Origin of the sequence: Proteiniphilum acetatigenes DSM 18083 (assembly GCF_000380985.1) — a bacterium.
GTDB classification, from domain to species: Bacteria; Bacteroidota; Bacteroidia; order Bacteroidales; family Dysgonomonadaceae; genus Proteiniphilum; species Proteiniphilum acetatigenes.
This window is the reverse complement of sequence record NZ_KB905697.1, coordinates 346,028-387,664: the sequence shown is the minus strand read 5'-3', so window position 1 is coordinate 387,664 and position 41,637 is coordinate 346,028. Positions and strand designations below refer to the sequence as shown.

Below are 41,637 nucleotides of genomic sequence, written 5' to 3'. Positions count from 1 at the left end.
ACTAACAAGTCACCCAGCCAGTGGGCGGAGACACTGGATGATGAAGTGTTAGCCACAGCCATCCTGGATCGACTGCTATATCGTTGCGAGGTGATCAGGTTCGAGGGAAACGGTTACCGTATGGACAACCGGAAAACTTTCCTTGAGAAAGAATAAAAAAACAGTTGAATACAATAAAAAAAAGATAGTTAATGTAATGTTAAACCTGTACATTGGATATTGCCAAAAGTTGTACACTCAACATTGCCATTTTTTGTACATTGTAAATTTGCTAATTACATACAGTCGGCTTATAAGATGAATTCATAAGAACGCTATCTAAAGTATAGGCAAATATCTTTTGTTTTCCATGATCTGTGACATAAAAAACGCCTTTCTTTTCATTTACTCCGATATGTCCCAAATTGGTGATTTCATTAGGACCTTGTCCGTGAGGTGCAGTTTCTGCCAATAATTTAAAATTGGTTTTATCAAATAGGTATACGTGATTTTCCAACGATTTGTAATCACTGATAATTAGGTAATTGTCAATTGGATAGATTTTAGCGAAATTGCTGAAATATATATCCTCGAGTTGTATTTCTTTAATCAGGCTATGTATATTGATAATATTATTACGGTTACCATGACGCTTCTCCGTTTCAGAATGATGTTTGCAGTTAGAGGTTATCAAAACAAATATTAATAGGATGAAATAATATTTTATTCTGAAAAAAACATTTAATGTTTTATTTTTCATATGATTCAGTTTTTAATATTTCAATATATTAAGGAGAGCTGTTATAATACATAATATGGAATCCTCCATTTGGATACTTGTACTCTCTGACGATTCATCATTTGTCAGTTTTTTCCAAGTGTCAATGTAAAATACGAACGATTATTGACACTCTTGTTCATATTTCTTGTTCAATCCATTACACATGATTGATAGGAGGGTGAGAATAAATAGTTTCATTATTATTTTTTTAGTGTAGTTCAAAAGTGAAATTTACTCATAGATGGAAAAAATTCCCATCTATGAGTTTTTTACATTTTACATATAGCAATAATTCGGTCATTTTTTTAGAAAATTGGAATATAATACCTTGACATCAATTAATTGTTGTAGATTGAATAATTGTGTGATAATCATCTGATTATAAGCATAATTAACTAAAAAACGAACTATCACTATCAGTAGACTTCTCTACCATATTTTCTCTTCAAAAGGAAGAGAGCCTCTGCAATAACATAGTCCAGGCGCGTCTAGACAGCCATTTGGACAATCTGAAGATTCTCCATTAGCCAAGGCTTCCACGTTATTCAACGCCAAATATGAAAGAACGACATCGCCTTTCATGCTTTTGTTCACTCCGTAGCCTGTGGCTACCAGAAGTGAAAGGGCAAATATGCCCGATAGAATTTTTTTCTTCATACCAACGAAATTAAAAGATTTTATGCATTATTGCAACCATAAATATATCTGAACACTTGGTTTTGACCAATTTTTTTTGCTCACTTATAACTCACTTTTTACATGTGTCTGTAAATAAATGTATTAAGATTGAATTGCCCTCTGTCCTTTTATGCAACTTTTTTGATTTATGGAGATCTTTGTTCTCTTGAACAACAATGAGAAACCCGACCAGGGCGCTGATCTAATCACCGGATCAGGAAAGGATACTTTGAAGGATGCTGTCTGTAACTACTGGATTATGAGCTTTTAAAGGAAAGTGAGTTATAAGTGAGTTTAGAATGGCAGGTCAGAACAGGAAAATGTATATATTCACAAGTTGAAAGCATTCAAAATTTTAAATAGGATGAAAATTCAATCTTCTCTAAAATCAGCCTTTGAATCAATAAGCACAGCACGGCTTGTTTTATATGTTTATTTATTTTTCTCATTATCCTGTTCAAACGATAAAGACCGAAAAGAAATTGAATTTGCACTGACGCAGGCCGGTGATAATAGAGGCGAGCTTGAGTATGTTCTTGATTACTATGGGAAAGATCCGGGTGACAGCCTGAAATTGCAAGCCGCGAAATTTCTTATTGTCAATATGCCCTATTATTATGCATTGGAAGGAAGTAGCCTGGATAATTTTAAAAGGGGATTTATCAATACCATAGATAGCGGTTACCAGGGAAAGGAAGCTTTGGACATTACCGAAAGGAAAGTCGGTTTTCCTGATTTACGTCGGCTTACTCCTGTTAGGGATATTGAAATTGTCAAAGCGCAATATATCATTGATAATATTGAGCGCTCGTTTAAAGTATGGAAAGAACAACCGTGGGGTAAATATATATCCTTCCGGGACTTTTGCGAATATATTCTGCCGTATAGGATAGAGAATGAACCGCTTGAAAACTGGAAACAGAGCTATTATGATCGTTATCAACCGGTGTTGGATTCCTTATTGAAGAATGACAATGTGCTGGATGCCTGTAAAATTATTTACGGTCATATTGTAGAAGATCCCTGGTCGTTTATTCTGGAGATGCCTGAACCTCACCTGGGTGCAGGCTTCTTGTTCGACAGGCGGATAGGAAGCTGTAGGGACCGTTGTGACCTGGCGATCTACGCAATGCGTTCTTTAGGAATACCGGTAGGAACCGATATGGTGCTTCATAGTCCCGACCAGGCGAATCGCCATTTCTGGAGTTTTATATTGGACAATGAAGGCAAAACTGTTGAATTTACATTATGGGAAGAGCCTCCTATTCCTGATCTTAAAACTGAATTGGAGAAAAAACGGGGTAAGGTGTATAGGAATGATTTCAGTTATAAGAAGGAAAACCTAGAGTTATATAAAGCGGAAAAGAACATCCCGGGACTATTGAGTAAAATGAATCTGAGAGATGTATCGGATCAATATTTCAAAAGCAATGAAATAGAATTTACCGGTGAAGAAATAGACGGATTATCACGGGGAGTTCTATATTTGTGCGTTTTTGATATAAACGGCTGGTATCCTGTGGGATGGGGGAGGATTTCAAATGGAACATTGAAACTCCCTGATGTGGAAGACAATGTATTATTTACCCTGTGCTCACTTACCGATAACATGTTACAACCTGTATATTATCCTTTTGTTATCGGAAAAGACAATTCCAAGGGATATTTTATCCCTTCTGCCGATAGGGAGACAATACATCTCGAACGGAAATATACCATGAAATTCATGGAACAGCATATGAAACGCTTTCGCGGTGGGCGATTTGAAGGAGCGAACGATCTCCATTTTACAGATCCAATCATATTATATACGATCGATAGCATAGATTCTCCTAAATTTTATGCAGTAAAGCCCGGTACAAATGTTCCGTTGCGCTATATCCGGTATTATTCTCCGGATCATTCTTTGTGCAATATGGCAGAATTAAGTTTTTATGATAAAGAGGGGAACGAATTAGACGGAACGATTATCGGATCGGCTGGAGCCATCTTTAATGAAGAAAGGTTGATGAAGCAGGCTGTATTCGATAAAGATCCGCTAACATTTTTCAATGCACCCGATACAACCGGTATGTGGGTTGGTCTGGATTTTGGAGATAAGAAAGAGGTGGAGACAATTGTTTTTTTGCCGAGGAATGACGATAATTTTATCAGGGAAGGAGAAATTTATGAGCTTTTATATTTTGAACAATCCGGCTGGGAATCAATGGGCACACGAATAGGTCCAGATTCACAGGTTCTGGTCTATGAAAATGCACCGAAAAACGCGTTGTACTGGCTTAGAAATCACACCAAAGGCAAAGAAGAACGGCCATTTAGCTATGAAAACCATACACAGATATGGTGGTAAAAAACAGCTTTAATATTTGGGTGTATTACCTGATCCTTTTCAGGAACCTATTCCAATTGTATGCTCCTGAATGAGGATTCGCCGATTTCCAAACCATTGATGCTTTACCTACGATCAGGTCGTCGGGAAGTAGTCCCCAGTAACGGGAGTCTTGTGAGTTCTCCACTTTATCGCCTCCCATAAAATAATAATTATGGCTAAAGGTATATGTTTGTAAAGGCTTTGCATTATCCCGCAACGTATCATTCTCAAACGAAAGGGAATAGCCTTTTTCCCACTCGATGATCTTTTTGTAGATCAATATATTTGTCCTGTCCAATATAATACTGTCTCCTTTCCGGGGTATATAGAGAGGGCCGAAATTCTTGATATTCCAGTTCAATACGGAATCCCAGGGAAAAGTATTATATACTCCTCTTGGTAATAACTCTATCGGTTTATCACTCAACGCCAGTTGCTCCAGATAATTTCCCAACCGTTTCGCCGTATCGGAGTTTACGCTATAGATGCCGTTCACAATACGCAGGGTATCCCCCGGTATGCCGATACAGCGCTTGATAAAGTATTTGGACATGTTCATCTCGATCTTATTCCATGTATTGGGGTGGGGGATATGAAAAACAACTACATCGTTATTTTTAATACGGGTAAAACCCGGCATACGTTTGATTTTTACTTCTTTCCCTTCTACAGCACTGAACAGATCGAACAACCGGGCGCCGTAAGCCAGCTTGTTTACCAGTACATAATCACCAGGAACAATGGCAGGTTCCATGGAATCCGTCGGTATTTTATAAGAACTGAATACGAAAATGCGGAGAACGATAAAGCCGAATACAGCGATAGAGGCATAGTAAAATATGTTGAACATGATCTGGCCGGGTCTACGTAGTACTTTCTTCAATTTATTCATGTACAACTCCTCTTTCTTTTAATATTTCCCTTATTTCGCTGAGTATTTACCCGATAACCATGTGATTAATTAAATAGGTTTCGTTTTAATTGTTCCATTGGGGGAGACTATTGTTTATATTAATATTTCGGAAATTCTAACCAGATACTCTCTTGTCCTTTCGAAATCCATTTTATTTACGACATGAATTGACTCAACTTTCATATCCATATTTGTAATTATAAAAAAAGGAGGTTGAAACCCATCTTCTATAGGAAGTCCTAAATTTTCGTTTTTTAATTTCAGTAACTTTTTTCCATAACAATTATTCGAATATCTCAACGGATAATCAGGTGATATGAATATTATTTTTTCATTACTTTCATAATCATTAAAGATCTCTTTGATAATTTCTACGCTTTGATCAATACAGGGAGGACATGTATTGTTTGAGAAATAAAAAAATAATCTGGGAATATTTGTTAGTTCATGGAGAGTTGTTTGATTTATAGAGTCAGTTCCAAAATAGACTTTAGTATTTACTATTTGCTTCCCCATATTCTCATTTTCCATTTCTGTAATTGTGTTGTGAATGAAAATTTCAATATTCTCATTTTCTGTTTGTTTTTTTCTTCCACTATTACAAGAACAAACACTTATGGTGATAAGAAAGGATAGGCACAACGATACTGTTTTTGTTATATTCATTGGCATAAACTACATTTTAAAATAATATTTAACAAGAATCGGATTGTCGTATTCTGAAAGATTTCTCTTTATTTGAATATTTTCTTCGTCCAGTATATCGTCCGGTATAATCTCATTAAAATCAGACACTATTGGAGGGATGTAACCAATCATGTAATCATCCGACCAGAAAAGAGGATATAGTTTGGACTTCTCCAAAGTTTGATCAAAAATATATGTTTTTTTCGATGATTTATGGTGGAAAATATTCAACAGCTTGTTCTTGCGATTTAACATGGTATATGCATATTGAGAATTACCACCCCCACTTGTAAAATAATAATTTACTATTTCCGAGGCATTTAATCTGCCAATTAATTCCATGAATTCATCTCGTGATTTTGCTGAAGGAGCATTCTCGATCATTTTTGGAGTATTATTCAGTTTGCCAAAATCCCATTTATAAGCTTCTATTATTTCTCCATTACCTGTTATTTTATACACGCGGTTATCATATACTCGTATGAAGTGCCGGTTATATGGGAAAACTTCTATTCCAATATTTGTAAATATATTATCTTTCTCAGGAAATTTTTCATTTATAATTTCACTTGTAGACTTGGAATATATTTTTAACCTATTGTCATAATCATAAGTCCAGAAAGTGATAGTCTTATCGTCTAAATCCGTAAAGGATTTATAAGCTCCTTTGATAAGCGGGAGGGGTATATCCCTAATAAACTCACCATTCTTTTTATCATAAATATACAACTTGTTGTCAATTGCAGATAATATGGATAGACTGTCGTTGAAAATACTGAAGTCGGAAGTACTTGTATATTCTCCCGGACCCATTCCTCTGTTGTTGATCTGATACAAGTAATTACCGTCCTTGTTAAAAGCAAGTACTTTCGACATATTGTAATCATGGATATATAATGTGTCATTATTAACAATTAATTTAGAAATAGTTTTAATCAATGATGAATCATTGGTCTCTAAGGATATAATATCTATTTTCGAGAATATGTCGAAGAAGGATATTTCTTGCCTATTATTTAAATCGACTTTTATAGAATTTGGATCTGCTGACTGTTTTTCCTTACACCCCTGAAATAGGAATAAGAGGAAAGTTAGATAGAGAATAAAAATGTATTTGTTCATAATGATAACTTAAAAAACATTACTCAATCATAAATACATAAACTCACCTATAATCACATAAGTAAGTTTATGTATTTATCTAATAATTACCAGCAAATACAAGTGTCATATTGATAACCAGAAAAATAACAATCATTCCCCCTATGATAGGAGTATAATAAAATTTCCAGCACCATCCAGTATAAAGACATGTTCTGCTGCATGTTATACCTCCTTCTTCACTTTGAGCTAATGCTTCGGTACTGCCTAATGCCAAATCCGAGAGATTGGCATCACTTTTCAGATTCTCACTCACTCCATAACCTGTGGTTAGCAGAAGTGCAAGGGCAAACAGCCCGGATAAAATCTTCTTTTTCATAGAACAGAAATTTAAATTAATATGATTACTCATAACTCCTTCTTCAGAAGTTTTTGCTTTTTTGTTTTCGATGAGTTCATTTTGTTCATGTTCCAAAGGTGGCAAAGTTCATAAATAAAACCAATTTTTTAAACTCATTTATAACTCACTTTTTGTAAATGCCTGTGATATAGGTGTCTGATCCTTTTATCGAGCGCTATTGTTATTACATTACAAAGAAACGAAGGCATACGTTTGATTTTCACCTGTTCCCCTTCCACTGCGTCGGACAGATTAAACAACCGGGCGCCGTAAGCCAAGTTATTTATCATCACATAGTCGCCCGGTAGAATGGCAAGTTCCATGGAGTCGGTGGGTATTTTGTAGGACCCGAAAACAAAGATGCGGAGAGCGATAAAGCCGAACAGAACGATAGAGGTATAATAAAGCAAGTTCAGCAGGATGCGGCCTGTTTTGTGTATAATTGTTTTTACTCTATTCATGAGCCACTCCTTTCTCTTGTAATATCTTTTTTACTTCAGTGCGCATTTCCCTTATAGCCGTGGAATGGATTTTCGGTTCTTTTTCAAGAACGGCAACCGCAGCCCGATACATCTTTTCGGGTTGATAATTGGCAGAGTCGGCATATAGTTTTGTCAGTAAATAGTAGGGGTAGATACGTTCAGGTAACAACAAGGTAGAATTTATATAACATTTTTCAGCTTTATCGTATTCCCCCATTTCGTGATAATTACGCCCTTTCACGTTATAGAACATCGGGTCGGAACTTCTTTCAAGGCCCCGGATAAAGACACTGTCGGCTTTTTCCCGTTGTCCGGTTGCGTTTAGCACAATTCCGTACTCAAAAACGAATTTCGGCTCGTAATTCAGCACAGGGTAAAGTGCTGCGTAATCGTCCGTCACGCTGTCGTATGCTTTCACGGTGTAAAGAGGTTGGAGTTTCTTCCATTCTTTTTTTGCCTGAAAAAATACTTTTTGCCGTGAAGCGCATATAACAGAAACGAAACATAAAACTCCCAGTAACAGGACGGAGAGGACTATTTTTTTCGATCTGTAATGATATGTCCGGGCTTTTTTACTGCCTGATCCGGCTGTGCAGATGCTCCCTAACAATACCCAAACAACCGGAAACTGCCACAACTGAAAGGGATAGGACGCAAAAGCGAATACCGATAAAGTTACGAAACTGCCGGTTGCTCCAATCTGTTTATTCTGAATCCCCGATTTAATAATCAGAAATGAAAGTAAAAGAAACAGGATGAATCCGAATAACCCTTGTTCCAGGAATATCTGCAGATATTCATTAAAGGCATATTCCGGACTTCCCGCCACTAATTTCTCGGTTTCGTTTGCTCTTCCACTTTTAAAATATTCTATTTGTGCTTTTGCATAAGCGGCAGGAAATCCGCCCAACCCGGTTCCTTTCATGGGGGAATCCTGTATAGCCAATGTGGTGATCTTCCACATAAACAGGCGTCCATCCGCTGAATCTTTTTTGAGATGATAAATGCCGTAAGCAGCTACAAACAGAAACAGACTTAGAATGGTTGCACCAAGGATACACTGTCTTCTACGGCGTTTCCAAAACAGGCGTAACTTTACAATAATGCGTTTGTCTGACAGCAATACGACCGCACATCCTACTATTGCCGCGACCCATGCCGTACGGCTCAATGTAGCGGGAAACACCATAAGGCAAACAGCTCCGGCGAAAAGGAAAAGATAACCTATCAATTTGTTTTTATATCTGTAAAATAGCCAATAGTGCAGGGCTAATGGGAATATCAATGCAATAAATCCGCCGTACGGCCCGGAATTGAAGAATGATCCGGTGGTTTTGAACAGGGCATGTTTTGTCGGGAAATAATTATATAACTGCCCCAATCCCCATACGGCTTCACTCAGTCCCCAAACCAACAGCCCAATTAATACAATCGCTTTAGATTTTGGAAAAAACAGGTAGGTGATTTTTAAGATAAACCAAGAGAGCACTATTTGAATAAAAAACAGGAAAAACTCAGGAGAAAGATTCTTCCCGTATTGGTAAGTTGCAAATACTATTCCTGCGAATAACAGGATTGTTATATCACTTGCTATAAATCTGTTTATTTTATTGGGGGGATGCATATATCTATTAGAAAATATTCTAATTGATTAATTTCTAGATGCTTGTGCTTAATTGATATACTTTCGATAATTTGTTTAAAAGATTGGATAAAATCGGTTAGTTGACATTATATTTGAAAAAATTCATTGATTTTGATTTTTATAATTTCCGGATTGCTATTATGATTTATTGTTTCATCGCTATTTGCAATGTCATATCCCAAAAAATATATCATATCATCAGTAGTCAATATTTGAGGATATAATAAATATGATTCTTCAATAAAATCTTTTATATGTATAATAGTTTCCTCTTCATTTGTTTTATTAATTATCCAATAAAATAAGTCAGGCTCTAGTTTTTTAGGAGTATATTTCATTACTAATAGAAAAATATATTTTTTATTTTCCATATATGAGCGGGCAATACAGTATTCAATATTATCTAATTTTTCCACCAGCATCATTTGATTGTCTAGCAAATTATCAGCTACCTTAAATTTACCAAAATCTATATTGTATGAGTTGACTAATTCATTTTCATTAATTGTATAAAGATCAGAGTTGAACGATTCTCTAAAAGTTAGGTACTCACTTTTATTAAAATTATTCTCTATTAAAGGAAGACCTTTTTTTTCGGCAAGGAGATAGTCATTCCTTTTAATGAAATTTGTGTCTGTCTTGATAAGTTTATAATCAGAGAAAGAAATATTATTTCCCAAATAAAACCAATAACTATCGTTATCAGAACTAAATGCGAATGCCGGATAGGGGATATCGTACTTCTTTATAAAATTTCCTTCAGGATTATATTTTAATATGGCTTTGTTGTCGAGAACTTCTATTTGATTTTTATCAATGTTATATCTAACATCTCTCATTTCTATAAATTCATCAGGTCCATTTCCCCTTTTGCCTATGAAGTTAATAAAATTCCCATTATTAGCGAATCTGAAGATTTGATATGTTCTATTAGAAAAGATGATAAAATTTTCATTTTCAAGGATTAAGTTGGAATAAGCCGGAATGAGTGTTGAATCTGAAAAGTATAGTTCAATATATTCTTTTTTTAAGAATTTACTTTCATTTATTCCAAGTTCCCGAGCATCCGTAATATTGAAAACAATTTTATTTTCTGAATTTTGCCCTTTTTCCTGAGATCTGTTGCATGACAATGGAAGAATAAGATAAATGAGAAAAAATAACACGTATATTATATTTGATGCTTTCATTTTTTATATATTAAGATATAATTAAATCAATAAAATTGGGAACTATCGTATAATAACAATAAGATAGTTCCCACTCACACATAGTATTAACAATCATCTGTACAAGCATAAGTCCCTGTGCTTGAACATGCATTCTCTAATCTCCACATAGTACAATAAGCTTGACTTTGATAAGGACGATTTCCAGACTCACTTTGTGCTAATGCCTCTACATTTCTTAGTGCTAAATCCGAAAGATTTGCTTCACTTCTCTGATTTTCAATCACTCCGTAGCCTGTGGCTGCCAGAAGTGCAAGGGCGAACAGTCCCGATAGAATTTTTTTTCTCATGTTTGAATTTTTTAAATTAGTAATATGATTAGTTATTGCTCCCTTTCAGTGAAGGAGTTTCTGTCGTGTCTTTTTTCGGTTTTATTTATTGTTCTTCTACCATTTTACTATATTGTGGAGATAAAGATGCCGAAACATGTCATTAGAACCAATTTTTTTAACTCACTTATAACTCACTTTTCATAATTCATTTATTATCAGAGTTACTCTAATGCCATAATACTTCATTATTCCGGTAGATAAAAGGCCTGGCTCCGGGAGAGTTATTAATATCTTGATGTTTTAACAGGAACAGGGCGTCTTTCGGTACGTTTTTAAATACAACATGCTTGTCCGATCCGTTTTGTTTTCCCAGGGATTTCCATCCTTCATTCCAGTAAAACAACTCAAAATTCACTTCTTTTTTTAATCCGGCTTCGTAATACGGCGCGAAACGAACGGATGTGACCGTGTATTCGTCCCCCAAGTCTATATCAATATGGTTCCTGCCCAGTTCCCGCCTGTATCCCGTGGCAATGTACTCGTCGAATATATAATCGGTTATTTCACCGTTTTCCGTAGAGTCCAACGGATGGACCAGTGTTACGGTTTCTATCTTTTTTTCTTCTCCCGCCGGATCATTATAATAAAAGGCAAGGTTACTGAATGCTACTTTCCGGTAGGGAAGCGATACCCGTATGTATCGTACCGGCCTGTCATACCGGGAATCGATCTTTTTGTTATAAATCTCAATGGAGTCAGGAAATATGCCGATTGTATCGCCTCCTGAAAACATCGGTGATAAACTGCCGTAAACAGATGTTTGTTCTATGCTGGTGTTGTTCCATTTATTTCCATAATGTAACGGGGCGCCGGCGTAATGCTTGATGTACAGATCTTCCGTATCAGTCGTATCGTTGCGGAACGTTTCGATCACACCTTCCGCATTCAGTAAAAATGGTTCTCCGGCATATATCAATGAACCGTGTTTATAGTAACAGGGAAGATACACAACATCTTTCCCAATCCCATGGAAAACGGCTTTGCCCTTTTCTATTTTTCCCCATTGGACAGGTTGCCACTGATGATAGTTCAGCACGCATAAATAAGTATAATGCGTGTCATGCGGGATATCCTTTAATTGGAGTGCCACATGAACGGTATCGAAGTATTCATGGGAAACATCTTTTTTCTTGAAGTTTTTAAACAGGTCGGGAATATCTTCCGGTTGTACCCTTCTATCCGTTATGGGACCTTCCAGATAATTCTTAAATGAATGCCTGTACACTTTGGCCAACCGGAATCGGCCCCAGTCGTAATCGAACGTTTTATTGTTGTATATGCGTTTGTATTTCCATCGGTCATTATCCCAGAAAGCTTCAAAAGCGTGGGATTTACCGTCTTTTATCAATACGTTCCATGTATGGTTGTTATTCCGGTTTCCCCAGGCCGGTACAAAATCAACAGCGACACCCATCCCCAAAGAGGAAAACAGCAATGAATTATACCAGCAGCGATGTTCACATAAACCATGACGGAGATATTCGAAAGTTGACGCCGTAAGGATCGGTATCCGGATACCCCAGAATTGGGAATGTGTCAGGTGACTGTATTCATACAGCAACGAATCCGATTCGTCAATCATATCCTTTCCGGGTTGGGTAAAATAATTACCGTGATGCCGTTCATAAAAGGTTTTTCGTGCATCGTCGATCACCAAACCGTTCATCCGCCGGTAGGGAAGAATATATTCACAAAATTCGTCAAAAGAGCAGTCATGCGTGTATACATTCTCCTTCCATGCATTAAATGCTAAATCAATTTCGGATATAAGTTGTTCCGCCGATATGTTTTCCAGGTCGGACTGAAAAGGCAAACCAAGCAATTTGAAATGTCTATTGGAGAAGTTATTCCAAAGGCTATCAATTTTTTGACCTCTTCCGGTATTCATTTCATACCCATACTCCTTTGCCAATGAGACATAATCGTTATAAAATGGAGTGCATATACCGATGATTTCTTCGTTCTGTGCAAAAGAACCGGGCATATTCATTATAAGAAACTTGGCCGCTTGTAATTTCAAAGTGTCATTTTCATAATGTTTGAGTACTTTCTCTAATTCAGTCCGGTTATTTCCCGCGAGTGTCAAAGACTGATTGTATATCTTTTCGTCGTTTTTCGACTGACACGATACAAAGAGCAGTATTGATAACAGTAGAAATATTGTGCCGTTTGAGAGGGATAGATACCTTTTGTTTTCAATCATTGTGATTCACTCTTGTCTGAAAATGATTTTTTAGTAACTGTTAATTACATTGTATTACCTTTTACCTTTAAATTATCTAATTGATACTCTACAAAAACGCCTTCGGGATTATATCCTATTCCGTAAATTGTGTTTTTTTCATTGTCAAATTTCATTGAAAAGAGCGGGGTATCTAAAATATAATGTTTGACAGGATTACCATCCCAGTCATATACCAGTAAATTTTCACAATGATGACTCTCCATTCCATGTTCCGTAAATGTTCTTCCGGAGTATAAAGCATACACGTAGTCATCATCACAGTCCAAATCGCAAAATCCAATTGGACCATCTTTAGACCAGGCAATGCCGCCTCTCTCCAGTAAAATAAATTTTGGGCCGTAATATTTTATCTGCTTATACTCTTCTAAAATCGATCCGTTGATATAATTGAAAAAAGATATTACCCCAAGGTCTTGCGTCGCGGCGACCACTTTCTTATTATCCGGTTTATTTACTATATGCGTACTGATATATAACATGGATAATTCCATCCCGGTTGTATTGCTGGTTTCTTCAAAACTCGGGAAGTCCACTTTTGATATTATCTCTCCATTCCCTTTCAAAGAGGCAAACCAGGCATCATCAAATAGTCCGGTAGCTATGATATGTGAGCCCTGGTAGTTTATTACAAATAGTCTTGTATCGAAATTAATATCTTCGACTTCTTTTAACGTTAATGTTGTATCGGATGATATATCGATCCGGCTTATTTTTTCTCTGTCAGTATCGCATATCAAAAATCTGCCGTCTTTAAGTTGAAGACTGCTTGGCGATATAATTTCACCGGGGCCATTACCTATCTTTATACCCTTGATTACTTTCTTTGAATCGAAATTAACAAGGTGGAACATCTTCTCATTCTTAAGATCCCAAACCATATATGAGTCATCCTTCCGAATTACTTGACCTGGCCTTAATATGTCAAATTCTTCCAAATCAATCACTCTGGAGTGAGTTAACCTCTGTTTTTGGCTTTTCTCGAAATGCTGGATCGGGTTATTGACTGTTTTATTACAGGAGAAAAGAAGTATCGCATTAAAAATGATGAGTATACGTGTTTTCATTTTACATAATTTCTTACCATATAGTAGGGCTGTTCGTAAAAAAACTCCACAGCTTTTGCATGGAATTGTTTGTAAACTGATAAAAATAATATTGGACTAAATTTTTTATTGAATTACTCAAGCATACTCTCGTTGAGAGCTAAATATCCGAACTGGATCATATCGTCAAAGGCAAATAACAACCTGTCATTTTGTATATCATAACAGAAATCGACTATTTTATATCCAATATCCAGGGTTTTTATATAATCACCATTAATATTGAAAACCAATAGTTTATCAGGAAGGGTATTTCCATGCATATCTCTTCCTGAATAGGAAGCTATTATTTTATCACCCCTGAAAACAACATTATTAAAATGGTAAATTTGGATAATTTTACCATCGTTCCAGTTACTTCCATATACATTGCATTTCAGATTTCCGTCCAGGTCCATAATTGTCATAAGGTCATGATTAGCGTAACATTCCACAAAAGTTTCATGTTCCATGGATACAGCTATGCCAATACGTTTTGTGCGTACTTTGGGATGGGTGTATCTCATTTTCACTACCTCCCCTGTTTGCATATTCCATTTTCCCGCAGCTTCGTTATGTCCCACATTCCCGGTGGGTTCTATAATTCTTGCATAACACAAGGTATCATTGATATATAGGTATTCACTGGGAAATTGGATGTTATTCAATTCTTTCTTTACTTCCGGCACATAATACGGGTTATAAAGAATACTGTCAATAGGATAGGTGAATATTTTTAATTTACCATGATCTGACATATAGAATTCTTTTTTATCTTTATTTACCGCGATATGTCCGGAAACGGTGATTTCTCCGGGACCCTGCCCTCTGGGTATGGCGCTGGTCAGGTATTGATAATTGTTTCTATTGAAGAAATGAATTAACATGTCGGTTGACTTTATATCAATTATAATTAGGTAGTCATCTGTGAGATACAGTCTGGAAGAAGAACCGATCAATACATCATCCTTTACGATTTCTACAATATTATCTTTTACATTTGTTGTATTATTTCGATTACTTTGATATTTCTCCGTATCGGTACTTTTAGAACAACTCAAAAAAATAGTGGCTAAATAGCAAAATATGAGAATATATATTTTGTTCATAATTTATTATGGTTATAATTGATAGTGTATGATAAAGGCTTGGAAGAATACGATCGCCTGTAAGGGAGGATATATTCACAAAATTCATCGAACGAACCATCCCAGGCATATTCATTGTAAGAAACCTGGCAGCTTGTAATTTCAAAGTATCATCTTCATAATGTTTGAGTACTTTTTCTAATTCTTACCCACTAAATGTAAGGCGTGGCTCAAAACTCTCTTGTTTTCTTTACTGCATGAAATAAAGAACACAAAAAGAGTGAAAAGAGAAACTATTACTCTAAAAGAGAGATATCTTTTTTGTAAATACATTGTACTATGCAAAGGAACATTGTTATAACCAATCTTAATAACCTGTATTTATTTTTTATATTAATCTGTAAAGAACCAGAACAAAATCCCCATTGTAGAGATGTTCCTTTACATCTTGTGGTAAATCATTTTCTTCTGCTCTTTCACTTCCGGGAATGATGAATTTTATTAATGTCTTATTATCAAAACCGGCTACATTCCCAATATCTCTGTCAATTGTAGAATTGGAAACAAACAATTCATTCTTTTTTCTATCAATGAAAAAAGATTTTGTCTCCCTGTTTTCCCAAAATGTTCCAATCAAATAGTCATCTTCAATAATTGTAATCCATTTTAATAGATTGTATGAATTAAATTGATTTAAATTTTTCTCAATCTCTTTTCTATGCTTTGGAGGAACATTCTTTCTCCCGAAATCAAATTCAATAACTTTTTCTAATATACCTTTTTTAGACAGTACGAGAATAGTGTTATTTATGGGTTTATTGTATAGTATATTTTTACTTGTATTTACGAATGAATAATGTGAAACCCAAAATGCATTATCAATATATTTATCATAGTAAGAAACGATATTCAATGTATTTAAATCTTTATCTGTAACAATTATACTTGCTCCCTCATTATTCCCTTTATTCCAGTCAGATAAGCCAAATATTATTTTATTATTTTCCACCACACTTATTATATCAGCTTCAAAAGGTAATGCCATTACTTTTTTTAGAGAGTAATCCGGGTTATAAATGAATAGCTTATCCAATCTTCCATCAATAGTGTAAATAGTACCCTCTTTATCAACGTCAAAATCAGCAATATCAATGTATTCATTAGGTCCATTTCCTTTTGCCCCTATTGCAGCTACTGAAAGACCATTTTTATTAAACACCAATAGTTTTTTTAGCCTGCCGTCAAGTATAAATATTTTGTCGTTGATAAGTCTGATTTTATTAATTTCTTTAAATAAAAAGTTATCATGAGTGGAACGTAGTTTTATGTACTCTTTATTTATTATGAATTCTTCAGGAATAAATTCATTGATATGATCGAAGCGTTTTATTCCGTTTATATGCACGATCTCCTTATTGTCTCCAAATTGAGAGTCTCTCGTATGCTGGTTACAAGAGATGAGCAATAATAATAAGAGCAGAATATATGAGTTTTTTGTTCCCATTTGATTTTATTTTTATTGGATTATATGGAGTAGCATAGTTCTTCCTCCTCAATATTATGAAGGAGTGAAAAATGATGGATCAAAGATTAAAACGTTGTTAAGGGACTGATTAATCATTATTTCACTCCTTTGTTGCTTTTGGCTATTGACAACCAGATAAATCTTTACAATTTACTTGATTCCGAGATTCACAATCTCCATAAGTTTTAGGGCCACCACATGGAGTTCCGGTTTCGCCTTGAGCAAGAGCTTCCACATTCATTAACGCCAGATCCGAAAGATCCGTGTCACTTTTTACATTTTGACTCACTCCGTAGCCAGTGGTTACCAGGAGTGCGAGGGCAAATATGCCCGATAATAATTTTTTCTTCATACTTTGAAAATTAAAATTAGTAAATAAATTGATAGATAACAACCTCTTTGCAGGGAGTTTAATTTGTATTTCCTTTCAGCCTTATGATTAAGGGCGAATTATCCATGTTTCCATAAATGGAAACTGTTCTGTTAAAATAACCCGGATCTTCGGCATTATAGGTTATTTCTATTTCTAATGACGACCCGGGCACAGTGGGTTCTTTTTTGTAACTTACACTTGTACAACCGCAGGATGCCTTGGTTTCATATACAACAAGAGGAACTTCTCCTATATTTCGGATCAATGCGGTTACTGTTGTAGGATTGCCTCGTTTCAGTGTTCCGAGGTTGAATTCCGTTTGATCTATTTCAGTGATTGTGTTTCTTGATGGGGTTGTTGGGATATGGGCTTCCGGAGCGATCCGCGATAAATACATTTCCCTGATACGGATATTATGGATGGGATTCCCGATATAGACAACTTTATTGTCTTTGTTCAGCAGGAAGCATTGAAAATCATCACGGGACGGAAACCGGTTGATGGAATTCAGTCTGTCGTTCTCATCCAGGCAAACCGGAATCGTGACGCCATCCCGTTTAAGCAGGTAGGTTAATTCACGTTTATCTTTTGGGTGGAAAAAGAATAATACAGGCACGCTTCCGGACGTCAGGGAATCCACTTCTGCAATAAACTCGTTCCATTTATGGAGCTGTAATTTACAACCGGTGCATCCCACGGAATCTACATACAGCAGGATTTTATAGTCCGATTCCGGCATTTTATACTGTATAGTATCTTGTCCATACCGTGTAAAAACCACGTCCTCCGGAAAGATGATCTCTTTGTCCTGCCATTCTGTGACAATTTTTGTGATCTTTTCTTTTCCATTCTCTTTGCAGGAAAACAGGAGGATGCACGATCCAATCAATAGTGTAAAGAAAGGCAATCTCATTTCATCAATGCTTTAATTTATATTTGACAACAGGTTGATTTGAATTGACATCTACGGCATATATTTCCCTCGTTCTTTCGTTGACATCTATACCGTAAATAAAATGATCCAGCGTGTATTTGTAAAGTGGGTCTCCTTCCAGCGAGAAAACGTAGATATACTGCCCGCCGTCGGTCACTGGTTGTCGCTGTTGAGCGATCTCTTTAAAACTCCTTCCGTGAAAAACGGTATAGATATACTTGTCAGTTACTTGTACATCACTGAATCCCATGATCCCAGAGGGAATAGCCATACCGCCCGACTCATTATATTCCGGTTCCCCGTGGGGCCCTATTTTTACGATATGGGTGCTGTCCTTCAAATTATAGATTTCCAATACTTCTCCCAATTGAGTCACCATGGCGAGCGTGTGATTTCCCGGATTATAATCGATAAAACTCCTCCAGGCCTGAGCCAATGCTATGTTGCCCTTTTTATGTTTCCGGGAAGGTATTTTTCCGTGGCTGGACCTTATATTCCCGTTCCTGTCAATAATATGGAACCGGTATTTACCCGAATAATCCGGAATAACAAAACAAGAATCGTTATATAAGGCAAAATCCAGCGCACGGATGATCTCTTTGTCCAATGGTGTCTCTTTTTCGTTTGTCGACTGGGCAATATTTCCGACCGACATCTTGGTAAGTAGATGTTTATTGGCGTCCAGCCCCCACATGCCGTTATCCGTAAGCCTGAAATTTTCCGCCGATAGGATTTCTTCAGGGGCCTGCCCACGTTTCCCGAAAGAAAAGAGGGGCTCAAATCGTGGATAGGTAAATGCATGATAGAAAAAGTCGGGATGATGCAGATCCATAATAATAGCCAGGCTGTCTTTATGTTCAATTCTGAAAGGATAGCGAAGCATTACCGAATCTGTTTTTAGCGTTTTTCCTGAAAGGGAAATGTCGGTTGTAAACGAATCGTAATAGACTCGTTCATTTATATTATTACATCCTCCGTTGATACAGAGTAGATAATAGGCAAGCATCAAATATCGATAGATAATCTTTTTTTTCATCTTACTCGGGCGATACTATATATGCTATAGGATGATGCTATAGGGTGTTGCTATATATGCTACTTTACTACCGGAAGGACAATCGAGAGAACCGGTCCCTAAACATGTATGGCCCTCTCCGCTTTCAGGCGATGCCAGCGCTTCGATATTTAAAAGAGTCAGATCGGTTTCCACGAGATTGTTTTTTGTTTTTAACCAAATAAAACATAATAATGCCACTGACATCAGGCAGCTCATGATAATTTTTTTTGTGTTCATAGACTTAATTTTTTAAGTGATTCAGATATTATTTGATGAAGATAGAATTTAAGGCATTCTTGCGCAAAAATCTTAACTCACTTATAACTCACTTTTTGTAAATTGCTTGTTTTTAATAATTTATGAGATTGTCGGTTTAATGAAAAATTAAAATTCATTTTGCGTATTCTCTCGATTATTTTATATTTGTAGTCAAAACAATCTGGAGATGATTTACAGTAAAACTACATATAAGAGGATAATAGTATTTCTCTGGATTATCGCGGGTTTGGTATTTATCGTGCTATCGGCCCTCGGGATTGTGGAATACAGGATATCTAAGGCAAAGATGGAGCGGGAGTTTCCGTTACTGTTGGAGCAAGCCATTAAGGATGAGGTTGATTTGAAAATGAACGATGTGTTTATGGACATATATATGATAAATGACCCTTATTCAAAAAAAGAAAAAGTAAGAAAGCACACAATTACCATGGAAGATACCACTTTTGCGAAAGAGGCACAGACTGAAGAAGATTTCAATAAATATTTATTGAGAAATTATCAATCGTATCTTTTACATGTAAACCGGCTGCAACCGGATACGCTACAGCAACTGTTCGATACGAAACTGGATGAAAATGGTATCAAGGCGCGCTCTTTCATACTGGTGTATCATGAGCATAATACCGAATTGAGCGAAGACACTATGGGATACCGCATCAACTATCGGACACCGATTATAAAGGGTGGAGTATTCGGTGAGATAACTTACCAGGGGCTGCTCAACTATTCACCGCTCGCCGTATTCCGGTTGATGCCTAAAGAAGCGATCATCTCACTGCTTATTTTGGAGGTGTTGGTGCTTGGTGTAGTTTATTATTTGTACGTCGAGAAAAGAAAGATCAGGCCGGATAAGATCGTTAGAAAGGGAAGGTATTATTATATCGGGGAGACAATGCTGGATACCCGTAAAAATGAATTGATCGGACAAAAGAAGATCACAAAAATTCCTAATCAACCGGCAAATATACTTTTGATGTTTCTCGAAAGTGATGATCATTCACTTGATAAAAGTGAACTTAGAGAAGAGCTTTGGCCTAAGATTAATACAGCTAGTCAAAGACTGATGAGTGCGATCAATAAATTGAGAAGCTGTTTGAAAGAAGTGGACTGTAAATTTAATATTATCACAACAAAAGGGGATAATTCTTATATGCTGGAATATATAAAAGAGGGTATAGATACAGATGCCGTAGAACAATGACAATGATACCTCAAGACCCGGCGATATATAGATATACTATTTAGCCGTTATCTGGAATTTTTTAGCTAACTATTATTTTACTTTTAATATTTCAACATATTAATCGATATTTCATATTGCTACCTGGAAGGTGAAATTTATAGAAAACAAAGTGAAGAAAATTATGTCCAAGGCAAAAATAATGCCGTTCCAGAAAAGAATCTAAAATAAAAACGGAGACTTTCGCAAGCCTCCGTCCTCGAAATTTTTTGTAATTAAAAGTAGAAGTAGAGTATTTATTGAGTAGTCAAGGGAATTAATTCCCTGCTTTTATTTTTCCTAATCCTTCTTTATTGAGTTCTTTCTTAACCGGGTTGCCATAATAGGTGACGTTGCCGATGCCTTCTGAACGTACTTTGAGATATTCCGATGCGTGGCAGTTTACGTTGCCGACTCCCTGCGACGTGACCACGGCGCTTCGTGAGGTGAGCTTCGTAGTATTGACGTTTCCCACACCCTCGGATTTAATCTCCAATTTGTCGGTCTTACCACCTAATGTGGTGTTACCCACTCCCTGGGAAGAGATATAAATGGAACCGGCTTCGAGCCTGTCCGCCCTGAGATTGCCTACTCCCTCGGAATCAATAGTCAGTTCGGGAGTGGAGAAGGCGCCATCGATCTCAATATTCCCTACACCATCGAAATCGAGCCTGGTCAGGGTAGGAGTGGAGATGGAAATAAGCAACTTCTCAGAACGTCCTTTATTTCTTCTCAGATGACGGTCTTCCATTGTAAGGATCAGTTTGTCGTTATCCATCCGAACATCGAGGAGATTGAGCAGTTCTTCACTACCCTCTGCAGTCACACTGACAGTAGGGGATTGCTTGATATGAATGTTGGCTATTACCGATGATTCGATAGCCGTAAATTCACTTACTTCAAATTGATCCGCAGCCTGGCGCGATTGCGCTCCTACGGAAATGCAGGCTGTGAATAGCACTGCGATCAGAGTTAATGTTGCTGAGATTTTCATTTCTGTTGAATTATGAGTTATGAATTATAAGTTATGAGTTATGAAATCTTGAAATTCGGAATCCTGAATCAATCCCTCAACAATTCCAGTATTTTCAGACGGAATGCGTACTCGTATTTGGCCTGTGCCTCTTCTCCCAACACCTGAGTGAGGTTGTTCTTGGCAAGAAACAGTTCATAGGAGTTAGCACGGCCACTCTCGTATTTCTCTTCCGCAAAACGGTAGGCTTCCCGGCTGGCTTCGATCGATTTCCGGGCGGCATCCCAGCGGCTTTTAGCTCCTGTGGCATTGTAATAAGCCTGCTCGATCCGTTTGCGCAATTCGACTTTCGTTTTGTCCATTTCCAGTTGTGTGTTGGCGATGGCGAGTTCTGCACTGTGAACACTGTTCCTGATCTGAAACCTGTTGAAGATGGGAATGCGGAGGCTGAAACCGAGCGAATTACTCATGTTGTTGCGCAATTGCGAACTGAAAGAGGTGTTGTCCCTACCGCTCATCCTGTAGTAACCGGTTCCCATATTCACTCCGAACGAGAGGGAGGGATAATATTGTGCCTTTGCCATCAACAGTTCTTTTTCACTGCTTTCCAGCCGATAGCGCATGCCTCGTATCTCCGGACGATTCACCAGTGCACTTTCGTATACCGCTTCCGACTGCAAAAGGGTGGCTTCGTTGATCAGTGTTTCAGCGGGGGGCGCTGTAATATCGAAATTGTTGAATTCCTCCAGTTCCATAATTTGGGCGAGATCGAGCAATGCCAGTTTGAGGTTGCTCTCTGCCTGCACACGGTTCAGTTCTTCCTTGGCCAACTGTGCTTCTAATTCATAGAGTTCCCCCTGTGCCATCTTGCCGCTTTTCACTAATTCACTCCGTCGTTGCAGGTTGGCCTGGGTGGTCTCGATCTGGTTCTCCGCGATCTGCAGCAACTCCCGGTTGAGCAATGCCTGAAGGAAGGCGGTAGAAACACTCATTACCACATCGTCGCGCATCTTCTCCAGATCGGCTTCCGACGCCTGCATGTCGGCCTTCCGTGCGTTGATGTTGTGTTTCATCCGCAAACCATCGAAAAGGGTGATATCACCCCCGATACTGAAACTGGTCTGCGATGAGTTGGTGTTCTCGTAAACGTTGTCGAGGCCGATGGAGCGGCCGAATACGAAATTCTGCCCTGCCGAAGCGTTCAGGTTGGGCAGCAGATCTGCACGTGCCTGGCTGTAAGCGATCTCCCGCTGTTGCCTGCCGATTTCCTGCTGTTTGATGTTACGATTGTTCTCCAGCGCAATATCGATGCACTCCAACAGCGTATATTTCTGTTGTGCCGTTGCCGGCAATAGGGAAGCGCTGAAGAACAGGGCGATGATAATAGTTCTGATATGCATAGTCGTTACTTTTTCTTGTCCTCAATGATCTCTGTTCCACGGATCTTGTCATTCTCTTTCAGCCCTTCGGTCACTTCGATACGGATCCCGTCCGACAGGCCGATTTTCACATGCTTCCGTTCGAATTCCTGTGGTTTCTCGCTCTTCACCATATAGACGAAAGCCGAGTCGCCACTAAATTCCACTGAACTTTCAGGAATGGTTACCACATCTTTACGCTGATCTAAAATAATATCGGCGTTAGCGCTGTAGCCTGCCCGGATAAATAAATCCTGCGGCAATTGCAGGGCGGCTTTCATTTCGAAGAGGATGGCTCCACTCTCTTCTATCCCTTTAGGTGAGACATACTCTAACAAGGCGGGTATCTTCAGGTCCTGAATGGCGCCGATGGTGATCTCCATGGGCATTTCCACCGAGAGTTTACCTACTTCCGTCTCGTCGATCTTGCCGACGAAAAGCATGTCCCCCAGGTCGGCTACCGATGCCACGGTGGTACCATCGTTGAAGTTATTGGACTGGATCACCGAGTTCCCTGCCTTGACAGGAACATCGAGGATAGTACCGCTTACCGTGGAACGTACCAGCGTGTTGCTGGTCTGTGCCGAACTCTTGGTAATCCCGGTGCGCACCAGGCTCAGGTTGTCGTTGGCGGCGCGCAATTCTTCCTGATCGTTTTTGTACTGTAATTCCACCTTCTCGAACTCTTCCCTTGAGATCACTTCATTTTCAAAGAGTTTTTTATCCCGCTCATAATTGATCCGGCTTTGATTGGCAGCCAACCGGGCCCTTTCGACACGCGATTCGGCACTGCTTTCGTTCACCATATCGGGTACTACCTGTATCCTGGCGATGATATCTCCGGCCTTTACGGTTTCACCTGCCTCTTTGTAAACCTCGGCAATGATACCCGACATCTGCGGTTTGATTAGTATCTCATTGCGTGGTTCTACTTTTCCCGTAGCCACAGTCCGTTTTTCGATATCACCTTTAGTGGCCGCCTCTATTTTGTAAGTCACAATTTTCGGGCGCGATTTCTGCCAGAGAAACACAAAGGTGGATATTACCAAGAGCCCTAACAGGGTCAATCCTACAATTCGCAATACTTTCTTCATATTATTCTATATTTCATATTCAAAATTTAAAATTCAAGATTTCATTGTCAATTGTCAATTATCCATTGTCAATTGAGTAAAATCAGTAAATCATCACATCAAATCGACCTTTCCACCTTCCCACATTTTTATTACTCCTCACTGATCGCTTCTACAGGTTTAATCATTATAGCCCGTTGTGCAGGTATGTATCCCGCCATAGCACCAATCACAATAAGGATAAGGAAGGAACCGACAGCCATACCGAACGAGACCTGGGGATCTTTGAAGAACTGGTCGCTCTGGCTGAGTACGATCCCGACTCCCCGGAGCAGTCCCACTCCCAGCACAATACCGAGCAGCCCTGCCAATACCGTGAGCACTACGCTCTCACTGAGAATCTGTCCGATGATATTCCGGGGGGTGGCTCCCAAAGCTCGCCGGATGCCGATCTCTTTGGTGCGCTCGCGCACGGTGACCAGCATGATATTGCTCACGCCGATGGCACCCGCGAAGAGCGTGCCCAGTCCCACGATCCATATCAGGGCGGCTATGCCGATACCCAGGTAGTTGAACATCTTGAATTGCTCCTCAATATTCATGCTCCATACCGCATCCTTGTCGTCGGGTGATATCTGGTGTTGTTGTCTGAGTATCTCACCGATCTGGTCCTGCACTCTTTTTACCGGTACACCCTCTTTGGCGGTAACTGCCAGCAGGTGGATGATATTTCCCTGGTTGAAAGCCTGCTGCATGGTAGAGAAAGGGAGTACTACCGATTCGGCTGTCTCGCCGCCTATATTCACTCCCGATGAACTTCTGGCTACCCCCACCACCTGGAAATAGATACCGTTTACGCGGATCTGTTTTCCGGTAGGATCTTCACCCTTCTGGAAGAGCACTTCATAGATACGTTCTCCGATGACACATACTTTCCTCTTTTCGGCGATATCGATATCGTTGATATACCGTCCGTAGAGTATTTTGCTTTTTTCTATCAGGTCGTATTCCGGAAAACAGCCTTTTATCCGGTAGGAGCCGTTTTTGTCACCTCTTACCACATTCTTTTCATTGCCGCCGCTGAACAGCATGGGGGAGATGTGCTGCAATTCGTGCACCTTCTCTTTGATCACGGGAATATCGCTATTGGTCATATCCCATCGCCTTCCTTTCCGGAAGCCTTTGTAGGGAACCGTTGTCCGTTGTGATTCGAAGAAACAGGAATTGGTGGCAAATCCCTCGATCTGTGAAAAAATTCCTTTTTCGAGCGCGTTACCTGATCCCACCATCAGCACCAGCATCAGCATTCCCCAGAAAACGCTAAAGGCGGTCAGCACACTCCGTGATTTATTGTGCGTGATAGTGATCCATATTTCATGCCACCTGTCTAAATCAAACATATATACTGATTTGTTAATTTACTAATTTGTTGATTGGCCGATTTACTGAAATCATCACATCAGTAAATCATTACATCATTACATCGGTCATTCCTGTCTCATCGCTTCAATCGGTTTCACCTTTACCGCTTTGCGGGCGGGCAGGTAACCTGCGATCACCCCTGAGATGATCAGTATGATCGTCGCAAACAGGGCGTATCCCACTTCCACCGTAGGGTTGGTGAATATCGACATCTGCGGTTCGTCGGACACAGCTTGCGCATTGGCCGCCTGTTCCATAAAGAAGTTGATCGTTTCGGTCAGCCCGATGCCCATCATCAGCCCTATATAGCCGAAGATGGTGGTGATGATGATCGACTCCAGGATGATGGTTTTCAGGATGGAAGCCGGCGTGGCGCCGATGGCTTTGCGGATCCCTATCTCCCGCGTACGTTCCTTTACCGACACCAGCATAATGTTGCTTACGCTCACAATTCCTGCGATCAATGTGAGGACACCGATAAGAGCGACTATGAAGGTGATCACGCTGAAAATCTTCATTGTCTCCACATAGTCCGACTGTGCATTATATATCCAGAGTGCCTGCTGGTCTTCCGGGTTAAAGTTCAACCTTTGCCCCATCAACGTCCTGAGCGATTCATTGAAGCGGTCATTTTCTTCTTTTGTCACCAGTCCGTCCACGGTAAAGGTGATCTGGTAGAATTTCCGGTTGGGATTGAAAATGGCCTGCGCGGTGGTAAAAGGAATGTAGGTATTCGATCCTCCCCATTGTTCTTTTTTGGTGTTGACCCCTACCACCTTGAACATGATTTGCCCCACTTTTACCTGTTTGCCGAGCGGTGATTCGTCCTTGAAAAGGAGATCGGCGACTTTCTTATCGAGTACGATCACCTTGTTCGTCTCTTTCATATCGAGTTGATTGATGAAACGCCCATCTTCCGGAGCGATGATCAGGTTCTCGATATCAAAATAGTTGGGCATTACGCCCCTCACCTGGTAAGAACCGTATTCACTCCCGTAAGAAATGGTCTGTGAGGTATTGCTGCGGGCCGTGATGAGCCGGCTTTCCTCCAGCTCATTCCTGATCAGTTCCACTTCGCTCTCCGTGAAATGGAGGTTCCGCTCCGATTTCAGCCCCTTGTAGGGCATAGAGGTGGTGCCGGGCCACAGGCTGATGCGGTTGACCGCCCTGGAACTGAAATTCTGCATCACTCCGTTTCTGAGTCCGTTGCCCGCTCCCAGCAGGACGATCAGGATAAAGATACCCCACGATACCGAGAGCCCGGTGAGGGTTGTCCGCATCTTGTTTTTCTTCAGCGTTCCCAGTATTTCATGAAGCTGGTCGGTCATACCATTTGCCGTTTTTGGGGATGAGTGGCGATATGTACGCCGTTATCCTTACGTGTTTCATATTCGATCATACCGTCCTTCAGGTGGATGATGCGGTTGGTAGCATCTGCGACCGACGGTTCGTGGGTCACGATAATGGTGGTGATTCCTTCACGATTGAGATTAGTCAGCACTTCCATCACCTCCACGGTGGTCTTGCTGTCGAGGGCGCCGGTAGGTTCGTCAGCCAGAATAATTTTTGGATCTGAGATCAGCGCACGGGCAATGGCCACACGTTGCTTCTGTCCCCCGGAAAGTTCATTGGGCATGTGGTGCGCCCAGTCTTTCAGTCCCATCCTGTCGAGATGCTCCAATGCGATAATATTCCGTTTCTTGCGGCTTACTTTCTTGTAGTAGAGTGGGAGAGCCACATTCTCCAGAGCATTTTTAAAGTTGATGAGGTTGAACGACTGAAAAACAAAACCGATCATCTCATTGCGGTAAAGCGCAGCCTGCGTCTCACTGAGATTCTTTATCAGTGTACCGTTCAGGAAGTATTCGCCCGAATCGTAGGTGTCGAGAATACCCAGGATATTGAGCAAAGTCGATTTTCCCGAACCCGAAGCACCCATGATGGAGACATACTCTCCCGATCCTATTTCCAGATCGACTCCTTTCAGGACATGAAGCGATAACGCTTCTGTCCGATAGGATTTATGTAATTGACGGATTTTAATCATATGATGAAATTTCTTGTGACCTCTATTTTATTTGTCATTTTTGTTTAGACTATCGTTCAAACTGAATGGTTACAGAATAATGAACGTTTTCGTTAAACGAATACAGAGGCAAAACTTGTTTTGACTATGTTGAGCGTAGAAATAGTCTAATGCAATTGAACGGCACAAATGTATGCCAAAACATTGTACTATGCAATACATAATACTGTATTATTTTAAATTTTAACTTTGTTTATATTTTTGGAGTAAATTGCGCCATACGTAAGTATATGACTATGAGAAATAAATCTACAATGCCTGCTTCATCCCGAATGACGATCAACAAGGAGCAGTATAAGTATATAGGTAGAAATATGAACAGGGCCTGAAGCGACTTTTATTGTCCGGAGTTTTTACATGAATATGAAAAGTTTTCGATTAAAGGCTGGCAGTGTGGCTGACAGGCATGGGATTTACAGCCGGGATTAATTCGAAAGTATAACCTTCTTGCTGCAACCATTCGATGGCACGCGGAAGTGCGTATCTCAGGTTTTTCTCCGCTTTCAGGGAGTCGTGAAATACAATGATGGAACCGTCGCGCGTATACTTTTTCACGTTTTCCAGTACCTGTTCAGGATTCATAAAACGGCTGTAATCCCTTGTTACTACATCCCACATTATCACTTTATAACCTGCCTGTAGCAACGCTAAATTCTGAGATATACGCATATGCCCGTGGGGAGGACGGAAAAGGGATGAATCGATCAGTTCAGCTGCTTTGTTGGTATTCTTCAACAGAAAGGATGTCCTGTTCTTCCACCCCTGTATATGGTTAAAGGTGTGATTACCCGTCAGATGCCCTCTCCCAAGGAGCTGGCGGTACAGGTGGGGGTATTTACGTACGTTGTCTCCCACGCAAAAGAAAGTGGCTTTTATATTGTAATGATCCAACAGATCCAGTACCCAGGGGGTCACCTCGGGTATAGGACCGTCGTCGAAAGTGATGTAGACCGTTTTTTGGCCGGGGATACTGATCCGCCAGCGGGCTTCCGGAAAAAGAAGCCTGTATAAGTATGGTGGTTGCTCAATTAGCATGAAATGTGAATGTATGTTGAAAAGAGATACGGCTGTGAGTCGACTCACAACCGTATGTTATTTTATCTGTTACTGATCTGACTGCTGGTATTGTTCCAGCAAACGGGGGCTGAATTGCTGCATCATGTTGAGTGCCTTCTGCATAGTCTCTTCTTCCGTAGCCCGGTGTAATGTGTCGTCGGCAGAAGTGGAATAGTATCCGCGTACCGAACCGTCGGTGATCTCTTTTAAAAGGGTATCTCCGACATAGGGAACGCCGAGCGTATAGAAAGTCTGCGCCCGTTGCAGCAGGTCGTCGACCAGTATCGTATATTTCTCCTTATTATATTGTTGATAAATACTTGTGATAAGCATCATAGGATTGATGTTGTTCCAGATCACATCAGAGAGTGAATTCGATAGCTGTACGGTATTTAACCGTACGTACCAGTCGAGGTTCCTGTTCACCCTGTCGCTGATGTCCGCAATAAGCGCCTCGGCTTTCTCTGTCTCGCCCAGGCGGTAATAGGCTCTCGCGAAGAGTAGCCCGTCGGTACCGTAAGCCACTGCCGACGAGGGTATCATCGTGGTGACTTTATCCAGCGCTGTGAGCGCTTTTTCGTTTTCTCCCGCACCGATCAGCGCGTCGACAAGTTGTGTGAAGTAGAGACGGTAGGTGGAAAGCATCCTCCGGCTCGTTTCATCAAGATAGATGTCGGGATTGTTTTCGAGTCCGCCCCATCTGAATTTGTTCACCATGTTGTCGTACGCTGCTTCTATATTTACTCCATCATAAAGAGGAGTTCCCGGGACTACCTGATAGGTGAGTCCGTTGAGCGAGAAGTTACGGTTCTGCAGGTTCATGTACAGGGATGGAGTGATAGTGGTTGCGAAATGGATAGGACGTTGCCAATGGCCGTCGTTGATATTGTCGAGCATCTCCAGGATCATTTGCTCGTTAAAATATACGGCCGACTTCCCTGTCATGTCAATATACATCTTATCGGATGGTTTTGCGGCCAGGCCTTTCCAGTCTACCCGGGCAGTATCCACATTGAGTGCAAGCACATTGCCGGGAATGACGGGCATATCTCCTGTGTTGAACGGATTGGCCGGGCGGGTGTTCTGTCCCGTCCGCAAATTCTCCATGATTTGCGTCAGGGAAAGCGTGTCTTTAAAAGCACCCATATCGTAGTACGACCCGAAAGAAACGGGAGGGACATTGTTATGGCGGAGCACATCTTCTATCTCCTTTTTAGTGATGATATATGCCGCGCTTCCGGCCTTGCCTGAGTACTGCGGGCGAGTCCATCGGATGGGCAGGGGTTCGGACTCATAAGCCGGACGTAACAACTGGTCCACATACCATTCCGTCTGGAGGAAGCTGAGGTTGGTGACCCGCACGTCGGTACGGAAGCCTTCTGTTTCCTGCACGTACCAGAGAGGATAGGTGTCGTTGTCGCCATTGGTGAAAAGGATGGCGTTCTCACCCACGCAGCTCAGATAATTCATGCCGGTGTCCCTTGCCAGGGTCCTTCCCGAACGGTCGTGGTCGTCCCAGGTCTGCGAGGCCATCTGTACAGGGACGCAGAGGGTTGCCACTGTGGCAAGCGCCGTAGCGGCAGTGGTATTCTTTATATATTTCCTTAAGAAGTAGCTGATACCGGCCACTCCCATCCCGACCCAGATGGAGAAGGCATAGAAAGAACCTGCGTAAGCGTAGTCCCGTTCCCTCGGCTCATATGGCGTCTGGTTGAGGTAGAGGATGATGGCCAGACCGGTCATGAAGAAGAGCATGAAGACTATGGCGAAACTCTGTTTTCCCCTCTTTTTCAGTTGTAGCTGGTAAAGGATACCGATAATGCCGAGCAGCAGGGGCAGCATATAGTATTTGTTATGCCCCTTGTTGTCGACGATATCGGGCGCGATATTATCCTGAGATCCCAATCCCAGCACATGCTCATCGAAGAAAGGGATTCCGGTGATCCAGTTGCCGGCGGTAATTTCACCGTGCCCTTGTATGTCGTTCTGCCTGCCGGAGAAGTTCCACATGAAATAGCGCCAGTACATGTGGTTGACCTGGTAGCTGAAAAGGAACTTCAGGTTCTGCCAGAAGGTGGGCTTTTGGTTCAGGTCGGTCACACCTCCCCATTGTTCGTATCCCATGCTATGGTTCCTAAACGACGGATTCCCGGAGTGCGAGTGCATCCTGGGGAGCAACATGGTATTGGTGTATTTATAGTTGATCGATGTCACTTTCTTTTCGTATCGGTCTTTTTGTTCGGGCGAAGTTTTCACTACCGGCCGATAGGACGTACGTTCACTCTCTACAATATACGATCCGTCGGCATTCCTTGCTGGTTGAGAGGCATAAGTAGTTCCATAGAGAAGAGGTCTCTGTCCGTACTGTTCACGGCTCAGCATACCTCCGAGCGAAAAGATATTCTCCGGTTTATTCAGGTCGAGTGGAGGATTGGCGTTTGACCGGATAGGAATCAGTGCATAGGCCGAGAACCCGACCAGAATAACCATCAGGCTTGTGACGGCAAGATTGATAAATTTGACCTCTAATTTTTTATATCTGAATGCAAAATAAGCGCCTGCGGCAATGAGTAGCACCCATAGCCAGGCACTGCTGCCGATGAAAAGGATCCCCGTCATACCCATGCTTAAGAAGAAAGAGGTACGAGCTCTGTTTTCTTTTCCTTTGGGAGACAAAGTCTCATAGAGCGACCATCCGATCACGCCTACCAGAAGAATAAGGTAAACGAACAATCCTGTATGATAAGAAAATCCCAATGAATTCACAAAGAAGAGTTCGAACCAACCTCCCACTTTGGTAAAACCGGGGATGATCCCCCACATTAATATAACGATAAGTCCGAAGGACAACAGAAGGGCCTTGATCCCGCCTTTCCAGTCGGGATTTTCATTCTTCTTGAAGTAGTAGACCAGGACAATTGCCGGGATACACAACAGGTTGAGCAGGTGCACGCCGATTGATAACCCCATGACATAGGCGATCAGTACGATCCATTTGTCGGAATGGGGTTTGTCGGCATTATCCTCCCATTTAAGGATCAGCCAGAACACCAGGGCGGTGAGCATGGATGAGAAGGCGTATACTTCACCTTCTACGGCCGAGAACCAGAATGTGTCGGAAAAAGTGTAGACCAGTGCACCCACAAGGCCGCTGCCGATCACTGCGATCGTTTGGCCCATACTGAGTTCACCTCCCTCTTTTGCAATAATGAGCTTACGGGTCAGATGGGTGATGGTCCAGAAAAGGAACAGGATGGTGAATGCGCTCATCAATGCCGACATGCTGTTGACCATTTTGGCCACCTGCGACGGATCCTGTGCCAATTGCGTGAAGAGATTACCCACCAGCATGAAAATAGGTGCACCGGGGGGATGGCCCACTTCCAGCTTATAGGCCTGGGTGATGAATTCTCCGCAATCCCAGAAACTTGCCGTGGGCTCAATGGTAAGCAGGTAAACCACTGCTGCAACGGCAAATACAATCCAACCTGTAATGTTATTGATAAGCTTGTACCTGATCATTATTCTTTTTTTTGATGATTGATGTATAGTTTCAATTATAACCCGAATCGTGCTGATTGATTGCGAATTTTGGGCAAAGATACTTAAATCTCTTTATTCCGGTTGTGGATTGAAACTCCATTTTATAAGAAGGGTATTAAAAAAAGCAAAATAAGAAAGTAGAGGCAAGTTTAATTTTTTGCCGACAAAAGCTAAAATAATGGTTAATAATTGTCTATTGCGCTTAATATCAGCAAAATATGTTATAAAACATATTTTCATGTAAGTTTCTGTAAATCTGTATGATATGAGCCTGTTTTACTGCTGGTGTGTAAATTCTCCTCAAAAAAAGGGAATAGATTATTTGGATGAGAAATAATAAAAACTTTACTTTGAAAGTGATTTAAAGAAAAAAATCAGTAATTAAAAGGTCGTTTTCATTATAGTTTATCATTTTTATCATTCATGGAGCTTACATTAGTAATTCTAAAACCATCTGCTGTACAGCGCGGAATCATGGGGGAAGTTATCTCCCGTTTCGAAAGGAAAGGAATCCAGATTGTCGGTATGAAGATGGTAGAATTGACTGATGAAATTCTGAGTGAACACTATTCCCATTTGGCCGGAAAATCCTTTTTTGGTCGCGTCAAAGATGCTATGCGTGTAAGTCCGGTGGTAGTGATGGCTCTTAAGGGGCTGAATGTGATAAATGTAGTTCGCGAAATGGCAGGTGTTACAAACGGTAGAGAGGCACAACCCGGTACTATAAGGGGTGACTACAGTATGAGCGTGCAGGAAAATATTGTGCATGCATCCGACTCTCAGGAGACAGCACAAGCCGAGTTGAAGCGCTTCTTCTCTGAGAACGAGATTTTTAATTACTCCCATTATCTCATCCCGTATCTTTATGCGAATGATGAGATATAATGACAAAAGTGTTTTTTAATGGATTATCAAAAAATTCAGTGAAGCAACAATGGAGAGAAATCATTTTTTAGCAAAAGCAGGCACATTATTATCTGCAAGCTTGATGTTCGTAACATTGAACGCATTTTCACAATTGTCTCCGGAATCAAACGGAAATACCAGACCTGACCTCACATACAAACAATTACACAGTTCTACCCTGAGTGAACAGCCGGGGCTTTTTGCCGACGGACTGAAGCTCAAGTTGGATTTGTCTGTCCTGGATGAAGTGGAAGAGGACCGGTTCGAGTTTGATCCCGAAGCCATTCCAGCCGACGATATTTATGGTGGGATGTGGGGAAACAGGTATGTCAATACGTATGGTGACCTGAAAAATGCACCGGATACGTTTATCGTGGATCTGGAGAATTTTACCATGCCGGTGGATGGGTATATGACATCCAATTTCGGGCGGAGAGGCAGCCGCCGTTATCATTACGGCGTTGACCTGAAAGCCCAAACCGGGGATACTATCTATGCCGCGTTCGATGGTAAAATAAGGGTAAAGCAATATGAGCGGAGAGGATATGGGTATTATCTTGTGATACGCCATTTGAACGGACTGGAAACCGTTTACGGACATCTTTCCAAATTCCTCGTGGATGAAAATGATTTTGTACAGTCGGGACAACCAATCGGACTGGCAGGTAATACGGGCCGTTCATTCGGATCGCACCTGCATTTTGAAACCCGCTTCCTGGGTAAACCGATTAATCCCAATTTTATTATCGACTTTCAGAAAAAAGCACCCCATAAGGAGGAGTATTTGGTGACTAATTCAAGTTACAGGAAGACATCCAACAGCAGTAGGGTGGTTGTGAAAAGTAATACGGACAATACTGTTGCCACAGCCAGTGCTTCAACCAACAGGGAACCCGCTAAAAATGCCAATACAAATAAATATGTTTCAGGTGAAGTAAATTACCACAGAATCCAGAAAGGTGATACGTTGGGAGCTATCGCCAAACGCTACGGCACTTCTGTGAATAAAATTTGTTCATTAAATAATATTACCCCCAGAACTACATTGCGTGTAGGTAATTCTATTCGCATTTCATAAATTGTAAACCGGACAGGTAGATTGAAAAAGGTACAGGATAATGAACTTGTGCCTTTTTTTATTACCTTTGTTCGGTTCAATTACATTAGACTATTTCTGCGCTCGGCATAATCAAAGCAAGCTTTGTATCTGCTCTTGCTTAACGAAATAGTTCAATTGCATTAGACTAAATGAAAGTAACCCATCATCAGTTTGACGAAGTACTCGCTATCTGCCGGGGAGTATTCGAGAAGAAGCTACAGGATTACGGAGCCGCATGGCGAATACTCCGTCCCGGTTCAGTGACCGATCAGATTTTTATCAAAGCGAAACGGATCCGTACGCTTGAAACAATGAAAGATAACAGGGTCGATGAAGGTATCTTCCCCGAATATGTAGGTATCGTGAATTATGGTATCGTAGGGTTGATTCAACTGGAATTGGGTTATGTGGATGTGGTGGATATTTCGGCGGAAAAAGCCCTGGAGCTTTACGACCGCTTCGTGGCGGAATCGAAAGCGCTGATGGAGGCAAAGAATCATGATTACGGAGAAGCCTGGAGAAGTATGCGGATAAGTTCCTATACCGATCTCATCCTGATGAAGATACAGCGTACTAAAGAGATCGAAGCTAACGACGGGCAGACTCTTATTTCCGAAGGGATTGATGCTAATTACAAAGATATGATCAATTATGCTGTTTTTGGGTTGATCAAACTGCATTTCGGAGAGGAGTAGGTGGGAAAGTGGGAAAAGTGGAAAGGTCGATTTGATGTGATGATTTACTGATTTGTTGATTTAACGATTTATGGAATTTGAATTGGAAATCAGCGTAGCTAAATCTTGAATTTTGAATCTGGAATCTTTAAATTCTGAAGAAAGATGAGTTCAAAAACCAAAATAGTGAAATTTTTGCTCGAATTGTCACGTATTATTGTCGGGGTGACCTTTGTATTCTCCGGTTTCGTGAAAGCTGTCGATCCACTGGGTTTCACCTATAAGATAGAAGATTACCTGATAGAATTGGGTCTTACAGGGCTTTTTCCGTTGGCTTTACCTGTAGCTGTTTTTATGGTGACGGCTGAATTTGCCTTGGGTGTTTTTCTGTTATTAGGAATTTACAGGAAATGGACTGCCCGGCTGATCACCCTGTTCATGGTTTTCTTTACGCCACTCACCCTGTGGATTGCCATCGCCAACCCTGTGGAAGATTGTGGATGCTTTGGCGATGCATTTACTATCAGTAATTGGCAAACTTTCTATAAGAACGTAATACTGCTGGCAGGAGCAATACTGTTGCTCTTGAAATGGAGGCAGATCACCCCGCTCTTTTCAAAGAAAATGGCGCCTGTGGCAGGGCTTTTGACATTGCTCCTGGGTGTGCTCTTTTCTCTTCATAATGTATACCGCCTGCCGGTCATCGATTTTCGTCCTTACAAGATCGGTGCCAATATTCCACAGCAGATGTTTGTCGACCCGGAGAAGGCAGATGTGCTGGAGACCGTTTTTATCTATAGGAAAGATGGGATAGAGAAGGAGTTTACTGAAGAAAACTATCCCTGGAACGATTCCACCTGGACATTTGTGGATATGAAGACAAAAGTGGTAAAAGAAGGTGAGAAGCCTGCCATTGAAGACTTTGCGGTAGAGGCATTGTATTATGACGAGGCTACCGGTTCATGGGATATTGGGGGCGATATTACCGATATCATCCTTTCCGAACCCTCTTATACTTTCCTGATGGTTGCCTATTCGTTGGATAAGATGAGTCTGAACCATCTTGAACGATTCAGGCAAGTGCACCATTATGCTGAGGAAAACGGATACTCCTTTTACCTCCTCACTTCATCGCCGACCGATGTGGTAGGGGAATGGGAACAACATCACCGTACCGGTTTTCAATTTTGTCATGCGGATGAGCGGGTACTGAAAACAATGATTCGTGCAAATCCCGGATTGATGTTGCTGAAAGAGGGAACGGTAATCAATAAATGGGACGATAGCAGAGTGCCTGGCAGGAGGTGGTTAGATGATAATGTGGGAGAGTAGCTGGATTGACTGGATTGACTGGATTGACTGGGGGACTGGGAGACTGGGGAGACCGGGAGACGAGGAGGTTTGAATTCCAATATCCCAAATCCCAAATCTGAAATAACGTGGCTAAATTTGAAATTTTAATTATATATTTTTTTGTATGAGAAAAAACATTGTAGCAGGTAACTGGAAAATGAATAAAAACCTGCAAGAGGGAGTTGAACTGGCAAAAGAGTTGAACGAGGCGTTGAAGAATAAGATCGTGAACTGTGATGTCGTGATCGGTACGCCTTTTATTCATCTGGCAAGTGTGGTGAATGCCGTTAATACAAACAAGATTGGCGTTGCCGCACAAAATTGTGCTGATAAGGAATCGGGTGCATATACCGGAGAAGTGTCTGCCGCGATGGTAGCTTCTACCGGGGCCAGGTATGTGATTCTGGGACATAGCGAACGTCGTGCTTATTACCACGAAACTTCCGAAATCCTGAAAGAGAAAGTGAAGTTGGCGCTTGCCAACGGACTTACCCCCATCTTCTGCATCGGAGAGGTGCTGGAAGAAAGAGAAGCAGGTAAACATTTCGATGTGGTAAAATCGCAGATTGAAGACTCATTGTTCGAACTTTCCCCTGAAGATTTTGCTAAAATAGTACTGGCTTATGAACCCGTATGGGCAATTGGTACCGGTAAGACAGCTACAGCCGATCAGGCACAGGAGATACATGCTTTTATCCGCAAAACATTGGCTGAAAAGTATGGTCAGGAGATTGCTGACAATACCTCTATCCTCTATGGTGGAAGTGCCAACGCCGGCAATGCAAAAGAACTTTTCTCCAATCCCGATGTGGATGGCGGCCTTATTGGCGGTGCTTCACTGGGAGTAGATAAATTTATGCCCATTATTGAGGCATTCTGAACCGATTAACAGAATTTTACCACAGATCCGCTCCGGGTCTGTGGTATTTCTTTATCTTTGTAAAGTTAATATGACTAATGAGCCAATATCGGGAAGTAGTGCCAATCGGAACGTAGTGAAGATTCCGACTTGACGGGATGTGACTGATCTATTAATGTCTTAATATTGGGTTAATTGGTAATTAGTCATTGGTAATTAGTAATTAATTATTTGTAATTAGTAATTTTGAATAATGAACTATCTCTTTCACTATACAATTCTCCTTCTGTTATTGGTTGTGTTTGCAGACGGAACCTATGCCCAGTCGTCATCACAAAAGAAAGAAATACTGCGGGAACTGAATTCCGTAGTGCCCGGTAAGGGGCGTGTTTCTGTTTATGAGGATGAGAGCATCGCGCATGTGTTAGGACGTCCTATGGCCCCTCCCAGGACTGTATATACCAATGCCGACGGATCGACGCAGTATTACCGGGTACGAGGATACAAGATACAGGCTTTTTCCGGGAATAATCAGCGTACTTCTAAGAATGAGGCGCACCAAAAGCAGCAGCTTATCAATAATATATATCCCGAACTCGAAACAGTTGTCCTTTTTGAATCGCCGTTCTGGCGGTTAAGAGTGGGGAATTTTGAGACCCGAAGCGAAGCCGAAGAGACATTGAAGGAGATGGTGAAATCATTTCCCTCGTTCGGTAAAGAGATGTATATCGTAGTGGATGAGGTGAAGATCCCCGTTCACCAGCAGTACAATGGTGAGCATGAGTAATAGCCTGCAATAGAAAGAACAGATGTCTTCCGAAGAATTAGAAAAAAACAGATTGGTAATTGCTGATCATATGCGGGATATTCTCTCATTATTAGGTGAGGATGGAACCCGCGAAGGATTGATGAGAACGCCGGAACGGGTAGCAAAGGCTATGCAATATCTCACAAAAGGATACTGGCAGGATCCGGAAGCGATTCTGCGTTCTGCTTTATTCAGGGAAAATTACCGGCAGATGGTGATCGTGAAGGATATCGATCTCTTTTCTTTGTGTGAACATCATATGCTGCCATTCTTCGGTAAGGCTCATGTGGCTTACATTCCTGATGGTTATATTACCGGCCTGAGTAAAATTGCCCGGGTGGTTGATGTGTTCGCCCGACGCTTGCAGGTGCAGGAACGCCTCACTACCCAAATCAAAGAATGTATTCAGAAAACATTGAATCCGATGGGAGTGATGGTGGTGATCGAAGCACAACACATGTGCATGCAGATGCGGGGTGTGGAGAAACAGAATTCTATTACCACTACTTCCGATTTCACCGGTGTTTTCCGCGAACAGAGAACGCGTGAAGAATTTATCGCATTGATAAAATAATTAGTATAACCAACTTCCGGTTTGAATTTTTTTACTGAGGCCCCTTCGCTGAATAAATTAAAAATATTATCCCAACTATTTCACAGGCAAATAGTTGGGATTTTTGTAATTTGCCCGGCATGAATGTTAACTCTAGGGTGTAAGTCCCGAACACGTTACTTATTGATGTATTTTTGGTATTTATTGATACGGAAGTTTTAATGCTTTCAGATAAAATAGTATTATTTTTGAACTTCCTGTTCCCAGATAAGATTAATGACAAATGTGATCTTTGTATAAAATATATAACGCTATGAAAATAAAATTTCTGTTTCTTCTTTCACTATTGTATTTGTTTCCTTCATATGCAACCTCCCGGCAGCCTCAGGATATCCGGCAGGAAAAACAGATGATGTTCGGTGACACCTCACGTACCGGCGTACCTTTTTCAAAAGATCCTCATGTAGTTTATTTTGGCGAACGTTATTTGATGTATTATTCCATACCTCCGATGAAGGGAGTAGAGAACTCCGGCTGGAATATAGGAATTGCGGAAAGCGAAGACCTGATCACCTGGGGAAAAATAGGAGAAATCGTTCCTGACCCGCAGGCAGAGTATGAGAGAAACGGATTATGTGCTCCCGGTGCATTGGTAAGGGACGGGATGGTACATCTCTTTTATCAGACTTATGGAAACGGAAGAGATGATGCTATTTGTCACGCTTTTTCAGAAGATGGGATCCATTTTGAGCGAAATGCGACAAATCCGATTTTCAAAGCTGAAGGTGATTGGAATTGTGGTCGCGCAATTGATGCCGAAGTATATGAGTTCAATAATCAATATTATCTTTATTTTGCGACCCGGGATCCCGATTTTAGAATACAGATGCTGGGGGTAGCCGTGGCATCAAAAGAGACCAGCTTTGACAGAGACGATTGGATCCAGCCGGTTGATGCACCTATTCTGTTCCCGGAATTGGCCTGGGAGGGTGAATGTATAGAAGGAGCTTCCATCACTATACAAAATGACAGAATGTATATGTTCTATGCCGGAGCTTACAATAACTGGCCTCAACAAGTAGGAGTAGCGGTCAGCGACGACGGGCTCGTATGGAAAAGGCTGTTTGATGAACCATTCCTGCCTAATGGAAAACCGGGGGAATGGAATGAGAGTGAATCGGGGCATCCCCATATATTTACTGATTTCGATGGAAGGACATACCTGTTCTTTCAAGGAAACAACAATAAAGGAAAGAGTTGGTATATCTCGAATAAAGAGGTTTTTTGGAAAGAGGGCTTACCCTCATTTTGACAATGATTTATAAAATTTTCGTTTCAATAACTCATAATATTGATTGTAAATAAAATGCGTTACCTGAATAAGATATTACTCATTGGAGGAGTAAGTGCTCTTCCCGGCCTGGTGAAAGCCCAACAGGCCAGCGATGAAAAACCCAGGAATATTTTGATGATCCTGGTTGATGATTTAAAACCCAACCTGGGATGTTATGGTGATAAGGTGGCCGTGAGTCCGAATATCGACAGACTGGCCAGTCAGGGTGTCAGGTTTGATATGGCCTATTGTAACCAGGCTGTCAGCGTAGCTTCCCGTTATAATTTGTTAACAGGAGCCCGGTCTACCACCTCGGGCCTCTATGATTTCGGATTTCAACTTCGCGATGTTTACCCTGATGCGGTCACCTTACCGCAATTTTTTATGCGAGCGGGTTATCATGCCGAGGCTATCGGCAAAGTATTTCACGTAGGTCACGGCAATACGAATGACGAAGCTTCGTGGAGTATTCCCCATCATCCGGATAAGCTGATTGAATACCTGTTACCGGAAAGTACCGGTCGCCGGTTGACCCGTGAGGAGGCGCTTTTTGAGAATACCCGGCTTTATTTTCCCGACCTGCCTCCTATCGGACAGTTACCCCGTGGTGCTGCCTGGGAGGCGCCTGATGTAGTTGACGAGGCATATGCTGATGGTCGGGTAGCCAGACATGCAATTGACAGATTGCGGGAATTGAAGAGAAAGCCGGATCAGCCTTTTTTTATGGCTGTCGGTTTTGTCCGCCCTCATCTCCCGTTCAGCGCCCCAAAAAAATACTGGGATATGTATGATCCTGCAAATCTTCCTATGCCCGAATATGAAAAAGATGCAGAGGACGCACCGGAAATGGCAATCAAAAGAGGAGGAGAGATCGATCAGTTTACGCCTATCCCTGCAGGACAATATGTTTTTCCGGATTCATTGACACGCAAATTGATACATGGATATTATGCATCCATGAGTTATATGGATGCCCAGGTCGGTCGTCTGTTGGATGAACTTGAACGGTTGGATATGCTTGATAATACCATTATAGTGCTTTGGGGGGATCATGGATGGCATCTTGGCGACCATGGCTACTGGACAAAGCACACCAACTATGAGCAGGCCAACAGGATTCCGCTGATCGTGGTTGCTCCCGGGTTAACAGTTCAGGGAGGATCAACCGGGCAGCTTGCCGAGACAGTGGATATTTATCCCACCTTGACAGAACTGGCCGGATTAGGAGAACCTGCAACGCCGCAACCTATCGACGGGTTAAGTCTGGTTCCGGTTTTGAAAGATCCGGAAAGAAGAATAAAAGATCATGTCTATCATGCTTATCCTCACGGTGGATATATTGGACGAGCCATTCGTACGGATAGGTATCGCCTGGTAGAATGGAAAAACTGGAATGATCCGACAGATGTAGAATATGAGTTATACGATTACAAAAACGATCCGTTAGAAACAAAGAATATCGCGGAAGTTAAGCAGGATGTAGTTGAGGATCTGAAAGAAATTCTTGCAAGACATCCGGAGGCAAAAAGACTATATCCTAATCAATAGGAGGATTATAATATTTAAGAAAGGGCGACTGATATCAGCATCTGTCGGGTCTGGGTGTGCACTGCCTGTTTCTGGGAAGAAATAGGCAGGGGTAGATGGTTCCTTTGTTTTATTTTATATTGGAAAATTGATAATGAGGAATAGATTGGCAATGTGTAGACAATCAATATATTAAATACCGTTAAAAACATAATGATGAATTTTTGCTATTTTTTGAGATGAAAATGGCATTAATTCTGTAAAAAAAAGAAGACTTTTGCCAAATAAATATAATAATCAAAAGACCTGGTTTTGCAGTTTTTCATTATCTACATTAGACTGAGGTTATAAGTTATTCACATTTTGTAAGTCGTATGTTTGCAACTAAATCCTCCAACTGACGAATGTTTTATGCCCCATAATAGTCCTCGTTCAATAAAGTTAGATATTTGCCCGCCATGGCATAGCTCAAGCAAGCTTGGTTCTGCTCATTTGGCTTAACGCAAATATTCACTAAAAGAGTAGAACCCGCTTCGCTCAGACAACTACTCTTT

General features: G+C 41.0%; 38 protein-coding genes. 12 read left to right on the top strand and 26 right to left on the bottom strand.

Annotation, left to right across the window (positions count from 1 at the left end; translation table 11 throughout):
- Positions 1 to 156 (top strand): ATP-binding protein (locus F597_RS20720; protein ID WP_019539961.1); only part of this gene is annotated, 156 nt, incomplete at its 5' end.
- Between the two features lie 115 nt (positions 157 to 271).
- Here F597_RS20720 and F597_RS20715 read toward each other — a convergent pair.
- Entirely contained in the window at positions 272 to 739 is a 468-nt protein-coding gene (locus tag F597_RS20715; RefSeq protein WP_019539960.1) for a 6-bladed beta-propeller, read from the bottom strand.
- Between the two features lie 450 nt (positions 740 to 1,189).
- Entirely contained in the window at positions 1,190 to 1,417 is a 228-nt protein-coding gene (locus F597_RS0111825; RefSeq protein WP_019539959.1) for an NVEALA domain-containing protein, read from the bottom strand.
- 385 nt (positions 1,418 to 1,802) lie between these two features.
- Between F597_RS0111825 and F597_RS0111820 the strand changes: the two genes are divergently transcribed.
- The gene (locus F597_RS0111820) at positions 1,803 to 3,788 is read left to right on the top strand and encodes a transglutaminase-like domain-containing protein (protein ID WP_019539958.1); all 1,986 of its coding nucleotides are present in this window, start codon (positions 1,803 to 1,805) and stop codon (positions 3,786 to 3,788) included.
- 25 nt (positions 3,789 to 3,813) lie between these two features.
- Here F597_RS0111820 and lepB read toward each other — a convergent pair whose 3' ends face one another.
- From lepB to F597_RS0111740, 16 genes are all read right to left on the bottom strand, one after another.
- Positions 3,814 to 4,701, bottom strand: coding sequence for a signal peptidase I (gene lepB / locus F597_RS0111815; protein WP_019539957.1), 888 nt, complete (start codon positions 4,699 to 4,701; stop codon positions 3,814 to 3,816).
- A gap of 114 nt (positions 4,702 to 4,815) precedes the next feature.
- Positions 4,816 to 5,388, bottom strand: a complete 573-nt coding sequence (locus F597_RS20710) for a thioredoxin domain-containing protein (RefSeq protein WP_157279103.1) — start codon at positions 5,386 to 5,388, stop codon at positions 4,816 to 4,818.
- Between the two features lie 9 nt (positions 5,389 to 5,397).
- Positions 5,398 to 6,531: a 6-bladed beta-propeller gene (locus F597_RS0111805; protein ID WP_081624369.1), complete on the bottom strand. Its 1,134-nt coding sequence runs from the start codon at positions 6,529 to 6,531 to the stop codon at positions 5,398 to 5,400.
- A 79-nt stretch (positions 6,532 to 6,610) separates the two neighbouring features.
- Positions 6,611 to 6,985, bottom strand: a complete 375-nt coding sequence (locus tag F597_RS20705) for an NVEALA domain-containing protein (protein WP_019539954.1) — start codon at positions 6,983 to 6,985, stop codon at positions 6,611 to 6,613.
- Between the two features lie 38 nt (positions 6,986 to 7,023).
- Positions 7,024 to 7,371 (bottom strand): S26 family signal peptidase, encoded by a 348-nt coding sequence (locus tag F597_RS0111795; RefSeq protein WP_019539953.1) that lies wholly within the window; start codon positions 7,369 to 7,371, stop codon positions 7,024 to 7,026.
- Entirely contained in the window at positions 7,364 to 8,806 is a 1,443-nt protein-coding gene (locus F597_RS0111790) for an O-antigen ligase family protein (RefSeq protein WP_245542031.1), read from the bottom strand. Before F597_RS0111790 ends, F597_RS0111795 begins: the two co-directional genes overlap by 8 nt.
- Before the next feature lie 317 nt (positions 8,807 to 9,123).
- Positions 9,124 to 10,227, bottom strand: a complete 1,104-nt coding sequence (locus F597_RS0111785; protein ID WP_019539951.1) for a 6-bladed beta-propeller — start codon at positions 10,225 to 10,227, stop codon at positions 9,124 to 9,126.
- A gap of 86 nt (positions 10,228 to 10,313) precedes the next feature.
- Positions 10,314 to 10,556: an NVEALA domain-containing protein gene (locus tag F597_RS20700; protein ID WP_019539950.1), complete on the bottom strand. Its 243-nt coding sequence runs from the start codon at positions 10,554 to 10,556 to the stop codon at positions 10,314 to 10,316.
- A gap of 208 nt (positions 10,557 to 10,764) precedes the next feature.
- The gene (locus F597_RS20695) at positions 10,765 to 12,801 is read right to left on the bottom strand and encodes a hypothetical protein (protein WP_092122627.1); all 2,037 of its coding nucleotides are present in this window, start codon (positions 12,799 to 12,801) and stop codon (positions 10,765 to 10,767) included.
- 44 nt (positions 12,802 to 12,845) lie between these two features.
- Positions 12,846 to 13,907 (bottom strand): BF3164 family lipoprotein, encoded by a 1,062-nt coding sequence (locus F597_RS0111770; RefSeq protein WP_019539948.1) that lies wholly within the window; start codon positions 13,905 to 13,907, stop codon positions 12,846 to 12,848.
- Between the two features lie 113 nt (positions 13,908 to 14,020).
- Entirely contained in the window at positions 14,021 to 15,034 is a 1,014-nt protein-coding gene (locus F597_RS0111765) for a BF3164 family lipoprotein (protein WP_019539947.1), read from the bottom strand.
- Between the two features lie 367 nt (positions 15,035 to 15,401).
- Positions 15,402 to 16,517 (bottom strand): 6-bladed beta-propeller, encoded by a 1,116-nt coding sequence (locus F597_RS0111760; RefSeq protein WP_019539946.1) that lies wholly within the window; start codon positions 16,515 to 16,517, stop codon positions 15,402 to 15,404.
- Between the two features lie 142 nt (positions 16,518 to 16,659).
- Positions 16,660 to 16,890 carry an NVEALA domain-containing protein gene (locus F597_RS20690; protein WP_044060275.1) on the bottom strand — a complete coding sequence of 77 codons (231 nt, stop codon included), beginning with the start codon at positions 16,888 to 16,890 and terminating at the stop codon, positions 16,660 to 16,662.
- A gap of 58 nt (positions 16,891 to 16,948) precedes the next feature.
- Entirely contained in the window at positions 16,949 to 17,824 is an 876-nt protein-coding gene (locus F597_RS0111750; protein ID WP_019539944.1) for a DUF1573 domain-containing protein, read from the bottom strand.
- 4 nt (positions 17,825 to 17,828) lie between these two features.
- Positions 17,829 to 18,881 (bottom strand): BF3164 family lipoprotein, encoded by a 1,053-nt coding sequence (locus tag F597_RS0111745; protein ID WP_026327387.1) that lies wholly within the window; start codon positions 18,879 to 18,881, stop codon positions 17,829 to 17,831.
- Positions 18,882 to 18,905: 24 nt separating this feature from the next.
- On the bottom strand, positions 18,906 to 19,118 hold the full coding sequence (locus F597_RS0111740; RefSeq protein WP_157279101.1) for an NVEALA domain-containing protein: 213 nt from the start codon (positions 19,116 to 19,118) through the stop codon (positions 18,906 to 18,908).
- Positions 19,119 to 19,347: 229 nt separating this feature from the next.
- Here F597_RS0111740 and F597_RS0111735 point away from each other — a divergent pair, with 229 nt between their 5' ends.
- Positions 19,348 to 20,382, top strand: a complete 1,035-nt coding sequence (locus F597_RS0111735) for a winged helix-turn-helix domain-containing protein (protein ID WP_019539941.1) — start codon at positions 19,348 to 19,350, stop codon at positions 20,380 to 20,382.
- A 295-nt stretch (positions 20,383 to 20,677) separates the two neighbouring features.
- On the opposite strand, the gene F597_RS0111730 is transcribed toward F597_RS0111735, so the two are convergent.
- From F597_RS0111730 to F597_RS0111695, 8 genes are all read right to left on the bottom strand, one after another.
- The gene (locus tag F597_RS0111730; protein WP_019539940.1) at positions 20,678 to 21,394 is read right to left on the bottom strand and encodes a head GIN domain-containing protein; all 717 of its coding nucleotides are present in this window, start codon (positions 21,392 to 21,394) and stop codon (positions 20,678 to 20,680) included.
- A 68-nt stretch (positions 21,395 to 21,462) separates the two neighbouring features.
- Positions 21,463 to 22,773 (bottom strand): TolC family protein, encoded by a 1,311-nt coding sequence (locus tag F597_RS0111725; protein WP_019539939.1) that lies wholly within the window; start codon positions 22,771 to 22,773, stop codon positions 21,463 to 21,465.
- A 5-nt stretch (positions 22,774 to 22,778) separates the two neighbouring features.
- On the bottom strand, positions 22,779 to 23,885 hold the full coding sequence (locus tag F597_RS0111720) for an efflux RND transporter periplasmic adaptor subunit (protein WP_019539938.1): 1,107 nt from the start codon (positions 23,883 to 23,885) through the stop codon (positions 22,779 to 22,781).
- Between the two features lie 131 nt (positions 23,886 to 24,016).
- Positions 24,017 to 25,264 carry an ABC transporter permease gene (locus tag F597_RS0111715; protein WP_019539937.1) on the bottom strand — a complete coding sequence of 416 codons (1,248 nt, stop codon included), beginning with the start codon at positions 25,262 to 25,264 and terminating at the stop codon, positions 24,017 to 24,019.
- Between the two features lie 87 nt (positions 25,265 to 25,351).
- Positions 25,352 to 26,614, bottom strand: coding sequence for an ABC transporter permease (locus F597_RS0111710; RefSeq protein ID WP_019539936.1), 1,263 nt, complete (start codon positions 26,612 to 26,614; stop codon positions 25,352 to 25,354).
- Positions 26,611 to 27,333, bottom strand: coding sequence for an ABC transporter ATP-binding protein (locus F597_RS0111705; RefSeq protein ID WP_019539935.1), 723 nt, complete (start codon positions 27,331 to 27,333; stop codon positions 26,611 to 26,613). The genes F597_RS0111710 and F597_RS0111705 overlap by 4 nt, the downstream gene beginning before the upstream one ends.
- Positions 27,334 to 27,750: 417 nt before the next feature.
- Positions 27,751 to 28,407: a polysaccharide deacetylase family protein gene (locus F597_RS0111700; RefSeq protein WP_019539934.1), complete on the bottom strand. Its 657-nt coding sequence runs from the start codon at positions 28,405 to 28,407 to the stop codon at positions 27,751 to 27,753.
- A gap of 69 nt (positions 28,408 to 28,476) precedes the next feature.
- Entirely contained in the window at positions 28,477 to 31,950 is a 3,474-nt protein-coding gene (locus tag F597_RS0111695) for a protein O-mannosyl-transferase family (RefSeq protein WP_019539933.1), read from the bottom strand.
- A gap of 444 nt (positions 31,951 to 32,394) precedes the next feature.
- Here F597_RS0111695 and ndk point away from each other — a divergent pair, with 444 nt between their 5' ends.
- The 9 genes from ndk to F597_RS0111650 all read left to right on the top strand — a co-directional run bounded on the left by ndk (position 32,395) and on the right by F597_RS0111650 (position 41,104).
- Entirely contained in the window at positions 32,395 to 32,856 is a 462-nt protein-coding gene (ndk, locus tag F597_RS0111690; protein ID WP_026327385.1) for a nucleoside-diphosphate kinase, read from the top strand.
- Between the two features lie 49 nt (positions 32,857 to 32,905).
- The gene (locus tag F597_RS0111685; protein WP_019539931.1) at positions 32,906 to 33,955 is read left to right on the top strand and encodes a M23 family metallopeptidase; all 1,050 of its coding nucleotides are present in this window, start codon (positions 32,906 to 32,908) and stop codon (positions 33,953 to 33,955) included.
- Between the two features lie 170 nt (positions 33,956 to 34,125).
- Positions 34,126 to 34,671 carry a DUF1599 domain-containing protein gene (locus F597_RS0111680; RefSeq protein WP_019539930.1) on the top strand — a complete coding sequence of 182 codons (546 nt, stop codon included), beginning with the start codon at positions 34,126 to 34,128 and terminating at the stop codon, positions 34,669 to 34,671.
- A 144-nt stretch (positions 34,672 to 34,815) separates the two neighbouring features.
- Positions 34,816 to 35,982: a BT_3928 family protein gene (locus tag F597_RS0111675; RefSeq protein WP_019539929.1), complete on the top strand. Its 1,167-nt coding sequence runs from the start codon at positions 34,816 to 34,818 to the stop codon at positions 35,980 to 35,982.
- A 145-nt stretch (positions 35,983 to 36,127) separates the two neighbouring features.
- A complete protein-coding gene (tpiA, locus tag F597_RS0111670; protein WP_026327384.1) occupies positions 36,128 to 36,883 on the top strand; it encodes a triose-phosphate isomerase in 756 nt (251 codons plus the stop codon).
- A gap of 232 nt (positions 36,884 to 37,115) precedes the next feature.
- On the top strand, positions 37,116 to 37,649 hold the full coding sequence (locus tag F597_RS20685; RefSeq protein ID WP_019539927.1) for an SPOR domain-containing protein: 534 nt from the start codon (positions 37,116 to 37,118) through the stop codon (positions 37,647 to 37,649).
- Between the two features lie 22 nt (positions 37,650 to 37,671).
- On the top strand, positions 37,672 to 38,244 hold the full coding sequence (gene folE, locus F597_RS0111660; protein WP_019539926.1) for a GTP cyclohydrolase I FolE: 573 nt from the start codon (positions 37,672 to 37,674) through the stop codon (positions 38,242 to 38,244).
- Positions 38,245 to 38,536: 292 nt separating this feature from the next.
- A complete protein-coding gene (locus tag F597_RS0111655; protein WP_019539925.1) occupies positions 38,537 to 39,535 on the top strand; it encodes a family 43 glycosylhydrolase in 999 nt (332 codons plus the stop codon).
- 54 nt (positions 39,536 to 39,589) lie between these two features.
- Positions 39,590 to 41,104 (top strand): sulfatase, encoded by a 1,515-nt coding sequence (locus F597_RS0111650; RefSeq protein WP_019539924.1) that lies wholly within the window; start codon positions 39,590 to 39,592, stop codon positions 41,102 to 41,104.
- The last annotated feature ends 533 nt before the right edge of the window (positions 41,105 to 41,637 follow it).

What these genes read in the sequence shown, in the direction of transcription:
- tpiA (WP_026327384.1), top strand. Translation starts at nt 36,128, where the DNA reads ATGAGAAAAAACATTGTAGCAGGTAACTGGAAAATGAATAAAAACCTG.
- F597_RS0111735 (WP_019539941.1), top strand. Translation starts at nt 19,348, where the DNA reads ATGATTTACAGTAAAACTACATATAAGAGGATAATAGTATTTCTCTGG.
- F597_RS0111655 (WP_019539925.1), top strand. Translation starts at nt 38,537, where the DNA reads ATGAAAATAAAATTTCTGTTTCTTCTTTCACTATTGTATTTGTTTCCT.
- F597_RS0111740 (WP_157279101.1), bottom strand. Translation starts at nt 19,118, where the DNA reads ATGAGCTGCCTGATGTCAGTGGCATTATTATGTTTTATTTGGTTAAAA.
- F597_RS0111730 (WP_019539940.1), bottom strand. Translation starts at nt 21,394, where the DNA reads ATGAAAATCTCAGCAACATTAACTCTGATCGCAGTGCTATTCACAGCC.
- F597_RS0111685 (WP_019539931.1), top strand. Translation starts at nt 32,906, where the DNA reads ATGGAGAGAAATCATTTTTTAGCAAAAGCAGGCACATTATTATCTGCA.
- F597_RS0111725 (WP_019539939.1), bottom strand. Translation starts at nt 22,773, where the DNA reads ATGCATATCAGAACTATTATCATCGCCCTGTTCTTCAGCGCTTCCCTA.
- F597_RS20710 (WP_157279103.1), bottom strand. Translation starts at nt 5,388, where the DNA reads ATGAATATAACAAAAACAGTATCGTTGTGCCTATCCTTTCTTATCACC.
- F597_RS0111680 (WP_019539930.1), top strand. Translation starts at nt 34,126, where the DNA reads ATGAAAGTAACCCATCATCAGTTTGACGAAGTACTCGCTATCTGCCGG.
- F597_RS0111765 (WP_019539947.1), bottom strand. Translation starts at nt 15,034, where the DNA reads ATGAACAAAATATATATTCTCATATTTTGCTATTTAGCCACTATTTTT.
- F597_RS0111700 (WP_019539934.1), bottom strand. Translation starts at nt 28,407, where the DNA reads ATGCTAATTGAGCAACCACCATACTTATACAGGCTTCTTTTTCCGGAA.
- F597_RS0111825 (WP_019539959.1), bottom strand. Translation starts at nt 1,417, where the DNA reads ATGAAGAAAAAAATTCTATCGGGCATATTTGCCCTTTCACTTCTGGTA.
- folE (WP_019539926.1), top strand. Translation starts at nt 37,672, where the DNA reads ATGTCTTCCGAAGAATTAGAAAAAAACAGATTGGTAATTGCTGATCAT.
- lepB (WP_019539957.1), bottom strand. Translation starts at nt 4,701, where the DNA reads ATGAATAAATTGAAGAAAGTACTACGTAGACCCGGCCAGATCATGTTC.
- F597_RS0111715 (WP_019539937.1), bottom strand. Translation starts at nt 25,264, where the DNA reads ATGTTTGATTTAGACAGGTGGCATGAAATATGGATCACTATCACGCAC.
- F597_RS0111750 (WP_019539944.1), bottom strand. Translation starts at nt 17,824, where the DNA reads ATGAGATTGCCTTTCTTTACACTATTGATTGGATCGTGCATCCTCCTG.
- F597_RS0111745 (WP_026327387.1), bottom strand. Translation starts at nt 18,881, where the DNA reads ATGAAAAAAAAGATTATCTATCGATATTTGATGCTTGCCTATTATCTA.
- F597_RS0111650 (WP_019539924.1), top strand. Translation starts at nt 39,590, where the DNA reads ATGCGTTACCTGAATAAGATATTACTCATTGGAGGAGTAAGTGCTCTT.
- F597_RS0111675 (WP_019539929.1), top strand. Translation starts at nt 34,816, where the DNA reads ATGAGTTCAAAAACCAAAATAGTGAAATTTTTGCTCGAATTGTCACGT.
- F597_RS20690 (WP_044060275.1), bottom strand. Translation starts at nt 16,890, where the DNA reads ATGAAGAAAAAATTATTATCGGGCATATTTGCCCTCGCACTCCTGGTA.
- F597_RS0111720 (WP_019539938.1), bottom strand. Translation starts at nt 23,885, where the DNA reads ATGAAGAAAGTATTGCGAATTGTAGGATTGACCCTGTTAGGGCTCTTG.
- F597_RS0111795 (WP_019539953.1), bottom strand. Translation starts at nt 7,371, where the DNA reads ATGAATAGAGTAAAAACAATTATACACAAAACAGGCCGCATCCTGCTG.
- F597_RS0111805 (WP_081624369.1), bottom strand. Translation starts at nt 6,531, where the DNA reads ATGAACAAATACATTTTTATTCTCTATCTAACTTTCCTCTTATTCCTA.
- F597_RS20715 (WP_019539960.1), bottom strand. Translation starts at nt 739, where the DNA reads ATGAAAAATAAAACATTAAATGTTTTTTTCAGAATAAAATATTATTTC.
- F597_RS0111820 (WP_019539958.1), top strand. Translation starts at nt 1,803, where the DNA reads ATGAAAATTCAATCTTCTCTAAAATCAGCCTTTGAATCAATAAGCACA.
- F597_RS0111760 (WP_019539946.1), bottom strand. Translation starts at nt 16,517, where the DNA reads ATGGGAACAAAAAACTCATATATTCTGCTCTTATTATTATTGCTCATC.
- F597_RS20700 (WP_019539950.1), bottom strand. Translation starts at nt 10,556, where the DNA reads ATGAGAAAAAAAATTCTATCGGGACTGTTCGCCCTTGCACTTCTGGCA.
- ndk (WP_026327385.1), top strand. Translation starts at nt 32,395, where the DNA reads ATGGAGCTTACATTAGTAATTCTAAAACCATCTGCTGTACAGCGCGGA.
- F597_RS0111710 (WP_019539936.1), bottom strand. Translation starts at nt 26,614, where the DNA reads ATGACCGACCAGCTTCATGAAATACTGGGAACGCTGAAGAAAAACAAG.
- F597_RS0111705 (WP_019539935.1), bottom strand. Translation starts at nt 27,333, where the DNA reads ATGATTAAAATCCGTCAATTACATAAATCCTATCGGACAGAAGCGTTA.
- F597_RS20685 (WP_019539927.1), top strand. Translation starts at nt 37,116, where the DNA reads ATGAACTATCTCTTTCACTATACAATTCTCCTTCTGTTATTGGTTGTG.
- F597_RS0111785 (WP_019539951.1), bottom strand. Translation starts at nt 10,227, where the DNA reads ATGAAAGCATCAAATATAATATACGTGTTATTTTTTCTCATTTATCTT.
- F597_RS0111695 (WP_019539933.1), bottom strand. Translation starts at nt 31,950, where the DNA reads ATGATCAGGTACAAGCTTATCAATAACATTACAGGTTGGATTGTATTT.
- F597_RS20695 (WP_092122627.1), bottom strand. Translation starts at nt 12,801, where the DNA reads ATGATTGAAAACAAAAGGTATCTATCCCTCTCAAACGGCACAATATTT.
- F597_RS0111770 (WP_019539948.1), bottom strand. Translation starts at nt 13,907, where the DNA reads ATGAAAACACGTATACTCATCATTTTTAATGCGATACTTCTTTTCTCC.